General features: G+C 64.4%; 45 protein-coding genes and 1 tRNA gene. 22 read left to right on the forward strand and 24 right to left on the reverse strand.

Translation table 11 applies throughout. The annotated features are described in order from the left end of the window. Nucleotides 1-285: 285 nt before the first annotated feature. The gene (locus tag G8O24_RS35210) at nt 286-1,308 is read right to left on the reverse strand and encodes an ABC transporter substrate-binding protein (protein ID WP_188107120.1); all 1,023 of its coding nucleotides are present in this window, start codon (nt 1,306-1,308) and stop codon (nt 286-288) included. A gap of 136 nt (nt 1,309-1,444) precedes the next feature. Between G8O24_RS35210 and G8O24_RS35215 the strand changes: the two genes are divergently transcribed. The 3 genes from G8O24_RS35215 to G8O24_RS35225 all read left to right on the forward strand — a co-directional run bounded on the left by G8O24_RS35215 (nt 1,445) and on the right by G8O24_RS35225 (nt 5,043). Beyond that, the gene (locus G8O24_RS35215; protein WP_188107121.1) at nt 1,445-2,251 is read left to right on the forward strand and encodes a creatininase family protein; all 807 of its coding nucleotides are present in this window, start codon (nt 1,445-1,447) and stop codon (nt 2,249-2,251) included. Between the two features lie 139 nt (nt 2,252-2,390). Continuing rightward, on the forward strand, nt 2,391-2,654 hold the full coding sequence (locus G8O24_RS35220) for a hypothetical protein (RefSeq protein ID WP_188107122.1): 264 nt from the start codon (nt 2,391-2,393) through the stop codon (nt 2,652-2,654). Between the two features lie 448 nt (nt 2,655-3,102). Beyond that, the gene (locus G8O24_RS35225) at nt 3,103-5,043 is read left to right on the forward strand and encodes a carbohydrate porin (protein ID WP_244646197.1); all 1,941 of its coding nucleotides are present in this window, start codon (nt 3,103-3,105) and stop codon (nt 5,041-5,043) included. Between the two features lie 13 nt (nt 5,044-5,056). Here G8O24_RS35225 and G8O24_RS35230 read toward each other — a convergent pair whose 3' ends face one another. Further along, nucleotides 5,057-7,132 carry a methyl-accepting chemotaxis protein gene (locus G8O24_RS35230; RefSeq protein ID WP_188107124.1) on the reverse strand — a complete coding sequence of 692 codons (2,076 nt, stop codon included), beginning with the start codon at nt 7,130-7,132 and terminating at the stop codon, nt 5,057-5,059. Between the two features lie 223 nt (nt 7,133-7,355). Between G8O24_RS35230 and G8O24_RS35235 the strand changes: the two genes are divergently transcribed. Further along, nucleotides 7,356-8,654, forward strand: coding sequence for a hemolysin family protein (locus G8O24_RS35235; protein WP_188107125.1), 1,299 nt, complete (start codon nt 7,356-7,358; stop codon nt 8,652-8,654). Between the two features lie 179 nt (nt 8,655-8,833). On the opposite strand, the gene G8O24_RS35240 is transcribed toward G8O24_RS35235, so the two are convergent. The 3 genes from G8O24_RS35240 to G8O24_RS35250 form a co-directional block, all read right to left on the reverse strand. Continuing rightward, the gene (locus G8O24_RS35240; RefSeq protein ID WP_188107126.1) at nt 8,834-9,076 is read right to left on the reverse strand and encodes a PilZ domain-containing protein; all 243 of its coding nucleotides are present in this window, start codon (nt 9,074-9,076) and stop codon (nt 8,834-8,836) included. 89 nt (nt 9,077-9,165) lie between these two features. Beyond that, a complete protein-coding gene (locus G8O24_RS35245; protein ID WP_188107127.1) occupies nt 9,166-10,878 on the reverse strand; it encodes an FMN-binding glutamate synthase family protein in 1,713 nt (570 codons plus the stop codon). 377 nt (nt 10,879-11,255) lie between these two features. Continuing rightward, nucleotides 11,256-12,029 (reverse strand): ferredoxin--NADP reductase, encoded by a 774-nt coding sequence (locus G8O24_RS35250; RefSeq protein ID WP_188107128.1) that lies wholly within the window; start codon nt 12,027-12,029, stop codon nt 11,256-11,258. A 375-nt stretch (nt 12,030-12,404) separates the two neighbouring features. Between G8O24_RS35250 and G8O24_RS35255 the strand changes: the two genes are divergently transcribed. After that, the gene (locus G8O24_RS35255; RefSeq protein WP_188107129.1) at nt 12,405-13,211 is read left to right on the forward strand and encodes an ATP-grasp domain-containing protein; all 807 of its coding nucleotides are present in this window, start codon (nt 12,405-12,407) and stop codon (nt 13,209-13,211) included. A 153-nt stretch (nt 13,212-13,364) separates the two neighbouring features. On the opposite strand, the gene G8O24_RS35260 is transcribed toward G8O24_RS35255, so the two are convergent. Next, complete coding sequence (locus G8O24_RS35260) at nt 13,365-14,285, reverse strand: amino acid ABC transporter substrate-binding protein (protein ID WP_188107130.1); 921 nt, start codon at nt 14,283-14,285, stop codon at nt 13,365-13,367. A 12-nt stretch (nt 14,286-14,297) separates the two neighbouring features. Next, the gene (locus tag G8O24_RS35265; protein WP_188107131.1) at nt 14,298-15,593 is read right to left on the reverse strand and encodes a dicarboxylate/amino acid:cation symporter; all 1,296 of its coding nucleotides are present in this window, start codon (nt 15,591-15,593) and stop codon (nt 14,298-14,300) included. A gap of 210 nt (nt 15,594-15,803) precedes the next feature. Between G8O24_RS35265 and G8O24_RS35270 the strand changes: the two genes are divergently transcribed. From G8O24_RS35270 to G8O24_RS35290, 5 genes are all read left to right on the forward strand, one after another. After that, nucleotides 15,804-16,805 (forward strand): NADP-dependent oxidoreductase, encoded by a 1,002-nt coding sequence (locus G8O24_RS35270; protein WP_188107132.1) that lies wholly within the window; start codon nt 15,804-15,806, stop codon nt 16,803-16,805. A 147-nt stretch (nt 16,806-16,952) separates the two neighbouring features. Then, nucleotides 16,953-17,789, forward strand: coding sequence for a cysteine rich repeat-containing protein (locus G8O24_RS35275; RefSeq protein WP_188107133.1), 837 nt, complete (start codon nt 16,953-16,955; stop codon nt 17,787-17,789). 109 nt (nt 17,790-17,898) lie between these two features. Continuing rightward, nucleotides 17,899-18,114 carry a hypothetical protein gene (locus tag G8O24_RS35280; RefSeq protein ID WP_188107134.1) on the forward strand — a complete coding sequence of 72 codons (216 nt, stop codon included), beginning with the start codon at nt 17,899-17,901 and terminating at the stop codon, nt 18,112-18,114. Nucleotides 18,115-18,316: 202 nt separating this feature from the next. Then, nucleotides 18,317-19,456 carry an FAD-dependent monooxygenase gene (locus G8O24_RS35285; protein ID WP_188107135.1) on the forward strand — a complete coding sequence of 380 codons (1,140 nt, stop codon included), beginning with the start codon at nt 18,317-18,319 and terminating at the stop codon, nt 19,454-19,456. Beyond that, nucleotides 19,453-21,066: a benzoate-CoA ligase family protein gene (locus G8O24_RS35290; protein ID WP_188107136.1), complete on the forward strand. Its 1,614-nt coding sequence runs from the start codon at nt 19,453-19,455 to the stop codon at nt 21,064-21,066. Before G8O24_RS35285 ends, G8O24_RS35290 begins: the two co-directional genes overlap by 4 nt. Nucleotides 21,067-21,150: 84 nt before the next feature. Here G8O24_RS35290 and G8O24_RS35295 read toward each other — a convergent pair whose 3' ends face one another. Both G8O24_RS35295 and maiA read right to left on the reverse strand, forming a co-directional pair. After that, on the reverse strand, nt 21,151-21,663 hold the full coding sequence (locus tag G8O24_RS35295) for a MarR family winged helix-turn-helix transcriptional regulator (RefSeq protein WP_188107137.1): 513 nt from the start codon (nt 21,661-21,663) through the stop codon (nt 21,151-21,153). Beyond that, nucleotides 21,653-22,285 carry a maleylacetoacetate isomerase gene (gene maiA, locus G8O24_RS35300; RefSeq protein WP_188107138.1) on the reverse strand — a complete coding sequence of 211 codons (633 nt, stop codon included), beginning with the start codon at nt 22,283-22,285 and terminating at the stop codon, nt 21,653-21,655. The genes G8O24_RS35295 and maiA overlap by 11 nt, the downstream gene beginning before the upstream one ends. 180 nt (nt 22,286-22,465) lie before the next feature. Between maiA and gtdA the strand changes: the two genes are divergently transcribed. Next, nucleotides 22,466-23,506, forward strand: coding sequence for a gentisate 1,2-dioxygenase (gene gtdA, locus G8O24_RS35305; protein ID WP_188107139.1), 1,041 nt, complete (start codon nt 22,466-22,468; stop codon nt 23,504-23,506). Nucleotides 23,507-23,641: 135 nt separating this feature from the next. Here the strand turns inward: gtdA and G8O24_RS35310 are convergent, their stop codons facing one another. From G8O24_RS35310 to G8O24_RS35325, 4 genes are all read right to left on the reverse strand, one after another. Beyond that, a complete protein-coding gene (locus G8O24_RS35310; protein ID WP_188107140.1) occupies nt 23,642-24,460 on the reverse strand; it encodes an ABC transporter permease in 819 nt (272 codons plus the stop codon). Further along, nucleotides 24,453-25,226, reverse strand: a complete 774-nt coding sequence (locus G8O24_RS35315) for an ABC transporter ATP-binding protein (protein WP_188107141.1) — start codon at nt 25,224-25,226, stop codon at nt 24,453-24,455. The genes G8O24_RS35310 and G8O24_RS35315 overlap by 8 nt, the downstream gene beginning before the upstream one ends. A gap of 190 nt (nt 25,227-25,416) precedes the next feature. Continuing rightward, nucleotides 25,417-26,421 carry an ABC transporter substrate-binding protein gene (locus G8O24_RS35320; protein WP_188107142.1) on the reverse strand — a complete coding sequence of 335 codons (1,005 nt, stop codon included), beginning with the start codon at nt 26,419-26,421 and terminating at the stop codon, nt 25,417-25,419. Between the two features lie 34 nt (nt 26,422-26,455). Continuing rightward, nucleotides 26,456-27,820: an FAD-dependent oxidoreductase gene (locus G8O24_RS35325; RefSeq protein ID WP_188107143.1), complete on the reverse strand. Its 1,365-nt coding sequence runs from the start codon at nt 27,818-27,820 to the stop codon at nt 26,456-26,458. Between the two features lie 111 nt (nt 27,821-27,931). Between G8O24_RS35325 and G8O24_RS35330 the strand changes: the two genes are divergently transcribed. Further along, complete coding sequence (locus G8O24_RS35330; RefSeq protein WP_188107144.1) at nt 27,932-28,816, forward strand: LysR family transcriptional regulator; 885 nt, start codon at nt 27,932-27,934, stop codon at nt 28,814-28,816. A 13-nt stretch (nt 28,817-28,829) separates the two neighbouring features. Here G8O24_RS35330 and G8O24_RS35335 read toward each other — a convergent pair whose 3' ends face one another. Further along, nucleotides 28,830-29,633 carry an enoyl-CoA hydratase-related protein gene (locus G8O24_RS35335; protein ID WP_188107145.1) on the reverse strand — a complete coding sequence of 268 codons (804 nt, stop codon included), beginning with the start codon at nt 29,631-29,633 and terminating at the stop codon, nt 28,830-28,832. Between the two features lie 156 nt (nt 29,634-29,789). Between G8O24_RS35335 and G8O24_RS35340 the strand changes: the two genes are divergently transcribed. Beyond that, complete coding sequence (locus tag G8O24_RS35340; RefSeq protein ID WP_188107146.1) at nt 29,790-30,764, forward strand: ketopantoate reductase family protein; 975 nt, start codon at nt 29,790-29,792, stop codon at nt 30,762-30,764. 3 nt (nt 30,765-30,767) lie between these two features. Here G8O24_RS35340 and G8O24_RS35345 read toward each other — a convergent pair whose 3' ends face one another. Continuing rightward, nucleotides 30,768-31,445, reverse strand: coding sequence for an alpha/beta hydrolase family protein (locus tag G8O24_RS35345; protein WP_188107147.1), 678 nt, complete (start codon nt 31,443-31,445; stop codon nt 30,768-30,770). Between the two features lie 25 nt (nt 31,446-31,470). Next, nucleotides 31,471-32,112 (reverse strand): TetR/AcrR family transcriptional regulator, encoded by a 642-nt coding sequence (locus tag G8O24_RS35350; protein WP_188107148.1) that lies wholly within the window; start codon nt 32,110-32,112, stop codon nt 31,471-31,473. A 75-nt stretch (nt 32,113-32,187) separates the two neighbouring features. On the opposite strand from G8O24_RS35350, the gene G8O24_RS35355 reads away from it, so the two are divergent. Continuing rightward, nucleotides 32,188-33,132: an SDR family NAD(P)-dependent oxidoreductase gene (locus tag G8O24_RS35355; RefSeq protein ID WP_188107149.1), complete on the forward strand. Its 945-nt coding sequence runs from the start codon at nt 32,188-32,190 to the stop codon at nt 33,130-33,132. 135 nt (nt 33,133-33,267) lie between these two features. Continuing rightward, a complete protein-coding gene (locus tag G8O24_RS35360; RefSeq protein ID WP_188107150.1) occupies nt 33,268-34,413 on the forward strand; it encodes an acyl-CoA dehydrogenase family protein in 1,146 nt (381 codons plus the stop codon). A gap of 5 nt (nt 34,414-34,418) precedes the next feature. Here G8O24_RS35360 and G8O24_RS35365 read toward each other — a convergent pair whose 3' ends face one another. Further along, nucleotides 34,419-35,303, reverse strand: a complete 885-nt coding sequence (locus tag G8O24_RS35365) for a LysR family transcriptional regulator (RefSeq protein WP_188107151.1) — start codon at nt 35,301-35,303, stop codon at nt 34,419-34,421. 103 nt (nt 35,304-35,406) lie between these two features. Here G8O24_RS35365 and G8O24_RS35370 point away from each other — a divergent pair, with 103 nt between their 5' ends. From G8O24_RS35370 to G8O24_RS35380, 3 genes are read left to right on the forward strand one after another with little or no spacing between them, the layout of a single operon-like run. Next, nucleotides 35,407-35,835: a DoxX family protein gene (locus G8O24_RS35370; protein ID WP_188107152.1), complete on the forward strand. Its 429-nt coding sequence runs from the start codon at nt 35,407-35,409 to the stop codon at nt 35,833-35,835. A gap of 21 nt (nt 35,836-35,856) precedes the next feature. Continuing rightward, nucleotides 35,857-36,318: a DsrE family protein gene (locus G8O24_RS35375; protein ID WP_188107164.1), complete on the forward strand. Its 462-nt coding sequence runs from the start codon at nt 35,857-35,859 to the stop codon at nt 36,316-36,318. Next, nucleotides 36,311-36,904 carry a TlpA family protein disulfide reductase gene (locus G8O24_RS35380; RefSeq protein ID WP_188107153.1) on the forward strand — a complete coding sequence of 198 codons (594 nt, stop codon included), beginning with the start codon at nt 36,311-36,313 and terminating at the stop codon, nt 36,902-36,904. Before G8O24_RS35375 ends, G8O24_RS35380 begins: the two co-directional genes overlap by 8 nt. Before the next feature lie 6 nt (nt 36,905-36,910). Here the strand turns inward: G8O24_RS35380 and G8O24_RS35385 are convergent, their stop codons facing one another. Continuing rightward, nucleotides 36,911-38,050 carry an amidohydrolase/deacetylase family metallohydrolase gene (locus G8O24_RS35385; protein ID WP_188107154.1) on the reverse strand — a complete coding sequence of 380 codons (1,140 nt, stop codon included), beginning with the start codon at nt 38,048-38,050 and terminating at the stop codon, nt 36,911-36,913. A gap of 191 nt (nt 38,051-38,241) precedes the next feature. Here G8O24_RS35385 and G8O24_RS35390 point away from each other — a divergent pair, with 191 nt between their 5' ends. Next, nucleotides 38,242-39,042, forward strand: a complete 801-nt coding sequence (locus G8O24_RS35390; protein WP_188107155.1) for a dienelactone hydrolase family protein — start codon at nt 38,242-38,244, stop codon at nt 39,040-39,042. Here G8O24_RS35390 and G8O24_RS35395 read toward each other — a convergent pair. The 4 genes from G8O24_RS35395 to G8O24_RS35410 form a co-directional block, all read right to left on the reverse strand. After that, nucleotides 39,043-39,119, reverse strand: a tRNA-Arg gene (locus G8O24_RS35395). Nucleotides 39,120-39,211: 92 nt separating this feature from the next. Then, nucleotides 39,212-39,850, reverse strand: a complete 639-nt coding sequence (locus tag G8O24_RS35400; protein ID WP_188107156.1) for an RraA family protein — start codon at nt 39,848-39,850, stop codon at nt 39,212-39,214. Nucleotides 39,851-39,874: 24 nt separating this feature from the next. Further along, nucleotides 39,875-41,392 carry an AMP-binding protein gene (locus tag G8O24_RS35405; RefSeq protein ID WP_188107157.1) on the reverse strand — a complete coding sequence of 506 codons (1,518 nt, stop codon included), beginning with the start codon at nt 41,390-41,392 and terminating at the stop codon, nt 39,875-39,877. A gap of 94 nt (nt 41,393-41,486) precedes the next feature. Further along, nucleotides 41,487-42,506, reverse strand: coding sequence for an alpha/beta hydrolase (locus G8O24_RS35410; RefSeq protein WP_188107158.1), 1,020 nt, complete (start codon nt 42,504-42,506; stop codon nt 41,487-41,489). Between the two features lie 208 nt (nt 42,507-42,714). Here G8O24_RS35410 and G8O24_RS35415 point away from each other — a divergent pair, with 208 nt between their 5' ends. Next, a complete protein-coding gene (locus tag G8O24_RS35415; protein ID WP_188107159.1) occupies nt 42,715-43,338 on the forward strand; it encodes a hypothetical protein in 624 nt (207 codons plus the stop codon). Nucleotides 43,339-43,542: 204 nt separating this feature from the next. On the opposite strand, the gene G8O24_RS35420 is transcribed toward G8O24_RS35415, so the two are convergent. Then, complete coding sequence (locus G8O24_RS35420) at nt 43,543-43,758, reverse strand: hypothetical protein (RefSeq protein ID WP_188107160.1); 216 nt, start codon at nt 43,756-43,758, stop codon at nt 43,543-43,545. 26 nt (nt 43,759-43,784) lie between these two features. Further along, a complete protein-coding gene (locus G8O24_RS35425; protein ID WP_188107161.1) occupies nt 43,785-44,792 on the reverse strand; it encodes a 2-dehydropantoate 2-reductase in 1,008 nt (335 codons plus the stop codon). A gap of 179 nt (nt 44,793-44,971) precedes the next feature. On the opposite strand from G8O24_RS35425, the gene G8O24_RS35430 reads away from it, so the two are divergent. After that, complete coding sequence (locus tag G8O24_RS35430; protein ID WP_188107162.1) at nt 44,972-45,538, forward strand: YidB family protein; 567 nt, start codon at nt 44,972-44,974, stop codon at nt 45,536-45,538. Nucleotides 45,539-45,580: 42 nt separating this feature from the next. Next, complete coding sequence (locus G8O24_RS35435; protein WP_188107163.1) at nt 45,581-45,853, forward strand: GlsB/YeaQ/YmgE family stress response membrane protein; 273 nt, start codon at nt 45,581-45,583, stop codon at nt 45,851-45,853. Nucleotides 45,854-46,098 lie beyond the last annotated feature (245 nt).

The raw sequence follows: 46,098 nt of genomic DNA on the forward strand, positions 1-46,098 counted from the left end.
CATTGTCATAAGCCTTCGTCACGCCGCGCAGGCTGACCGCAAGCGCCGTCAGGCTGGCTTCGACGGCCGGCGAGGTTTTGCTCTCTACCATCGATCGCCAACTGCTGCGACGTCCTTCACCTCTCCCCATCGGGGAGAGGTCGCGCCGAAGGCGCGGGTGAGGGGGCACAGGTCCCACGAGGGAGCGTAACCCCTCACCCGCATCGCATCTTGCGATGCGATGCGACCTATCCCTTCGGGAGAGGTGAAGGGCGCGGCCACAGCTCGGCTTGATCCCAACATGCGTTACGGCTTGGCGGGGCGCAGCTCGACGCCGACGCCCTTGTTGACGAAACGCAGCGTATAGGACTTGCGGAAATCGAGATCGCCCTTGACGACGCCGGCCTTCACCATCTTGTTGAAGAAGGAGGTGTAGCGGTCGTCGCTCATCGCGCCGATGCCGTTCTTCAAGGAATCGCCGGAATCGACGATGCCGTATTCCTTCATCTTGGCGACGGAATAGGCGAGCAGCTCGTCGGTCATCTCCGGATTGAGCTGCTTGATCATGGCATTGCCGGCGGAATTGTCGCCGTAGATGTAGGTGTACCAGCCGATCATGGAGGCATCGACGAAGCGCTGCACCAGGTCCGCCTTCTTCTCGACCAGGTCGCGGCGAGTCTCGATCAAGGTCGAATAGGTGTTGAAGCCGGCATCGGCCAGCAGGATGACGTTGGGCTTGAAGCCTGCGGCTTTCTCGACGGCGAAGGGCTCGGAGGTGACGTAACCCTGCATCGCGCTCTTGGGGTTGGCGATGAAGGGCTGCGGGTTGAAATTATAGGGCCGGACGTTTTTCTCGCTGAAACCGTATTCCGACTTCAGCCACTGGAAATAGCTGGTCATGCCCTCCTTGGAGACGAACAGCGTCAGCGGCTTCAGGTCCTCGATCTTGGTGACCTTCGCATCCGGCTGCGTCAGCATCACCTGGGGGTCCTTCTGGAAGACCGCCGCGATCGTCACCACCGGAACGTTGTTGGCGACCGCGTCGAACGACATCAGCGTGTTCGCGGCCATGAAGAAATCGATCTTGCCGGCGATCAACAGCATTCGGTTGTTCTCGTTCGGACCGCCGGGAACGATGGTGACGTCGAGGCCGTATTTCTTGTAGGTGCCGTCGGCGACCGCCTGGAAGAAGCCGCCATGCTCGGCCTCGGCAACCCAGTTGGTTCCGAAGGTGACCTTGTCCAGGGTTTCCGCGCGGGCCGGCAGAATCGATACGACAGTGGCCAGGAAGCCCGCCGTAAACGCGCGCCGCAGATGGGATGGGCTCATGAATGCACTCCGTCGATCGAGTCTGGCCGATGTGAAGACAACGCGATAGAACCGCAAGATATCAGGGGACGCCGGCCGGGTGGGCGGCGTCCCTGATACCCCAAATTACGTGACAAATTCGGGCAAAGAAACCGTGATGACGCCTTCCCGCGACTGGTCCGAAATCCGCTGGGCCGATGCCGCACCAGCGGACGTGTCACGCTGGATCGCGGTGCTGCCGCTGGCCGCGACCGAGCAGCATGGCCCGCATCTGCCTGTCGAGACCGATGTGCTGATTGCCGAGGCCTATCTTGCGCGCGCGAAAGAGGTCCTGCCCGCGCCCCTTCCGGTAACGTTCCTGCCGGTCGAACCCGTGGGCATCTCCACCGAGCATATCGACTATCCGGGCACGCAGACGTTGCCGACGGAAACGGCACTGAAGCGCTGGACGGGAATCGGCGAGGACATCGCGCGACGGGGCGTGAGAAAACTCGTCATCATCACCAGTCATGGCGGCAATAGCGCGGCCATGATGCTGGTGGCGCAGGATCTTCGCGCGCATCAGAAACTGTTCGTGGTGACGACGTCGTGGTCGCGTCTATCAGGCGCGGACAAACTGTTCCCACCAGATGAAGTGCGGCACGGCATTCATGGCGGCGCGGTCGAGACCTCGATCATGCTGGCACGCTATCCCGAGCAGGTGCGCAAGGATGCGATCGCGGATTTTCCCGCGAGCAGCATCGCGATGGAAAAGCAATATCGCTGGCTCTCGACACAGCGGCCGGCGCCCTTTGCCTGGCAGGCACAGGATCTCAACGCCAGCGGCGCAGTCGGCAATGCGACGCTTGCAGTCGCCGCGAAGGGCGAGCAGCTCATCGATCAGGGCGCGCGCGCCTTCTGCGAGTTGCTGATCGAGGTCGATAACTTCGACGTGAGCAGGCTCGCCAAGGGCCCGCTCGGTTAGCTCTCATCCGCCTGAAATCGTTTGGGAAAAGGTCAAACGCCCGGGTTGCTCCGAGCGCGTTCGAACCTGATATGGCAAGCCTCCGTCCAATGGGGCACGCGGACCACAACGGACCGCCTCAACCCGGATGGAGTTTCACATGTCGATCAAGACCAAGTTTGCCGCCGTCGCCCTCGCCGCCCTCACAATCACCGCTGGCGTCGCTTCCACGACCTCGACCGCTCAGGCCAAGCCGCTCGGCTGGGGCTGGGGCGTCGGCGCCGGCATCGCCACCGCCGCCATCGTCGGCACTGCGATCGCCGCCAGCAACCAGCCCTATTACTACGGCTATCACCGCTGCGGCTGGGTCGCCCAGTACAATGCCTACGGCCAGTTCATCGGCAACGTTCGCACCTGCTACTGATTTGAGGTTCTGAGGCCGATCTTACGTGGATCCAGCGTCCGACACGGGCGCCTCATCCACCCCGTGTCGTGCCCCGACCCCGCCCGGCTGTCCCCCCGGGCGGGGTCATCCATTTTCGGCGCCGGGAATTTTGTTGCAGTCCCGTCACAGAAGGATGCGAACCATCCTCTGCGACATTCTGGACTAGTTGCTATTGCGAATTACTTGCAATAACGTTTGCAGCAAGTGCAGGGGGTTGGCAAGGCCTTGGGGTGAAATGACGCCGTAACGGGCCCATCTCGTCCGGTCGCGTGAACAGCCAGGACCCTGATGACAGGATCGCCGCGAATTGGCAGGGATGTCGCGGCGGCTGGGCTATATTCGCGTCTTGGGGGCGTGCGTTTTGACGTTGAGAAGTCACCGTAACAGGTATTTGCGGACGGCCGCGGCGATCGCCTCGGGCGTGCTGATGCTGCCGGCCGCCGGCCTTGCCGCTGACCTGCCGCTGAAGGCCCATGCCGCAAAAGCTGTCTACGACTGGACCGGCTTCTATGTCGGGGGCCATGTGGCTTACGGCGATGCGAGCTTCGGTCCCGGCACCCATCCTCTGCCCGAGCAGGGCGCGCTGCTGCCTCACAGCGCGACCGGCTTCAGCGGCGGCTATCAGCTCGGCTACAACAGGCAGTTCTCCAACCGCGTCATGCTCGGCGTCGAGGCGGATGCGACGTTCCCGGCTCCGACCGACGGTCCGGCCCTCGCGCGTTCGCCGGGGCCGTTCAACAGCACGATCGACTATGTCGGCACCGTGCGCGGCCGCATCGGCTACGCCTTCGACCGCTTCATGCCCTACGTCACCGGCGGCATCGCCTGGGGCCACACGCACGTCAATATCAACGACGCCGACGGCGTCACACCACGATTTCCGGTCAGCCATTACCAGATTGGATGGACCGCTGGCCTGGGTCTCGAATATGCCGTCAGCGGCAATTGGACCGCCAAGGCCGAATACGAATATGTCGACCTCTCGCGCAAGACTTACGACCTCAGCGGCTTTGGCCTCGGCAGCGTCAATGTCGATCCGCGCATTCATCTGTTCAAGCTCGGCCTGAACTACCAGTTCGGCGATACGCCATGGATGCCGGCGGTCGGCGGCAAAACCAAACTGCCCGAGTCCGACGACTGGAACGTCCACGCCCAGACCACGGTGCTGCCACAGGGCTATGGGCCGATTCATTCGCCCTATGCGAGCCCGCAGAGCCTGCCCGGCGGCGGCCAGTTCCAGGCGACTTGGACGACCACGGCCTTCCTGGGCGCGCGGCTCTGGGACGGCGGCGAATTCTATTTCAATCCCGAGCTCGCACAGGGCTTTGGCCTCAATGGTACGCTCGGACTTGCCGGCTTCTCCAACGGTGAGGCACAGAAGGCCGGCGCGCCGTTCCCCAAGATCCGTGCGCAGCGTTACTATTTCAAGCAGACCTTCGGCCTCGGCGGCGAGCAGGAAGCCGTCGAGGACGCACCGAACCAGCTCGCGGGCAAGCGCGACATCGATCGCGTCACGCTGATCGTCGGCCGCTTCGCCGTCGGCGACTTCTTCGACGGCAACGCCTATGCAAAGGATCCGCGTGCCGATTTCATGAACTGGGCGATGTGGGCATCGGCTGCGTACGACTTCCCCGCCGATCTACCGGGCTACACGCGCGGCGCCGTGGCCGAGCTCAACCGCAAGGATTGGGCGGTGCGCGCCGGATTGTTCCAGGTGCCGGACGCACCGAATAGCGACGTACTGACCTTCAAGACCGGCGGCACCGTCGTCGAATTCGAGGAACGGCACTCGATCTTCGAGCAGCCCGGCAAACTGCGCATCGGCGTTTTCGCCAACAGCGGCAACACCGCCAATTATCGTGCGGTGGTGGATCTGGCGGCAGCCAACCCGGCCCTCGACATCAATAACATCGTCACCGCGACGCAGCGTGATCGGCTGAAATACGGCTTCTACGTCAACCTCGAACAGCAGATCGTCAACGACGTCGGCCTGTTCGCACGCGCCAGCTGGAACGACGGCCAGAACCAGATCCTGTCCTTCACCGACATCGATCGCAGCCTGTCGGGCGGCCTGTCGATCAAGGGCAGCCGCTGGGGACGTCCTGACGACACAATCGGCATCGGCGGCGCCATCAACGGCTTGTCGGCCGCGCATCGCGATTTCCTCGCCGCCGGCGGCACGGGCCTCCTGATCGGCGATGGCCAGCTCAACTATCGCACCGAACGCATCCTCGAGACCTACTACGCCTATTCGGTGATCAAGGGCGTCACGCTGACCGCCGACTATCAGATGATCGCAAACCCGGCCTATAACGCCGACCGTGGACCGGTCTCGATCTTCTCAGGCCGCCTGCACGGCGAGTTCTGATCGTTCACCCGCCCTATGCCGCCCGGATCGCGTCCAGGAATTTTCCGACCTCGCTCTTGAGACGCGTGCTTTCGCCGGATAGTGACTTGGCCGCTGCGAGCACATGGGACGACGCCGATCCGGTCTGGCTCGCGCCGTGCTGCACATCGACGATGCTGGCGGAAACCTGCTGGGTGCCACGCGCCGCCTGCTGCACGTTGCGGGAAATTTCCCGCGTTGCCGCGCCCTGCTCCTCGACCGCCGAGGCGATCGCGGAGGCGATCTCGGACATGCGGGTGATGGTATCGCCGATCGCCTTGATGGCGCCGACGGAATCATCCGTCGCCGCCTGGATTCCCGCGATCTGCTGGCTGATCTCGCCGGTCGCCTTGGCAGTCTGCTCGGCGAGCGCCTTGACCTCGGATGCGACCACCGCAAAGCCGCGTCCGGCCTCGCCGGCACGCGCCGCCTCGATGGTGGCGTTGAGGGCCAGCAGATTGGTCTGGCCAGCGATCTGGCTGATGAGCTCGACGACGTCGCCGATGCGGCCCGCCGCCTTGGCGAGCTCACCGACATGGTCGTTGGTTCGCCCCGCCTGCTGCACGGCTTCCCCGGCGATGCGCGCGGAATCCTGAACCTGCCGGCCGATCTCGTCGACAGAGGATGCCATTTCCTCGGCCGCCGCGGCGACGGTTTGCACGTTGGTGGAGGCTTGTTCGGAGGCAGCCGCGACGGTCGCCGTGACCTTTTCCGATTGATCGGCGGCGCTCGTCAACGTACCCGCCGAGGCCTCCAGCTCCGAGGAGGCCGACGAGATGGTGTTGATGACGTCGCCGATCATGGCCTCGAAATCGCGCGCGATCTGATCCATGCGCTGGCTGCGCTTGAGCTTCGCCTCGGCTTCGATCGCAGCGGCCGCATCGGCGGATTTTTGCGCGAGGAGCGAATCCTTGAAATGTTGCAGCGAGCCGGCCACCTGGCCAATCTCATCGTCGCGTCCCGTCGCCGGAATCGCGACCTCGTGCTGTCCGGCAGCAAGGCTGCCGATCACGTCCGCGAGCCTTGCCAACGGCGTCACCACGCGGCGGCGCAGCATCATGGTCACACCGCCGAGCGTGCCGAGCAGCGCCAGCACGGCAACGCCTGCGAGCGCGAGCATCGCCAGCGCGCTACTGCGGGCGGCCGAGGCGCGCTCGGCCGCTTCAGCCAGTGCCGCGTCGCGTACGCCATAGAACATCTGGATGGCGGGCACGATCACGGTCGCCAACTCATCAGCGGTGACGCCGTACTTGCCGTCGGCGCGCGCAGCCGGCATCTCCTTGTCGACGACCAGCGCGGCTTTTCCAAAGTAGGACTCGGTCGCCGCCTTGAACGCCGCGGCGATGCGCGGTGGATTGCCGAGCTGGTCGATGCCGGCCTCGATGCGTTCGCGATCGGCTTCGACACGCCCTTGCATGCGATCCATCAACGAGAATTCAGCCGCTACCAGCGGACGATGCGCGCTCAGCGCCGGCGACAACGTCGCGGCGCGGCTGCCGGCCGAAACGCGAAGATCCTGTGCCGTTCGCGCCAGGCTCAGCAGCGCCGCCAGCGAGGAATCGGCGTCCACGACCCTCCCCTCCAGCCGGTTCATGATCGGCTCGATGTTGGCGATGACCTCGGCAACAGCGGGCAGAAAGCCCTTGACCGCAGCGCTGTCGCGCGCAGCAAGGGGAACGCTCATGGCGCGATCGGCAGCCGCGGTGATCTCCTTCAGGCGACGCGCTGCGCGGTCGAGGTTCTCAGCCATCGCGCCGCCGTCATCCAGCACCATGAGGGCGCGCCCTGCGCTCTCGAACGAGGCTTCGGCCGCTTTCGCAGCCTTCGTCGCCGCATCGGTCTGAGCCTGCGTCGCAACGCCCTCCTGAAAGATCGGAGTAATGTAGGGTGCGCGAAGGCCAGCGACCTGCTGGCTGACCATCAGAATCGCGCCGAACGCATCGACCCTTTTGATGGCGTCGGATCGATCGGTGAAGATGCGCGTTTGAGGTACCAGCACTTCAGCGCCAAGCACGACTGCAAAGACCGTCACCGTCAGCATCGACAGCGCAAAAAGCTTCCCGATCCGCATCCTCAGGTCCTCTGAATACACTTGTGCAAATTGTCGAAAACCTAACCGGCGGCCACTAAGAGCCCGTTAAGCAACACTCCGTAGTTCCGCGGATCGTCAGGTCGGGACGCTGCCAGGTTCCGGCAGGGCGAATGCGACAGAATTACCCGCATTTGCCGGTAAAATACCTATATCAATGCGTGCGTTGCGATCGGCAGCCACACTCCCTTACCTCGGAAGGTCAATGCTCTCCGTCGAACTCGTCATCGTCGTCGTCCTGATCGTCATCAACGGCCTGTTGTCCATGTCGGAACTCGCCGTGGTCTCCTCGCGCCCGGCGCGGCTGTCGGTGCTGGCCGCCAAGGGTGTGCGTGGCGCCGAGCGCGCGCTGACATTGGCCGCCGATCCTGGAAAATTCCTCTCGACGGTGCAGATCGGCATCACGCTGGTCGGCGTGCTCTCGGGCGCCTTCTCGGGCGCCACGCTCGGGCAGCGGCTGACGCAATGGCTGGTCGAGCTTGGCGTATCCTCGGGCATCGCCGACATTGTCGGTGTCGGCATCGTCGTCACCATCATCACCTATGCGACGCTGATCGTCGGCGAACTGGTGCCGAAGCAGGTTGCGCTGCGCGATCCCGAAAGCATCGCGGTGAAGGTCGCGCCCGCGATGCACGTGCTGGCACGGGTCTCGCTGCCGCTCGTGTTTCTGCTCGACATCTCCGGCAAGCTGATCCTCACGCTGCTCGGTCGCGGTGGCAAGGCCGAGGAAAAGGTGTCGGAGGACGAGATCCATCATCTCGTCAACGAGGCGGAAAGCGCCGGCGTGCTGGAGCCCGGCGAGAAGGAAATGATCGCCGGCGTGATGCGGCTTGGCGACCGCCCGGTCGGCGCGGTGATGACGCCGCGTACCGAGGTTGACGAGATCGATCTCAACGACGATCAGGACGTGATCCAGGCGCTGATCGCGAAAAGCCCGCATTCGCGCTTTCCCGTGTGCGACGGCGATCGCGACAAGCCGATCGGCGTGCTCCAGGCCAAGGACCTGCTGGTCGCCTATATGCGCGAGCGCACGCCGGATCTGCGCGCGCTGGTGCGCGAGACGCCGATCATTCCGGCGTCCGCCGATGCCCGCGACGTGCTCGCGATCCTGAAGGCGGCGCCGGTGCATATCGGTCTCGTCCATGACGAATACGGCGCCTTCGAAGGCGTGGTGACGGCGGCCGACATTCTGGAATCGATCGTCGGCGCCTTCCACTCCGAGGAAGGTCCGCCCGAGCCGGCCTATGTCAGGCGCGCGGACGACTCATTGCTCGTCTCCGGCTGGATGCCGGTCGACGAGTTCGGCGATCTGCTCGGCATCGAGCTGCCGCCGCATCACCGCTACAACACGGTGGCAGGGCTCGTGCTGCAGCAATTCAACGTGCTGCCCAATGTCGGCGACGCCTTCGACTTCGCCGGCTGGCATATCGAGGTGCTCGATCTCGACGGTCGCAGGATCGACAAGATCCTGGCGAGCCGGCTGAATGAGGTGGAGACGGGGTAGTTTCCGCCGTCGTCCCGGCGAAGGCCGGGATCCATAACCACTGAATCGCCTTTGGCGAACGCTGTTGATTGCGCGCTACCGCGACCTGCGCACTCTCGATAAATCATGCGGTATGGGTCCCGCCCTTCGGCGGGACGACAGTTGAGTTTGTCGCGCGAACTCTCATCGCACGCAATTCCTCACCCGAACCGCACCCCGATCCGCTTCTCCTTGCGCCACACCACCGTGCAGGGCAGATGGACACCCTCGGCCTTGATGTTCAGGGTGAAGCGCTCGGGAATTCCGACCGGGCTGGTGACGTCGAGAGCGGCGCCGGTGTCGGAGAAATTGCGGACGGTGCAGTCGATCGCACCGCCGCCGAACTCGATGGTTCCGGCCTTCAATACGCGATGCCTGGTCTTGCTGCGGCGCTCCTCGTTCATCAGGGCATTTTACACCCCAAGCTGACGCGAAGGTTAAGATGCAACCCTGTTTCCAACGAATTTACGCTGCCAGGGACGCTGCTCGAACCTCACGGCACCGGCTGGAACGACGCCGCCTGGGCCATCCGCCAGGCGTCGCGGAACCGCGGGTCCTCGGTCCCCTCGAGCAGTTCGCCCGGGCGCAGCGCCGGATAGAGCTGCGCGAAGGATTGCACCTTGGTCGTCGACGTCCGTTGGCTGAAGTGGATCGGGCGCAGCTCCTGCGGGTGTTCCAGGCCCGCCGCGGCGATCAGCTCGGTCAGCGAATGCAGCGTCGCATGGTGATAGTTGTGCACTCGGTCGATCTTGAGCGGCACGTAGAGCGCCCGCGCCCGCGTCGGGTCCTGGGTCGCGACCCCGGTCGGGCAGCGGTCGGTGTGGCAGCTCAGCGACTGGATGCAGCCGAGCGAGAACATGAAGCCGCGCGCCGAATTGCAGTAGTCTGCGCCGATCGCCATGGCCCGCGCCATGTCGAAGGCGGTGGCGATCTTGCCGGATGCCCCGATCCTGATACGGTCGCGCGCATTGATGCCGACCAGCGCATTGTGGACGAAATTGACGCCCTCGCGCATCGGCATGCCCAGATGGTCCATGAACTCCAGCGGCGCGGCACCGGTGCCGCCCTCGTTGCCGTCGACCACGATGAAATCGGGGTAGATGCCGGTCTGGAGCATCGCCTTGCAGATCGCCAGAAACTCCCAGGGGTGGCCGATGCAGAGCTTGAAGCCGGCAGGCTTGCCGCCGGACAGCTTTCGCATCTCGGCGATGAACTGCATCATGCCAACAGGCGTCGAGAAGGCGCGGTGCGAGGCCGGCGAGATGCAATCCTCGCCCATGGCGACGCCGCGGATCTTTGAAATCTCCTCGGAGACCTTCGCCGCCGGCAGCACGCCGCCATGGCCGGGCTTGGCACCCTGGCTGATCTTGAGCTCGACCATCTTGATCTGGTCCTGGCCGGCGACGCGCGCGAACGCCTCCGGATCGAAGCTGCCGTCGAGATGACGGCAGCCGAAATAGCCGGAGCCGATCTCCCAGATGATGTCGCCGCCCATCTCCTTGTGATAGGGGCTGAAGCCGCCCTCACCGGTGTCATGGGCAAAGCCGCCCTTCCTGGCGCCGGCATTGAGCGCACGCACCGCGTTCGGACTGAGCGCGCCGAAGCTCATCGCCGAGATGTTGAAGACCGAGGCCGAATAGGGTTTTGCACAATCCGGCCCGCCGATGGTGACGCGAAACTTCTCCTCGGCATGCGCCTTCGGCGACACCGAGTGATGCATCCACTCGTAGCCCTCGCGATAGACGTCCTCCTGGGTGCCGAACGGACGCTTGTCGAGCTGCATCTTGGCGCGCTGATAGACCACCGCGCGGGTGTCGCGCGAGAACGGCATGCCGTCCTTCTCGCTCTCGAAGAAATACTGCCGCATCTCCGGGCGGATCTCTTCGAGCAGGAAGCGGATATGCGCCGAGATCGGATAGTTGCGCAGCACCGCGTGACTCTTCTGCATGAGGTCGCGGACGCCCAGCAGCGTCAGGGCGCCGAAGATGCAGATCGGGATCAGCAGGATGTCGAAGATCTTGCGGTCGGCGATGCCGATGCCGACCAGCAGCGCCGTGACGACCGCGCAGATCGTCAGGATGATGAAGCGCGGCGAGAACGGCAGCAGCAGGATTTCCATCATCCCCTCTTCCGCCAGCGGCAGGCGCTTGGGGGACGGAGCTTTGGGGGATTCCTGCGTCTTGGTGTCGTCGGCCACGTTTCCCATCCTCTCGCCAGCATGAGGGCGGTACGATACGCCCGTGCCTGTCATACGGATATGACGCAGCGCTTGTTTCAGGCTAGCGAATTCGACGGACGCAGATCAATCCACCGAGAGGATAGGGCTGCTGCAGTGCAGCAGCAGGCGCGGGAGCCGGCCCCGTTATCTCAGCCGGGGTGCCATCCCGGGCAAGCGTAAGCGCAGACCCGGGATCCATAACCACAGGACTTTGTAGTTGGGAAGTAGTTGGGGACTGTCACTCCAAGTCGTCGCATAGCCACCGCCTGTGGCTATGGGTTCCGGATCGGCGCGCGCTTGTGGCGCGCTTGTCCGGAACGACGAGTTGGGTATGGCGCGCGATCGCGCCGCTACTCAAGCCGTGCTCAGCGCTCGACGAAAGCCTTTTCGATCACGAAATGGCCGGGCTTGTTGCCGCTTCCCTCGATGAAATTGCGGCTCTCGAACATCGCCTTCAGCTCTTCGAGCATCGCCGGGCTGCCGCACATCATGATGCGGTCGGTCTCAATGTCGAGCGGGCCCTGCCCGATATCGTTGAAGATCTGCTCGGAGTGGATCAGGTCGGTGATGCGGCCGCGATTGCGGAACGGCTCGCGGGTCACGGTCGGATAGTAGATCAGCTTGTCGGCGAGCAGCTCACCGAACAGCTCATCCTCGCGCAAGTTCGCGACAAGCTTCTCGCCATAAGCGAGCTCGGAGACCTGGCGGCAGCCATGCACCAATACGATGCTCTCGAACTGGTCATAGACCTCGGGGTCCTTGATCAGGCTCGCGAACGGCGCAAGACCGGTGCCGGTCGAGAGCAGCATCAGCCGCTTGCCGGGGATGAGGTTGTCGGTGATCAGCGTGCCGGTCGCCTTGCGGCCGACCAGGATGGTGTCGCCTTCCTTGATCTTTTGCAGGCGCGAGGTCAGCGGACCGTCCTGCACCTTGATCGAGAAGAACTCGAGCTCTTCCTCATGATTCGCGCTCGCCATGCTGTAGGCGCGCAGTAGCGGGCGACCGTCGACCTCGAGGCCGATCATGGCGAACTGGCCGTTCTGGAAGCGGAAGCCGGTATCGCGCGTGGCGCGGAAGCTGAACAGCGTATCGGTCCAGTGGTGGACGGAAAGAACCTTCTCTCGGTAAAACGCGCTCATGATTTTCGATATTCCGAATGTCTTGCGGTTTTCGGGCAAAAGCGCTGCCCGGCCCTGAAAACGGGGCGGACACCATTGCCATGGCGGAGGATTTCGCGTGTGTGATCTACGCCATTGAGACCAATAATCAACCTCGTTCCGGATGCAATTGATGCCGGTCAATCAGGCATTTGCGGCGGAAATGGCCAGATCATTAATGGATCTGCCGTCCGGCAGGACTGAAGGGCAATTTCTTTTCCCTTTCAGGCGCGAAAGCAGCACTTAATTTCCATTTCGCTCGCGAGAATTTCATTAAGAATAGCTCTCGTTTTCACCCTTGCTTGGCGCTTTTTCCCGCATTTTTGCGGCTTTTGGCGCCCGGAGCGACCGAAGCACATGGCAAGCAATGAACGGACATTCGTCCAGGCGATCAGGCGCTATGGCGCGCGCCATGGCGTCGAGGTCGACGTCCGCTCGGGCGGCTGGCTGATCGCGATGCGCCGCGGGCAGGTGCGCCGCTTCGCCTTCGGCTATGACATCGGCCTCAACAGCGCGATTGCCCATCGCCTCGCCAACGACAAATCGGCCACCGCAGAAGCGCTGTCGCTGGCACGCGTGCCCTGTCTTCCGCATCACCTCTTCCTCAATCCGAAGCTGGGCCGGAATGTCGTCGACACCGCCTGGCGAGAGGCGATGCTCGGCCTGCTGCACGACCATCCGCAAGGCGTGGTGATCAAGCCCAATGAGGGAACGTCAGGTCGCTCCGTCTTCAAGGTGACGACGGAGGCCGAGCTCGACCACGCGGTCGGCGAGGTCTTCTCGATGAGCACCGGCCTCGTGATCTCGCCCTATGTCGCGATCGAGGACGAGGTCCGCGTGATCCTGCTCGATGACGTGCCCCGCATCGTCTACAGCAAGCGGCGTGGCGACGATTGGCGGCACAATCTCGACGCCGGCGCAAAACCGGTGCTGCTGGAGGACGGCGCAGTCCGCACGGCTTGCGTGACGCTCGCGATCGACGCCGCGCGCGCCATCGGCATTGCCTTTGCGGCAGTCGACGTGGTGCGCGTGGACGGTGCCTGGCGCGTGCTGGAAATCAATTCCGGCGTGATGATGGAGGCGCTGGCAAAGCTGCATCCGGAACTGGTGCAAGCGACGTATGATGCGGCGCTGGATCGGGTGTTTGATCAGGCTCATTCCTAGCGCTGATCGATCCCCGTCACCCTGAGGCGGCCGCTCCTTCAGCGGCCCTCGAAGGGCGGCGGCCCGGCTGGAGCAGCGCGGCCGTTCATCCTTCGAGGCTCGGCCAGCGATGCAATCGCATCGCGAGCCTCGCACCTCAGGATGACGGATGACCTAATTATTCGCGCTCGCCGAATCGTCCATCGCCTTGAAGGCTTCTTCCAGCTGCAGCGAGATCGGCACGTTCATCCGCTCGCCGGTCGGCATGCGCGCGATGAACCATTTGTTGTAGAGCGGGACGAGGTCGTGATTGGAGCCGAGCCTGCGGAAGGTGCGCTCGACGACGGCCGAGAGCTGCGGCTCGCCCTTGCGGAACATGATGCCGTAGGGATCGTAGGACAGATAGTCACCGGTGACACGGAACTTGTCCTGCGCCTTGTGGCGCACGATCAGACCCGACAGCAGAATGTCGTCGGTCGCAAAGGCGTCGGCCTTGCCGTCGACCAGCATCTGGTACGACTGCTCGTGGTCGGCGCCGAGGGCGATGGTCAGGCCCAGCGATAGCTTCTTGTCGGCCGCCTGGATCGCCTGCTCGTTGGTGGTGCCCTTCGTCACCACGATGGTCTTGCCCTTCAGATCGGCCAGCTGTTGGACGCTGGAGCCCTTCGGTACCATCAGCTTGGTGCCGGCGACGAACATCAGCGGCGAGAAGGCGACGCGCTTGCCGCGGTCGGAATTGGCCGTGGTCGAGCCGCATTCGAGATCGATCTTGTTCTGGAGCACCGCCTCGATGCGGTCGTCCGAGGTGACCTTGACGTAGTCGATCTTGAGATTCGGATCGTCGACCTCGACGCCGATCTCCTCGACGATCGCCTCGCAGAGTTCGAGACTGTACCCGATCGGGCGGCCCGACTGGTCGAGGAAGGAGAACGGCGGCGAGCTCTCACGGTAGCCGAGGCGCACCGTGTGCGCATTCTTGATGGCTGACAGCGTCGGGCTAAGCCCTTCGCTGCCGCCGGTCTGCGCGGAGGCGTCCGTTGCCAGCAGACACGCTGCCAGCAGCAGGCCTGCCGAAATCGCCGTCAAAGGGCGCATGACGCACTCCCGTCAGTGGCCGGCCATCGCGGGCACCTCACCCGGCACCATGTCGCCAGGCACGACGTCCCCTGGCCCCATCGCATGCTCCGGCCCAAGCTCGCCTTCCCACTTCGCCACGACCGAGGTCGCCAGCGTGTTGCCGATCACGTTGGTGGCGCTGCGGCCCATGTCGAGGAAGGTATCGATGCCCATGATCATGAGCAGGCCCGCCTCGGGGATGTTGAACTGCGACAGCGTCGAGGCGATCACGACGAGGGAGGCGCGCGGCACGCCGGCGACCCCCTTCGAGGTGATCATCAAGGTCGCGAGCATCGCCAGCTGGGTGCCGAGCGGCATGTCGATGTGATAGCTCTGCGCGATGAAGATGCTGGCGAAGGTGCAGTACATCATCGTGCCGTCGAGGTTGAAGGAATAGCCGAGCGGCAGCACGAAGCTCGAGATTCGCGACGAGGCGCCAAAGCGGTTGAGGCCCTCCAGCGTCTTCGGGTACGCCGCTTCCGAGCTTGCGGTCGAAAACGCGATCATCAGCGGCTCACGGATCAACCGCAACAGATGGCTGTAACGCGGCCCGATCGCGATGAAGCCGACGATCACAAGGATGGCCCAGAGGATGAACAGCGAGAGATAGAAGCCACCCATGAACACGATGAGCTTCCAGAGCACCAGGAGGCCGTTCTTGGCAACCGTCGCGGTGATGGCAGCCCACACCGCGAGCGGCGCGAACAGCATCACATAGCTCGTCACCTTCAGCATGATGTGGCTGATGTCGTCGATCAGCGCCAGGATCGGCTTGGAGCGCTCGGGCATCGCGCCCATCGCCACCGAGAAGAACACGGCGAAGATCACGATCTGCAGGATCTCGTTCTGCGCCATCGCGTCCGCGATCGAGGTCGGGATCAGATGGGTCAGGAATTTCTCGATCGAGAAGGCCGAGACTGGCAGGCCGGTCGATTGCCCCGCCGAAGGCAGCGTGCCCGGGAAATTCGCGCCGGGCTGCAGCAGATTGACCATGATCAGGCCGAGCAGCAGCGAGACGAAGGAGGCGCTGACGAACCAGCCCATGGTCTTGGCGAAGATGCGCCCGAGCTTGGCGCCCGAGCCCATATGGGCGATGCCGCCGACCAGGGTCGCGAACACCAGCGGCGCGATGATCATCTTGATCAGGCGCAGGAACATCATGGCGATCAGGTTGATGGCGGAGGCCCACTCGGCTCGCGTATCGGGCAGGAAATTGTAGATCGCCGAGCCCATGATGATGCCCAGCACCATCGCCGCCAGAATGTATTGCGTAAACCTGTTCGACATCGAGTACCCCCAACTGCACCGGCCGCTTCATGATGTCGCAGATATGACAGCGACGCAACACGCTTCGCGTGCAGCCGCTCGGGCCGGATGTTCCCGTTGCGAAACGGAACGCGGCGATCTAGCCTTCGCGCAGCGCACAACGAATGCGGCTTGCACGTTTTGTTTGCGATGGCTGCATCAATAATCGTCAAACAGGCGAGGGGGAACACCATGAGCGGACAGATCAATCGCCAGATTCTTCTGGTGGAAAAGCCCAGCGGCAAGCTCGGCCCCGAACACTTCAAGATGGTTGAAGGTGCGATGCCCGAGCCGAAGGACGGCGAGGCTTTGCTGCGCGTGCGTTACATCTCGCTCGATGCGGCCAACCGCGCCTGGATGCACGGCGCGACTTACCGCTCGGCCGTCGAAGCCAACAGTGTGATGGCCGGCGGCGGCATTGCCGAGGTGGTCAGCTCCAAGACGCCTGAGCTTGCGCCCGGCGACATCGTGTTCGGCGACACCGGCTGGCAGGAATATGCGGCAGTCCCGGCAAAGCAGCTGACCAAGATGCCGAAGCTGGAGCCGATGACGCATCTGCTCAGCGTGTTCGGCATCGCCGGCCTCACAGCCTATTTCGGCCTGCTCGAGGTCGGCAAGCCCAGGGAAGGTGAAACTGTCGTGGTCTCGGCGGCCGCGGGCTCGGTCGGCTCGATCGTCGGACAGATCGCCAAGATCAGGGGGTGCCGTGTCATCGGCATCGCCGGCGGCGCGGACAAGTGCAACTGGCTGACCTCCGAGCTCGGCTTCGATGCCGCCGTCGACTACAAGGACGGTGCGGTGTTCAAGGCGCTGCGCGCAGCGGCACCAAAGGGCATCGACGTCTATTTCGACAATGTCGGCGGCGACATTCTCGAAGCCTGCCTGCCGCAGATGAACAATTACGGCCGTATCGCCTGTTGCGGCGCGATCTCACAGTACGACGGCGCGCCGTCGGCGCACGGCCCGCGCGGCGTGCCCGGCTTGATCGTGGTGAAGCGGCTCGTGATGCAAGGCTTCATCGTGATGGACTACATGAAGGAGAGCCAGCGCGCGCTCGCCGATCTTCAGGCCTGGGTCAAATCAGGCAAGCTGAAGGTGCAGGAGGACATCATCGACGGATTGCAGAACACGCCAAAGGCGCTGATCGGATTGCTCGCCGGCGAGAACCGCGGCAAGCGGATGGTCAGACTCTGACGACGTAGTTACGCCGTACCGATATTATCTACTTGCGGTAGAGGTCGCGGCGGCCAATGATGCCGCATGCGGCACGATCCGCGACGATTTGTTTGCATCACTTTTTAGAATACGTCGGCGTTGCCGACAGGGCAGGAATTCACTCAAATGATCAACACGTTGAAACATACGTCAACGCGCCAGGCCTTGTTCGCCGCAGCGCTTTTCGCAACCGCAACAAGCGCATTCGCGCAAGCACCGACCGAGGCCCAGAAGAGCGCCATCCGCTCCGCGTGTCGCTCGGACTTCATGGCGCATTGCGCGAGCGTGACGCCGGGCGGCGTCGAAGCGTATCAGTGCTTGCAGAGCCACATGTCGAGCCTGTCGGCGGGATGCCAGACCGCGGTGCGTGCGGTGGAGCCGGCGGCAGCGCCGAAGACCGAGGCAGCTCCCGCCAAATCCGAGCCGGCCAAATCCGAACCCGCAAAGACCGAAGCCGCGCCGGCGGCCGAACCCACAGCGAAGCCGGCCGGAGAGCCCGCTCCGAAGGGGGCCGCGGCAAAGAAGCCGGGCAGCGCGCAGATTGCGGCGGTCAAGAGCGCGTGCCGCGCCGATTATCCCAAGGTCTGCGCCAGCGTGCCGCCGGGCGGCGCGCCCGCGCTCGAGTGCCTGGAGAAGAACAAGGCCAAGGTGTCGGCGGCTTGCGAGAAGGCCGTGACTGCGGCGGCAGGCGGCGGCAGCGCAGCGGCAACGGCCGCACCGACTTCTGCTGCCGCACCCGCTGCCGGAGCAGCGCCGGCGGCCGCGCCCACCGTGATCGTTCTGCGCCCGCTGCGGCCGCGCGAAGAGCTGTTCATCGTGCGCTCCGCTTGCGGCGCCGATATCCGCTCGCTCTGTGGCGGCGTCGCGCCCGGTGGCGGCCGCATCGTGCAGTGCATCGCCAGCAACGCGGCTTCGCTGTCGCCCGCCTGCAAGGACGTCCTTGCGCCATTCGCGGCGCGATAGACGGCGCGCATCGATCTGTTGGCGCGCGTGAATGAATTTTCGCGCGCCCGTTGCGACCAATCTTTTGCCGATAGCCGATTTCAATCACGACAAGACCGGGAGACACGACATGCGTGCATTTCTGCTCATCGCATCCGCGCTGCTCGCCTTCGCGGCGACCATGACCTTCGAATCCTCCGATGCCAATGCGGTGGTGTGCGCCCGCGGCGTCTATCGCGCCGGTTGCGCCGGGCCGAACGGTGCGGTCGTGGTCCGCCACCCCGTGCCGGTGGTTCGCTGCACCCGGGTGCTGGTGAACGGCGTCTATGTCAAGCGCTGCGTCTGACCGGCGTGTGGCCAAGCCATTTGAATAGCCTTGATGGTTTGGCTATGATTCGCAATTGACGGTTTCGGGCACGCGCATAGCGCGGTGTCCGCTGCTGTGCTGCGGCGCACTTCGCTTGTCGATAATTCTGCTGGCGCGGGAAGCTGGAGCCCATTAGTCTACCCTGAGATAGTAAGTATACTGTCAATTAGGGAGGCAGGATTTGCGGATCGCCGTGATTGGCGGGGGGCCCGGCGGGCTCTACTTTGCCTATCTCTGGAAGAAGCGTCACCCCGAGGATCAAGTCGACCTGTTCGAACAGAACCCGGCCGACGCGACCTGGGGCTTTGGCGTCGTGTTCTCCGACCAGGCGCTGGAATTCCTGCGCGCCGACGACCCCGAGACGGTCGACGCGATCGCGCCGCATATGGAAAGCTGGGAAAACATCACGCTGAACCTCGGCGGCGACAGCGTCGCCATCGACGGCGTCGGCTTCTCCTCGATCGGCCGGCTCGAGCTCCTGAGGTTCCTGCAGCAGCGCGCGCTCGATGTCGGCGTCACCCCGCGCTTCGACACCCAGATCCAGGCGATCGACCAGCTCAATGGCCACGATCTGATCGTCGCCGCCGACGGCTTGAACTCGCTGGTCCGTCGCACCTTCGAGGGCGATTTCGGCACCTCGCTGTCCTACTCTTCGAACAAATTCGTCTGGTACGGCACCTCGAAACGCTTCGACACGCTGTCGCAGACATTCGTGAAGACCGATCGCGGCGCCTTCAACGCCCATCACTACCGATACTCGCCGACCATGAGCACCTTCCTGGTCGAATGTGATCACGCGACCTGGCAGGCCTATGGCTTCGCCTACAAGGACGTCGAGCAGTCCAAGGGCGTCTGCGAGGAGGTGTTTGCCGACACGCTCGGCGGCCACTGCCTGGTTTCGAACAAATCGGTCTGGCGCAACTTTCCCTGGGTCTGGAACGAGCACTGGTCGTTCAAGAACATGGTGCTGATCGGCGACGCCCTGCACTCGGCGCATTTCTCGATCGGCTCGGGCACGCGGCTCGCGATCGAGGATGCGATCGCCCTGGTCAAGGCGCTGGAATCGGATGCGCATCTGTCGACCGCGCTGCACCGCTACCAGGCCGCGCGCAAGCCGGTGGTGCAGAAGCTCGTCAACGCCGCGCGCACCAGCGCGTTCTGGTACGAGCATTTTGCCCAGCACATGCAGCTCGGCCTGATGGACTTTGCCTACAGCTACATCACCCGATCCGGCCGTATCGACGATGCCCGCCTCCGCCACATGTCGCCGGCCTTCATGGCCCGCTACGAGACCGAGAAGAACGGCGGAGACGCGGCATGAGCAACCAGATCCACGACCAGGTGCCCACCGACAATCCGGGGGCACGCGAGATCGGCTTTGCCATTCCGGACATCTACAATGCCAGCCGCGTGCTGTTCGACAATCTCGCCAAGGGCCGCGGCAGCAAGCTCGCGCTGATTGGTCCTGCCGGCACGCGGACCTATGCCGAGCTGTGCGCGGAAGCCTGTCGCTGGGGCAACGGATTAGCTTCGCTCGGGCTGAAGCGCGGCGACCGCGTGCTGCTGTTCCTCGACGACACGCCGGCCTATCCCGCCGCGTTCTTTGGCGCGGTACGCGCCGGCTTCGTGCCGCTGTTGATCAACACGCTGACGCCGCCAGACCTCCTGCAATTCTATCTCGCCGATTCCGGCGCCGCTGTAGCGGTGGCAGATGCCGAGTTTTGCGCACGCTTCAATGCCGAAGCCTGCAAAGACACCGAGCTGCGCACGCTGATCGTGGTCAATGGCGCGGTCGGTGATCACGCCGCGCCGCGGGCGATGGCGGCCGCAGACTGGCTGTCGGCATTTCCGGCCGAACTGGCCGAGGTGCCGACGCATCGCAACGAGATGGCGTTCTGGATGTATTCCTCCGGATCAACCGGCCGTCCCAAGGGCATTGTGCATCTCCAGCACGACATGCCCTATAGCGAGGTCGCCTTTGCGCAAAACGTGCTGAAGCTGACACCTGATGATGTCTGCTTCTCCGTGCCAAAGATCTTCTTCGCCTACGGCTTTGGCAATTCCGTCACTTTCCCGTTCTCATCGGGTGCGGCGACGCTGCTGCTGCCGGGCCAGCCGAAGCCGGCTGCGATCTTCGCGGCCATCGAACAGTACAAGCCGACGGTGTTCTTCGGCCTGCCGACGCTCTACACGTCCCTGACCAAGGCTGGGGGCGCGCCAGGAACGAACTTCTCCTCGCTGCGCATGTCGCTCTCGGCCGCCGAGGTGCTTTCAGCTGACGTCTTCAACGGCTGGAAGACACTCACAGGCCTCGAGATCGTCGAAGGCCTCGGCTCGACCGAGGTGCTGCACATCTATCTGTCCAACCGTCCCGAGCGGAAGAAGCTCGGTGCCGCGGGCTTGCGCGTCCCCGGCTACGAGGTGAGCTTGCGCAACAAGGACGGCCGCGAGGTCGGCGACAACGAGGAAGGCATCCTGTGGGTCCGCGGCGATTCCAACACGCCGCTGTACTGGAACAGGCCGGACAAATCCGCCGAGACCATTCGCGAGGGTGGCTGGATCTACACAGGTGACCGCTTCGTCAGGGACAGTGACGGCTTTCACTTCTTCCGCGGCCGCGCCGACGATCTCATCAAGATCTCGGGCCAATGGGTCTACCCGCTCGAGGTCGAATTGTGCCTTGCCGATCATCCCGATATCCGCGAATGCGCCGTGTTTGCCGCCGAGCTGCCGGACCGGCGCATGACGCTGAAGGCTGTGGTGGTGATGAACAACCGCACGACGGACCAGAACGAGGCGACGCAACGGCTGCAGGACTATGTGAAGGGCAAGCTGCTGCCTTACAAATATCCGCGTGAGGTGATCTTCATCGACGAGCTGCCGAAGACGGGTACGGGCAAGATCGACCGACAGGCATTGTTAAGGATGTAGGGCGTGGGCGTGGCCACACACTCTGTGTCGTCCCGGCGAAGGGAGGACACTGAATATGAGGCGCGAACATCGCCCCACTTCCCCTCACCCCGCCTTGCCCAGATGCTCCAACGCATCCTCGGCCCGTAGCGGCACGCGCGAGGCTTCGTTGTTGAGATCGACCAGCTGCGACATCAGCCCCATCAACGCCTTGCGCTCGGCAGGCTTCAGCGGCTCCAGCATGCGCGCCTGGGCGCGCTCGACCGCGGGGATGATCTCGCGCAGGATCGCGACGCCTTGCTTGGTCAAATGGAGCAGCTTGATCCGCTTGTCCTCCGGCGCGGGCTTGCGCTCGATATAACCTTTGGCCAAAAGCCGCTCGATCACGCTGCCGAGCGTGGAGCGATCGAAGGCGATCACCGCCGACAGCCGGGTCGCGTCGATGCCGGGATGAGTATGGATTGCGATCAGTGCCGCATATTGCACCGGCGTGAGATCGAACGCCTTGCATTCCTCCATGAAAATCGAGACGGCGATCTGCTGCATGCGCCGGAACAGATAGCCCGGCGCGGCATAGACCGCATCCATCGTGATCGGAGAAAGCGGCTTACTCGGCATCGGGCTGCTTCTCCGGCGCGGCATTGGCGAAGGCGGGTAGCGCCTTCGCGGCGGCCTCGGCCTTGAGGAGGCGCGGATAGGCCGAGACATCAACGCCGAAGCGGCGCGCATTGGCCAGCTGCGGCACCAGGCAGAGATCGGCCAGCGTCGGCGCATCGCCAAAGCAAAACGGCCCCTTCTCGTTCTTGATCAGCGTCTCGCAGGCCGACAGCCCTTCGCGATTGACCCAGGCCGCCCATTCCTGGACTTTCTCCTCGGCCAGACCAAGCTCGCGCAGCCGGGCCAGCACCTTCAGATTCTGCACCGGATGGGTGTCGCAGGCGATCGCCAGCGCGAACGCTCTCACCTTGGCGCGCTGCAGCGGATCCTTCGGCAGCAGCGGCGGATTGGCGTGAGTCTCATCCAGCCATTCGATGATGGCGACCGACTGGGTCAGCACCGTACCCGCATCGTTTTCCAGCGCGGGCACGAGGCCTTGCGGGTTGATGGCGAGATAGCTGGGGGCGCATTGCTCGCCCTTGCGAAGATGATGCGGCAGATGCTCGGCGCCCAGGCCCTTGAGGTTCAGCGCAATCCGGACGCGATAGGCGGCGCTGGAGCGAAAATAGCCGTGCAGCTTCATCGAAACTTCCCTGACTTTCTTGTCGTTCCGGGGCTCGCTCAGCGAGAACCCGGGACCTCGCGATTCCGGACGCGATGCTATCGCATCGCTCCGGAATGACGACAACCTATGACTGGCAGCGTTGACGCTAGCTGGATCGTAAGTATACTGTCAATTAACAAGACGAACGGGAGCCGCGCCATGGAAGCCGTGACCAAGACGCCGGAACGCGAGGCGTTCTACAAGAAGATCGACGGCGAGAATCTCACCGCGCTGTGGACGGTGATGAGCGACCTGATCACGCCGGAGCCGAAGAGCGGTTGCCGGCCGCATCTGTGGAAATTCGACGTCATCCGCGACTACATGACCGAAGCCGGCAGGCTCATCACGGCCAAGGAAGCCGAACGGCGCGTCCTGGTGCTGGAGAACCCGGGCCTGCGCGGCCAGTCCAAGATCACCACCTCGCTCTATGCCGGCGTGCAGATGGTGGTGCCCGGCGATGTCGCGCCCGCGCACCGGCACAGCCAGTCGGCCCTGCGCTTCGTGCTCGAGGGCAAGGGCGCGCACACCGCCGTCGACGGCGAGCGCACCGCGATGGAGCCTGGGGACTTCATCATCACGCCGTCGATGACCTGGCACGACCATTCCAACGAGACCGACCAGCCGATGTTCTGGCTCGACGGTCTCGACATTCCGCTGGTGCAGTTCTTCGACTGCTCCTTCGCGGAGGGCTCCAAGGAAGACCAGCAGAAGATCACGAAGCCCGCAGGCGACAGCTTTGCCCGTTATGGCCACAATCTCCTGCCGGTCGATGTGAAGCGGTCATCGAAGACCTCGCCGATCTTCAGCTATCCCTATGCCCACACGCGCGAAGCGCTGGAGAAAGCGAAGACGCGCCAGGAATGGGACGCCTGCCACGGGCTGAAGCTGAAATTCAGCAACCCCGAGACCGGCGATTTCGCCATGCCGACCATCGGCACCTTCATCCAGCTCTTGCCGAAGGGCTTTGAAACTGCGCGCTATCGCTCGACCGATGCGACGGTGTTCTGTCCGATCGAGGGCAAGGGTCGCAGCCGCATCGGCGATGCCGTGTTCGAATGGGGGCCGCGCGATCTGTTCGTGGTGCCAAGCTGGCAATGGGTGACGCACGAGGCGGACGAGGATGCCGTGCTGTTCAGCTTCTCGGACCGTCCCGTGCAGCAGAAGCTCGATCTGTTCAGGGAAGATCGGGGAAATGCCTGAGGATCGTAGGGTGGGTTAGCCCTGCAGATGTGCGAAGCGCATCTGCTCGGCGTAACCCACCTCTTCTTGCTCCGCGGAGACAAACAGTGGTGGGTTACGCTGCGCTGACCCACCCTACGGCAGCGTAGATTGCGGCTACCGCCAGTGCAGCAACCGCACCTCGAGCCACCCGATCACCTTCCCCACCGCAAGCCCGAACACCGACAGGATCACCACGCCCGCGAGAAGTTGATCGGTCTGCATCAGGTTGCCGGCCTGCAGCACGAAGGCACCGATGCCGTATTGCGCGCCGATCATCTCGGCGCTGACCACGAGCAGCAGCGCTACCGATGCGGTGATACGGAAGCCGGCGAGGATGGCCGGCAGCGCGCCCGGCCAGACCACCTTGCGCACGATGGTGGCGAAGGGAACGTTGAAGCTCTGCGCCATGCGAATGAGATTGCGCGGCACGGCGTCGACGCCGCTATAGACCGAGATCGCCGTCGAGAAGAACACCCCGAGCGCGATGGTCGCGATCTTCGGCTCTTCGCCGATGCCGAGCCAGAGGATCAGAAGCGGCAGCAGCGCGATCTTCGGGATCGGGAACAGCGCCGAGATGAAGGTGATGCCGACGCTGCGCGCGAGGCGCGACAGGCCGATGGCAAAGCCGACCACGACGCCGGCCACTGTTCCCAGCAACCAACCGACGCCGATGCGCAGCAGCGAGGCCGACAGATGCTGCCACAGCGCGCCCGACATCGCGAGCTCGTAGATCGCCCGCACGATGGCCGAGGGCGCCGGCAGGAACAGCGGATTGACGAGCCTGGCGCTGCCGGCCGCCTGCCAGAGCGCGATGACGAGCGCGAGCGCGATCCAGCCGCCGAAGCGGCTCGACGCCGGCACGAAGCCTGCGCCGCGGAAGCGGACGCGCCGCGTCGTTTCGTCCTTCACAGGCGTTCCGGCGCGATCAAGCATGCTGAACCTCGCGCTCGGCATCGATCGCCTCGTCGCGAATCAATGACCAGATCTGGTTCTGCAGCGCCAGCAGCTTCTCGCGCGCCGCGACTTCGCCACGTTCAGCGCGGGTCATCGGCACCGCCACGAGCTCGCGGATGCGGCCGGGCCGCCGCGACAGCACCACGATGCGATCGGCAAGCCGGGCGGCTTCTTCGAGGTTATGGGTGACATAGACCGCACCCATGCCGCCATCGGCGAGCAGGCGGACGAAATCTTCCATCAACAGCTCGCGCGTCTGCGAATCCAACGCCGACAGCGGCTCGTCCATCAGCAGGATCGCAGGCCTCACCGCGAGCGCACGCGAGATGCCGACGCGCTGGCGCATGCCGCCGGAGAGCTGCTTTGGATAGGTCTGGCGGAAATCGGTCAGTCCGGTCCGGCGCAGGGCATCCTCGACCAGCGCACGGCGCTCGGCGGCCGAGAGCTGCGTGTGCAGCAGCGGAAATTCGACGTTCTCCTCGACCGTCGCCCAGGGCAGCAGCGCAAAATCCTGGAACACGAAGGTGAGCGGATTGAGACTGTCCGCCGGTGGCGCCCCGCGCAGCTCGGGCGCGCCTGATGTCGGCTGCAACAGCCCGCCGAGGATCGACAGCAGCGTGCTCTTGCCGCAGCCCGACGGACCGACGATCGCCACCACCTCGCCGGCGCCCACCGTGAAGGAGACATCGTCGAGCACGGCGAGATCGCCGAAGCGATGGGAGATGTGATTGGCGATCAGGTCCATGGGCCGCGCTCTGTCCCTCTCACCCCGTCATCCTGACGCGCTCGACTTGCGGCTCGCCGCAAGTCGAGCCTCGAAGGATGCGCGGCCCGGATGCAGCTCGGCCGTACATCCTTCGAGGCTCGCAGCGCAGTGCCGATGCACTGCGCTACTCGCACCTCAGGATGACGGATCTGGAACGGCACGCGCAGCATCAATCCGCCTTCACATAATCCTTGGCGATGATCGCCTCCGCATCATAGCCCTTGTCGGCAAAGCCCTGCTCCTGCAGCCATTTGATCTGGTTGTCGACGTTCTTCACGTCGAGCTTGCCGTCGGGATCGATATAGGCGCAATTGCCGACCACCTGCTCGAGCGGCAAATTGGTGTACTTGGCGATGATCTCCAGCAGCGGCTTGGTCTGCTCGTTGATCGGAGCTTTGCCGTCTTTCATCGAAGCCAGAATCACGTCGTGATATTCGCGATCGGCTTTCGCGAGCACGGCGAGGAATTTCGTCACCAGCGCCTTGTTGGTCAGCGTCTTCGGTGAAGCAAACACCGCGCCCAGCTGCCAGGGCGTTTCATCTCCGACCCAGCCCAGAAACTTCGCAGCTCCGTCGTCCATCAGCTTGCGCGCGGTCGAGGCCGGCAGCAGTGCCGCATCGACGGTCTCGCCCTTCAGCGCCGCGGCTGCGTTGGACAATGACTGCAGCGGCACGATCTTCACGTCGGACAGCTTGAAGCCGTATTTGTCGGCGAGCAGGCCGAGCGAATAGTGGAAGGACGACCCGACCTGGGTCATCGCGATGCGCTTGCCGGCGAGGTCCTTCGGCGTCTTCAGGCCGGCCGCGTAGGCGTTGTTGCTGGCGAAATAGCCGATCAGGGGATAGCCTGATTTCTCGCGGCTCATGCCGCCGATCACCTTCAGCACACCCTTGCCGGCGAGATTGTAAAGGCCGGCGGTGAAGGCGGTGACGCCGAAATCGACGTCGCCCGAGGTGGTGGCCACCGCGATCGGCTGCGCCGCGTCGAAGAATTTCAGCTCGACGTCGAGCCCGGCTTCGCGGAAATAGCCCTTGTCCTGGGCGATGAAGACCGGCGCGGAGGACGACAGGCGGAGCACGCCGACCCTGGCCTTCAGCGCGTCCTCGGCCCGCGCCGTGCCCATCGCCGTGATCGCCACCAGGCCCGCGAGCGCGAGCCGCACCATCCCGATCATCCCGTTTCCTCCGCCGTCGTTCTGTTGCAGCCCGTTACAGCCCTTCCGGCACCGGCTGACCCCGGCCAATGAAGGCGCCCTGTTGTTTCAACGTTTCCTGCAATTTTTCAACGGGGATGTCACGCGGGATCCGGTTTCCGGAGAGCGCCAGGGCCGCGGCGGAACCAGCCGCCTCCCCCATCACGAAACAGGCACCGGAGACCCGCGCCGCCGACTGGCCCTCATGGGTCATCGAGGCGCAACGGCCGGCGACCAGCAGATTGTCGAGGCCTTCAGGCACCAGCATCCGGTAAGGCAGCTCGTTGTAGCCGCGCGATTCAGGGATCGGTGGGAAGGTAAAGACGACATCGCCAGGCACATGGGCCTCGATCGGCCATCCGTTGACGCCAATGGAATCCTCGAACGAGGCGCAGCCGAGCACGTCTTCGCCGCTGAGCTGATAACCGCCCCTGATGCGGCGGGTCTCGCGGATACCAAGCTGCGGCGGCAGGTCGACGATGTAGGATTTTTCAAAGCCCGGCACGGTGCGGAGAAATTCGAAGGCGGCGAGCGCCTGCTTTCGGCCCTCGATCTCGCCGCGGGTGAGATCATCAGGCTCGACGCCGTTGATGGCATGGCCGTCTTCGCGCGCGACTTGGGTAAAATTCACCCGCCACTCGATGCCGGATTTTTGCGGCCGCACGATGGCGCTCTTGCGCGGGAATGTGTGGGTGCCGGCCGCCAAGGCCTGCTCCATCAATTGCGGAATGGTGCGCCAAGCATCGCCCGCTCTCGCCGGATCGATGCCGTTGAGACGCAGCATCATCGACGGATAGAGCGGATGGCCATGTTCGTCGCCGACGTCGAACGGCGCACCTGCCCACACGGCAAGATCGCCATCGCCGGAGCAATCGATGAAGATTTCAGCGCGCACCGCCTGCCGGCCGGCCTTGGTCTCGACCAGCAGCGCGTCGATGCGGCTGTTATCGCCCATCACCACGCCGGCGCCGAGCGCGTGGAAGAGGATGTGCACCTTGTGGCTCGCGAGCAATTGATCGGCCGCGATCTTGTAGGCCGCGGTGTCGTAGGCCTGGGCAAACACCTTGCCGAGGATCAGATGCGGCGTGTTCAGGCCGTTCAGGCGATCGATCCGCGCCAGCAGTTCGGATGCCAGGCCCTGCACGAGCCGATGGTGCTGGCCATGGACATTGCCATGCAAGCCGCAAAGATTGGTGACGCCGGCCGCAGTGCCCATGCCACCGAGAAAGCCGTAGCGCTCGATCAACAACGTCTTGCGACCCGCACGCGCGGCCGAGGCCGCCGCGACGATGCCAGCCGGGCCGCCGCCGAGCACGACGACTTCATATTCGCCGTAGAGTGGCACTTGTCGTGCTGGTTCATTGATCGTCGTGGCCCGCATGGCGCGTCCCTTCCCGGAATTGCTTTGTTGGTGGCGACTATGAGATAGCGCGAGGCAGGCTACAATCCACCAACATATGCGATCAGCTTTCTCGAATCGCGAAAGGTCGACATGGACATCCTGGTGAACCTTCAGGCGTTTCTCGCCACCGCGGACGCATCAGGCTTTTCCGCCGCCGCGCGAAAACTCGGCGTCTCGACCTCGGTCGTGGCCAAGCGCGTCACGCAACTGGAAACACGGATCGGGACAGCGCTGTTTCATCGTTCGACCCGGCAATTGCGGCTCACCGACGCCGGGCAGCGCTATGTGCATCGCGCCCGCGGGGTCGTCACCGACGCCACCGATCTGCTCTCGCGCATGGGCGAGAAGGGCCACGACCTCGTCGATCACTTGCGCATCAAGGCGCCGACCTCACTGACGGTTGCGCGGCTCGCCGATGCCTTCAGCGCCTTCCAGACCCAGAACCCGCGAGTGAAGCTCGAGATCGTGCTGATCGACCGCCCGGTCGATCCCGTCACCGAAGGCTTCGACATCGCCATCGGCGCCTTCCCGCACTCCTTTGGCGGCGTGGTCGACGAGCCGCTCTGCCTGTTGAAGCGGCTGCTCTGCGCCTCGCCCTCCTATCTGAAGAAGCACGGCACGCCAAAGCACCCGCGCGACCTCGTCGAGCATCGTTGCCTCAGCTTCATGCCGACCGGCCCCGAATGGATCTTTGACGGGCCGCGCGGCCGCATCAGCATCCAGGTCAGCCCGCTGCTCTCCTCCAACGAAGGGCACGTGCTGGCGCGCAGCGCGATCGCCGGCAATGGCATCGCGCTGATCTCGCATTATCTCGTGGCAAACGCCTTGCGCGACGGCACGCTGAAACCCGTGCTCCCAGACTTTCCGATTCCGGAATTGTGGGTGAAGGCCGCGGTCCCGGAGCGGCGGCGCAACGCCGCCGCGGTGCAGGCGCTGCTGAGTTTGCTGAAAACGTCGCTCGCGCCGTCGCTTTAAATGCTGCCGACGCTCAGCCCTTCGCGCCGCCCCACTTCGCCGCCCGCTTCTCCGCGAATGACGCCAGCCCCTCCGCCGCTTCCGCGCTCTGGCGCTTGAGCGAATGCAGCTCAACCAGCCGCGTGTAGGCCGCGTCGTCCACCGCCATTCCGCCGAACGAGCTTTCCAGCGCCAGCCGCTTGGTCTCGGCCATCGCCTCCGGGCCGTTGGCGAGCAGTTGCTCGACCACCTTGGCGCCCGCGGCCTCCAACTCGGCGAGCGGCACCACCTCGTGAACGAGGCCGATGCGGCGGGCGTCCTCGGCGCCAAAACGTTCGCCTGTGAGCGCGTAACGGCGGACTTGCCGGACACCAATGGCGTCGCAAAGCTGCGGGATGATGATCGCGGCCGTCAGGCCCCAGCGCACCTCGGTGATGGAGAACAGGGCGTTGTCGGCGGCGATCACGACATCGCAGGCCGAAATCACGCCGGTGCCGCCACCAAAACAGCCGCCCTGCACTAGAGCGACCGTCGGGATCGGCAAGGTGTTGAGCCGCTGCACGGCCTCGAACGTGGCGCGGGACGCCGCTTCGTTGGCCTCGAGCGATTGCGGCCGCACGCCGTTGATCCATTTGAGGTCGGCGCCGGCCTGGAAATGCCTGCCATTGCCCTTGAGCACGACGACGCGAAGGTTGGGCTTCTCGCCCAACGCGTCCATGGCTGCGAGCACGCCCGATATCAAGGCGCCGTCATAGGCGTTGTTCACCTCCGGCCGGTTCAACGCGACGGTCGCAACCCCACGCTCATCAAGGCTCCACAGGACAGGGCTGGCAGTCATCGGCGATCCTCCGCTCGTTCGTTTACCGCGGACTATGGCCGAGGCAACGCATCCCGATCCATATCTTTCCAGCGTAGGGCGGCCGCGCCCATCGCATGGCGGCTTGTGTCATGCTCCAATTGGGCGGCATCTCAGGGATCAGGGACGAGACATCATATGCGCATCTGCATTTTCGGCGCGGGCGCCGTCGGCAGCCATATCGCGGTACGACTGGCACGCGCCGGTCATGACGTCTCGTGCGTGATGCGGGGCGCGCATCTCGAGGCCGTGCGCGCCAATGGCCTCAAGCTGCGCGTCGGCGATTCCGAGGTCTCGGCCAAGGTGAACGCCTCGGGCGATCCGGCCCAGCTCGGCCCGCAGGACGTGGTGATCTCGACGCTGAAAGCCACGGCGCTCACTGGCCTCGTCTCCAGCATCAAGCCGCTGCTGCAAGACGATACCGCCATCGTCTTTGCCCAGAACGGCATTCCCTGGTGGTACGGTATCGGCCTGCCGCCGCGGCATCCGGCGCCGCCGGACATTTCCTTCCTGGATCCCGGCGGCCGCCTGCGCGCCTGCATCCCGAAGGAGCGGATCATCGGCGGGGTGATCTTCTCCTCCAACGAGGTGACCGCACCCGGCGTGGTGCAGAACCTGACGCCGGACCGCAACCGCCTCTTGATCGGCGAGTGCGACGATCGCAATTGCGAGCGGATCACGAGGCTTCGCAACGTCCTCAACGATGCGCGGCTGGACTCACCGCCGGTGGCCGAGATTCGCGAGGCGATCTGGTCAAAGCTGCTGACCAACATGTCGCTGTCGGTGCTGTGCCTGCTCACGGGCCAGACCGCGCGCGGCGTGCGCGACGATCCCGCCTTTGCCGAGGTCATCCCGCGCATGCTGAACGAGGCCAACGACATCGCCCAGCACTTCATCCCCGAGGTCAAGCGGGTGACGCGGAGTGGACCTGCGCCCAATCACAAGCCCTCGCTGCTGCAGGATTACGAGCTTGGTCGTTCCATGGAGATCGACGTGCTGGTGAGGGCCCCCGCCGCCTTCGCCCGTGCCGCCGACCTGTCGACGCCGACGCTCGACTTGATCGCCGCGCTCGCGATCCAGAAGGCGCGCGACAAGGGGCTGTACTCGGCTTAAGTCTCAGGCGAGCCGGTCGATCCAGGCCGCCAGCGTATCGAGCACCTCGGCAAGCGCCCCCTCGTTGGTGCGGCCGGACTTCTTCAGCACCGCGAAGGAGTGATCGCCGCCTTCGATCTCATGCAGCATCGCCCTGGGGCCGAGCGCAGCAATCACGGGCCTGAGAAGACCGAGATCGGCTAGCCCGTCGCGTGTGCCTTGCAGGAACAGCATGGGGATCTCGACGCCGGCGAGATGCTCTGCGCGTTCCGTCGACGGCTTCTTGTCGGCGTGGAGGGGAAAGCCGAGGAAGGCGAGCCCTTTGACGCCAGGCAATGGTGTCTTCGACTGCGCCTGCGAGGTCATGCGACCGCCGAACGATTTTCCGCCGGCGACGAGCTTCAATCCCGGACATAGCCGCGCAGCCTCCTCCACCGCGGCGCGGATGGTGGCATGCGCGACGGCCGGCTGGTCGGGACGACCTTGCTTGTTCTCCGTGTAGGGAAAATTGAAGCGGAGCGTCGCGATGCCGCGCTCGGCGAGGCCCACCGCAATCTTCTCCATCGACGCATGCCGCATGTCGGTGCCGGCGCCGTGTGCCAGCACGTAGCAGGCGCGCGCATTGTCCGGCTGCATCAGGATCGCCGAGACCGTGCCGATACGTCCGATGTCGAGCTTGAGCTCTGTCGCCTTGGCCGTCATGACGCGTTCTACCCTCGATCTGGACTCAGCGGGGCCAGAGATAATTCAGGACATGGTTGAGTGTCGTCATGATCTCACGGTATCCGGCCTCGCTCTTCACTGAACCGAATTTGTCTTCGAGGGCCAGCTTGGCAAAACCGTGAACGGTGGACCAGGCGGCCGCGGCGGCGGTCTTCGCCTGTCTCGGCGTCCCGCCGACAAGATCGGCGATGATGATCTCGAACTCGTGCCCGGCCGCCCTGCTCGCCTGCTTGAGACGCGGATCGTCGGCGACGAGGCGCTTGTTGGCAAACATCATCTGGAAGCGGCCGGGATGCTTCAGCGCGAATTCGACATAGGCGAGGCCCTGAGCGTGGAGTTTTTCACGCGCATCTCGCTTGCGGGACGCAGCATCGCGTAATGCGCCGGCGAGCGCCTCATAGCCGCGGATCGCCACCTCGGTCAAAAGGCCCTGCGCATTGCCGAAATGATGCGACGGCGCGGCCGGGGACACGCCGGCGCGGCGGGCAGCTTCGCGCAGCGTGAACCCCTCGGCGCCGTGCTCGGCAAGAATGGCCTCGCTGGCGACGATCAGAGCCTCCTGAAGTTCGCCATGATGATAGCCGGCTTCCGGCTTCGGAACCTTTCGGCTTGGCTTGGCGCGCGCGGGCGCGATCGGTTTCGTCATGCGTAACTTGACACTGTTCAGATTGAGGACTATCTATCTTAACACTGTTTAGATCGACCGGCCGGGGAGTTCGAAATGACCGAAACGGAGCATAGCACCGCGACCTCCCCGGTGAAACGGCGCCATCTGGTCGGCAGCGCCGTGCTGGGCATGCTGGCAAGCGCGGTCGGCGGCCTTGCCGGCGGCATCGCGCTCGGCCAGGGCGCGGCGTTGCCGCAGCAGAGGCCGAGCGGCCGCCAGCGTTTCACCGACAAGGTGATCATCGTGACCGGCGGCACCTCGGGCATCGGCCGGGCCGCCGCGCTGATGTTCGCTGCCGAGGGCGGCAAGGTGGTGTTCTGCGGCCGCAATGTCGAGCGCGGCGCGAAAGTGCAAGACGAGATCAGGGCCGGCGGCGGCGACGCGTCGTTCGTCCGGGCCGACGTCCGCAACGAGGCCGAGGTCAAGGCCCTGGTCGACAAGACGATCGATCTTCATGGCCGCCTCGATGTCGCCTTCAACAATGCCGGAATTTCCGTCGAAAAGCCGCTGCATCAGTACAGCGCGGCCGAATTCGACGACGTGATCAACACCGACCTGCGCGGCGTGTTCCTGTCGATGAAGTACCAGATTCCACACATGCTGGAGAAGGGCGGATCGATCGTCGTCACCTCGTCATCCAACGCCATTGCGACCACGCCGAAGCGATCGGCCTATTCCGCGGCCAAACGCGGGCTCGTCGGCATGGTCCAGGCCGCCGCACTCGAATACGCCCCATACGGCATCCGCATCAATACCCTGATCCCCGGCACCACGGACACGCCGTTCATTCGCAGGCTCGCCGGCATGGAGAACCTTCCCGATGCGGCCTGGCACGTGGCGATCGCGCAATGGGCCAAGAGTCACGTGCCGGGGATGCAGCGGGTGGCGACCGCGGAGGAGATCGCGGCCTTCGCGCTCGTGCTCGCCTCGGACGATCATCCCTACACGACGGGCGCCCAGTTCGTCGTCGACGGCGGCAAAACCGCGCAGGCGGGATAGGGCATCGGCCGGGCGCAGCCTCAAGACACAATCATTGGCGGCTTCGACGGGCGTAGCAAGGCGGCGGGCTTGCGCCCGCATCTGGCCTTGTGGCACGGCTGAGCGGGCACATCGCCAGCAACGATCGAGGCCGCCATGTCCTACCGCTCCTCCTGGATGACCGAAGAGCTCGACGTCTTCCGCGACCAGTTCCGGAAATATCTCGCCAAGGACCTGGCGCCGCACGCCGAGAAATGGCGGGAGCAGAAGATGGTCGAGCGCTTCGCCTGGCGCGGGCTCGGCGAGATGGGCGCGCTGCTGGCGAGCGTGCCGGAGGAATATGGCGGGCTGGGCGCGACCTTCGCCTATGATGCCGCGGTGCTGGACGATCTCGAAAGCACCGTGCCGGAGCTGACGACCGGCGTCTCCGTCCACAGCGCCATCGTGGCGCACTACATCCTCAACTATGGCTCGGAGGAGCAGAAGAAGCGCTGGCTGCCGAAGATGGCGTCAGGCGAGATGGTCGGCGCCATCGCCATGACCGAGCCCGGCACCGGCTCGGATCTGCAGGCCGTCAAGACCACGGCGAAGAAGCAGGGCAATTCCTACATCATCAACGGCCAGAAGACTTTTATCACCAACGGCCAAGCCGCCGACCTCGTCATCGTGGTCGCGCGCACCGGCGAAGCCGGCGCCAAAGGCATCTCGCTGATCGTCGTCGAAACCGAAGGCGCAGAAGGCTACAAGCGCGGGCGCAACCTCGACAAGATCGGGCTGCATGCCTCCGACACCTCGGAATTGTTCTTCGACAATGTCACCGTGCCGCCCGAAAATCTGCTCGGCAAGGAGGAAGGCCAGGGCTTTGTCCAGCTGATGCAGCAATTGCCGCAGGAACGCCTTGCGCTCGCGGTCGGCGCCGTCGCCTCGATGGAGCGCGCGGTCAAGCTCACAGTCGACTATACCAAGGAACGGAAGGCGTTCGGAAAGCCGCTGATGGACTTCCAGAACACCGCCTTCACGCTCGCCGAGCGCAAGACCGAGGCGATGATCGCGCGCGTCTTCGTCGACTGGTGCATCGAGCGCCTCGTCGCAGGCGATCTCGACACCGTCACCGCGTCGATGGCGAAATATTGGTGCTCAGACAAGCAGGTGCAGACCGCCGACGAGTGCCTCCAGCTGTTCGGCGGCTACGGCTACATGCAGGAATACCCGATCTCGCGCATCTTCATCGATTCCCGCATCCAGAAGATCTATGGCGGCACCAACGAGATCATGAAGCTGTTGATCGCGAGATCGCTGTAATCCGCCTATTTCATCCGCTTGTCGGCGGCGACGAAGTCGATGAAGGTCCGCACCTTCGCGGAGAGATATTTGCGGCTGGGATAGACCGCGAACAGGCGCCCCGCGAAAACGACGTCATCAGGCAGGATATGCACGAGGCGGCCCGCGGCGATGTCGTTGGCGACCAGCCATTTCGGCAGAAAGGCGAGGCCCATGCCTTCCAGCGCGGCCATGTGCAGCAGCGTTTCGTTGCCGCTGCGCAGGACCGGATGGAGCTTGACGGTCTCGGTGCCGTGCTGGCCCGGATACGAGAAGCTCTCGCCGGGATAGAGCGCGTAATGCAGCAAGTTCTGGCCGGCGAGATCGGCCGGTTTGGTCGGGCGGCCGGCGCGATCGAGAAACGCAGGGGCCGCAACCAGGTAGAACGCGACCCTGGTGATGGGGCGCGCGATCAGCGCCTCGTCCGGCTCGCCGGTTGCGCGCAAAGCGAGATCGAAGCCCTCCTCGACCAGATTGACCAGCCGCCCGCTGAGATCGATGTCCAGGCACACCTCCGGATAGTGCGCCTGATAGTCGGCCAGAACGCCCGCGAACATCGTGTTCGCCATCCACACCGGCGCGGTCAGCCGCAGCGTGCCGCGCGGCACGACGGTCGCCTTGCTGACGGCAGCCTCGACCTCGTCGAGCGAATCCAGCATCTGCCGCGCCTGCTCGAAATAGAGCGTGCCACTCTCGCTCAGGCTGACGCGCCGGCTGGTCCGGTTGAGCAGCCGTGTGCCGAGCCGCTTCTCCAGCTGCATCACATGCTTGCTCGCCATGGCAGGCGAAATGCGCAGGCGCTGCGCCGCGGTTGCAAAGCTCTTTAGCTCGGCGACCAGGCAAAACACCCTCATACTGACCAGGGAATCCATGGGATCATCAACATACAAGAAATGAACTTCTTCTAGAACGCATAATGATCAAATACAGCGAAACTATCAAATGGTGGCAACCCTCATACTCTGGAGAACCGCCATGTCGACCGCCACCTTCGAAACCGCCACGCCCGGCCGCGCCCTTCGCATCGGCCTCTGGGCCGCGCAAATCCTCCTCGCCTTTGCGTTCATCGGGGCGGGGCTGGTCAAGCTGACCACGCCCATCCCCCAGCTGGCCGCGATGATGCCCTGGGCCGGCCAATACTCCGAAACCTTCGTTCGCTCCATCGCGCTGGTCGATCTCGCCGGCGGGTTGGGCATCCTGCTGCCGGCGCTGACGCGGATCCTGCCGCGGCTGACGGTGCTCGCCGCGCTCGGCTGTTCGGTGTTGCAGGTAATCGCACTCCTCTTCCACCTCTCGCGCGGCGAGGCCGAGGTGACGCCGCTCAACGTGGTCCTGCTCGTGCTCAGCCTATTCGTGCTGTGGGGACGCAACAGCAAGGCCCCGATCGCGCCGCGGCAGTTCTGAGCAGGCATGAGCGCCGTCGCCATGACCCTTGCCAACGGATGGTCCCGCAGGGGCCTGCTCGCCGGCACCGCGATCTTCACGGCCGGCGGCACCGCCGCGGCCAAGGAGGATCGTCTCGTCGACGGCGTCGTGATCCTGATCGACAGCAATGAGCCTTATGTCATGGGTCACGCGATCAGCTACTCAGCCAACCTGTCCAAGCATTTTGACGATAAGGGCATGCGGTTGCTGATCGAGGTGGTCGCCAACGGCAAGGGCATCGATGTCTTCCGCGCCGACAAGACCCCGCTGGTCGAGCCGCTTGCGACGCTGCGGCAGTCGGTCCCCAACCTCACCTACAGCATGTGCGCGTCGTCCAAGGCGATCGCGGAAGCCAGGGAGCAGATTTTTATCCCGCTGATCGCAGGCGCGAGCCTCGTGCCGTTCGGAATCGGCCGCGTCGTCGATCTGCAACTGAAGGGCTGGGCCTATATCCATGCGTGACGAAGCGTGTGAAGGCCCGGTGCTGTCGCGGCGATCGATCCTGATGGCCGCGGCCGCCTCTCTCGCTGTCCCGCGCGCGGGCCGCGCGCAGGACAGATGGCCGCCGGTTTTCGAGGCCGGCCGCAGCCAGTTCACGGTGGTACGGCCGCGCGCATCGATGCCACAGCTCCGGCTTCAGGATGTGCGCGGTCGGGATGCGATCGTGACGGCAAAGCCGAGCCGCATCACATTGGTGAATTTCTGGGCGACCTGGTGCGCGGCCTGCAAGCTCGATCTGCCGATGCTCGCAAGCCTTGCGGGATCGCGGCCCGACCGGCTCGACATCGTTGCGATCTGCACGGATACCAAAGACCTGCGCAAGATTCGCGCGTTTCTCAGCGGCCTCGCCGTGCAGAACCTCGCCTGCTATGTCGATACCTACGGCGCAGCGGCCGAAGCATCGACCACCATGTTTTCACTCGTCGGCATGCCCATCACCTATCTGGTCGGAACCAGCAGTCGCATCGAAGGCTATATCGCTGGGGCGCCCGACTGGCTTTCACCAGCGGGCGCGCGATTGCTGCAGTTCTATCGCGAGCAGGATTAGCGTCGCTCAATTCGGATGCCACCAGCGGCCGCCGATGACGACGCCTTCGGAGACGATCTTGCGGTCACCAATCAGGTGCTCGCCGACGACATCCTCATAATCGAACTGACCCTCTCTCACCGAGATCAGAGTGGCGTCGCCGACACTGCCCGGCTTGAGGCTGCCGAGCTCGGGCCGTCGCAACGCCATTGCGGCATTCTCCGTCGAGGCTTTGATCACGTCCGACAGCGACATGCCCATGCACAGGAATTTCGACATGGTCGTCACCTGGTCGAAGGCCGGGCCGTCGATGCAGAGCTGATGGATGTCGGAGGAGATGGTGTCCGGATAGAAGCCGTTGGCGAGCATCGCGCGCGCCGTCTTGAACGCGAACGAGCCCTTGCCGTGGCCGATGTCGAACAGCACCCCGCGCTCGCGCGCGTCCAGCACCGCCTTCTTCACCGTGCCCTGCGCGGTCGCCGGCGAGTTCGGGAAGGGACGGAAGGCGTGGGTCAGCACATCGCCAGGGCGCAGGCGGGCCAGCACCTCCTCATAGGTCGGCGGCGGATGATCGATATGAGCCATCAGGGGCATGCCGACCTCGTCGGCAACTTGGAGCGCGATGTCGAGCGGCACCGCCCCTGATGTGCCCGAGGAGTGCAGCCCGACGCGCACCTTGATGCCGACGATGACATCGCGATTGGCATCGGCGACCTTGGCGGCCTCGATCGGGTTCATCAGCCGCAATTCCTCGCTCTCGCCGACCATGATCCGGTGCGAGAAGCCGAAAATGCCGGCATGGGAGACGTGCAGATAAGCGAGGATGCGGACCTGGCTCGGCTCGATCACGTGCTTGCGGAAACCAGCGAAATTGCCAGGACCGGCGCTGCCGGTATCAACCGAAGTCGTGACGCCGGAGGCGCGGCAGAATTCCTCGGCATCGATGCCGAGCGAGGTGCCGCCCCAGTAGACGTGCGTATGGAGATCGATCAGCCCGGGGGTGACGATGAACTGCGAGACGTCGCGCACCTCGGTACTCGGATCTGCCTTCAGTCCGGCGCCCACAGCAGCCACTTTGCCGCCGGAAAACGCGACATCCGTCACGGCATCGAGCTTCTGCGAGGGGTCAACGACCCGTCCGCCGCGCAGGATCAAATCGAAAGGCATCATTGTCTCCGGATAGGGGGATGGGAGTCGGCAAGGACTCCGCATCGCGTGTAGCAATTTTTGCGCCGAGCAGGCAAATTGCGCCAGCAGCCTCGAGAGCGGCGATGCTGCTGCAGATTTTGAGGAATTTCATGTTGAGCCGAATTCGGAAACGACCCGCGCAGCTGGCATGGCTCGCGGGCTTTGCCTGCATGCTTGCAGCAATGGCAACGCCGGTCCTGGCGCAGGACAAGCCCGGCGACATCAGGGGCACGACACTTGAGCCTACCGCGGAGAACCTTGCCGCGACCTGGCGCAAGGCCAATCTCGTGCTGCCCGCCGCGCTCACCGGCGGCGATCGCTGGCAGGGCGCTGCGGCTGCGGCGCCCGAGGTGACCGGCAAGGCGCCGCTTGTCGTGCTGCTGCACGGATCGAGCGGCGTCGCGCCGGCCGTGAAGGAATTTCAGGTCTGGCTCGCCGACACTATGGGGCTCGCTTCGGTTGCGCCCGACAGCCTCGCGATCGAGGGACGAATGACCTATGTCTCGCCCGTGTCGATCGAGATCTACGAACGCGTCCACACGCTGCGCCTCGCCGAACTCACGCATGCGCTGGAAGCGTCGAAGGCATGGGCCTGGGTCGACCGCAGCCGTATCGTGATTGCCGGCACCAGCGAAGGATCGGTTGCGGCAAGCCGTTATGCGGGTCCCGAGAGCGCAGCGCGCCTGATCTATTCGTGGTCTTGCGAGGCCAATTATTTCGTCGAACATCCGCGCCTGGGCTTTGGTCCCGAGGAGCCGGTTTTCAACGCGATCTCGGCACGCGACCCGTATTTCTCGCCGAGCAATCCCTGGAACAAGGACTACGCCGTCACCGGCAATTGCGCTGGCGCGCTGAAGGGAAACCCGCACGCGGTGGTCCTGGTCGTGGATGCGGAGGTGCACACCATCCTCAACCGGCCGGACGTGCGCGAGGCGACCTCGCGCTTCCTCTCAAGCGTTCTGAGGCCGTAATGGCGATCCCGGCATGACTCGAACATGCGACCTACGGTTTAGGAAACCGCCGCTCTATCCGGCTGAGCTACGGGACCGCGGAACCCGCCGATAGGGCAGGTTGCCTGGAGCTGTACATATCAAAGCGAAGACCGAATCGGAAGCCCTTCGCTGAACGACACGAGGTCGATCAGGACTTCCCGTAAGCCCCCTGGTAACGCCCTTCCCGGATCGCCTTCAGCGTCTCGTCCTCGCGCTTGATCTGGACACGCACGGCCTCCAACAGGGCTGCGGCGCCGGCGGCGGGAAACGACACCACGCCATCCTCATCGCCGACCACGATGTCGCCGGGCGAGATCACGCTGCCGCCGACGGTCACGGGCACGTTGATCTCGCCGGGACCGTTCTTGTAGGGGCCGCGATGGATCACGGCGCGGGCGAAGCAGGGAAAGTCGTCGCCGGCGAAGGCCGCGACGTCGCGGATCGCGCCGTCGATCACATAACCTTCTGCTTTGCGCCACTGCGCGATGTTCTTCATGATCTCCCCGACCAGCGCCCGGGTCTCGTCGCCGCCGCCATCGACCACGATGACATCGCTAGGACCGACCAGTTCGAGCGCGCGATGGATGGCGAGATTGTCGCCGGGCCGCGTGCGCACCGTGAAGGCTGCGCCCACCAGCTTGCCGCTGCGGTGATAGGGTTTGAGGCCAACCGCGCCCGGCAGCCGGCTGAGATTGTCGGAAATGATCGAGGTCGGCGCGTTCCTGAAGCCCTCGATGAGTTCGGCCGGCGGCTTCGGCACACTGTTCGCTGCGATGATGATCGTCATGGAGTTCAGTCCTTCTGTGACGTCTTATTCGGCGTGCGCCCGCGCCGTCGCCGGCACGATGCGGAAGGCACGTCCCTCCTTCATCCACGCCGCGCGCTCGTCGCGCAACAGCGTACGGCGAACCTTTCCGGAATCATCGCGCGGCGGCGCGTCGACGAACTCGAAACTCTCGGGGTGCTTGTAGCGGCTTAGCCTGTCTTTCAGGAAGTCCGCCATGCCATCCGCAATCGCCTGCCGGTCTACGCTCGCCTCCGGCTCGATGATGGCATGCACGCGCTGGCCGAGTTCCGGATCGGGCAGCCCCACCACCACGCAGGAGCGCACGCCGGGACACTCGGAGACGCTAGCCTCGACCTCGGCAGGATAGATGTTGGCGCCGCCGCGCAGCACCATGTCGGCGAGGCGGTCGCCGAGATAGAGATAGCCTTCGGCGTCTAGCCTGCCGATATCGCCGAGCGATTCCCAGCCCTCCGCGCGACGCTTCGGCTCGGCGCCGAGATAGTGATAGGTGGCGTCCTTGCCGTCATTGTTGAGGAAATAGATCTCCCCGGTCTCGCCCGGCGCGACGTCGTTGCCGTCCTCCCCGATGATGCGCAAGCGCGCCATCTCGCCGATCTTACCGACCGAGCCCTTGTGCGTCAGCCATTCGGTGCCGGATATGATGCAGGCGCCCTGCCGCTCGGTGCCGCCATAGAGCTCCCAGACCCTGTCGGGCCCGAGCCAGGCGATCCAGTTCTCCTTCAGCCAGGGCGGCATGGGAGCTGCCATGTGAAACACGGTCTGCAGGCTCGACACGTCGTAGGCCTTGCGCAAATCGTCAGGCAGCGCCCAGATCCGATGCATCATGGTCGGCACGAAATTGACCCATTGCACGCGCTCGCGCTCGATCTGGCGCAGCGTCTCCTCGGCATCGAACTTGACGAGGCCGGTGAGCCTGCCGCCGCCGAACAGCGCATAATGCGAGACGATGAAAGGCGCGTTATGATAGAGCGGGCCCGGATTGAGCAGCGATGCGTTGAACGGGATATTGAGCGGCAGCGGCGTGACGGTGTCGATGACCGCAGGATGGTGGTCGAGAATCACCTTTGGGCGACCGGTCGAGCCGCCAGAGGTCATGGCCTTCCAATAGCGCGCGACCGGCGGATCGAGCGGCTCATCGGAGAGACCTTCCGGAACAAAATCCGCAGGCAGACGGTTCGGCGCATTCCAGTCGGCCTCGCCGCCGACCACCAGCGCGGGCCTCAGAATATCGAGCACGGCAGCGGCTTCGCCGCGGGGCAGCCGCCACGACAGCGAGGTCGGCGTCGCGCCACATTTCCACACCGCAAATGTCGTCTCGAAAAATGCATTGCCGTTGGGCAATCCGATCGCGACGAAATCTCCGGACTTGACGCCCTTGGCCGCAAAGGCCCGCGCGCGGCTGTTGGCGCCGCGCTCGAGCTGGTCCCAGGTCAATTTGTCCTGCCCGTGCTGGACGGCGATCGTGCCTTCGGGTTTGCGTTGCGCGTACCAGCGCGGCACATCGGACAGGGGCAGCAGCATCACGTTTCCACTTCGTCTTCTTGGTGTCGCCTCAGGGTAAGGCGCTCACGGTGCGAAGTGTAACAGCGAAAGCCGGGCCTTCAAGTCGCCCGGTTCAGCGCTCTGTGCCGCAGCCCGGACTGTCGAACAGCGCCGCGAGGCCGCATGTCGAGGTCAGCATCTTGTCGCCGTCATGGCCGACGCCCGCGACGTCCCATACTTTGTGATTGAGCGCGCCGCGATTGCGCCTCGCCATCACGTCGGCATAGGCGTGACCGCGCGCGTAGCGATTTGGGCCTTGCGCTTCGGCCATGCAGCTCTTGTCCGCCGCGGGCTTGGTGTCGAGCGTGCCGAGCAGATAGATCACCTCGCGCTCGACATAGCGCTGCTCGAGCGCGACCGTTGTCGCGTCCGCAAGATAAGGCGGCCGTCCATCCATGCCGTACTTCCAGACGTTGTAGCCCTGGCAGGAGGCGGCGATTGCGGGTACGGGGCGCTCGGCACCGAAATAAGCATAGGACGAGGGATTGGCGACGACGTAACGGATCTCGATGTGCTGACGCGACAAGGCCGCCTCGCCCTTGCCGGCGATGGCGTAACGCTGCACGACCTGGGCGCCGCCGGAATGGCCGGCGACCACGACCTGCTTCAGGTTCGGAAAGATGCGCCGGTCGGAGAGCCTTGCGAGGATCGCATCGAGCGCCTCGAAGGATGAGACCGGATTCGGCGCCAGCGCGGCATCGCCCCCCTCCCAACCCACCAGCGACCAGCGCAGCATGTCGGCGGGGAGCTTGTGCGCTTCGATATCCACCTCGGCCAGGAATTGCGGCACGATCATGAGCGCGCTCTTGCCATCGTTGCCGGCCGCGACCTGCGCGGTGTGGGCCGAGATGTAATATTCGTCGGCATTGCGCAGCCGGCCATGCAGCAGGATCACGGCACGCGAGACCGCAGGCAACGGCATCGACCAGTCGCTGGAGAGATAGAGCGGCAATACGCCCCGCCCGCCGACCGACAGGCGCGCATCGGCAACGACCTTCACCGGCTTGTTGTTGGGCGTCTCGTCCTCTGTGCAGAGCGCGCGGCTGCAAATCAGCGCCAACCCGATTGCGGCCAGGCAGCTCAGCACTCGCATGACGAATATTTCCCCTCGTACTAGATCGATAAAATTCTAAGCGCATCGCATGTGGCGCGGCTGTGACTCCCGCGCCACGTCAAGCAAAAAATGTCAGCAGCCCAGCCATGAAATTCCCGGGTTCCATGGGTGACAAGGCGGCGAGAAAGGGGCAAAAATCCTACCCGACTCAGTTAGGGTTGAGTTTTCTAGGGAATGCTCTCGTAGAATGTCGATCGTGGTTGCATTGCGTCGTGCGGCGCCGCTTGTTATTGCCGCAGCAGGATCTTTTCTGCTGACCTCGTCGCACGCCCACGCGCAATGGTGGAAGCGCGCGCCTGTTGATTTCGAGGAATGCGCCGACGCCGCTGAAAAATCCGCGACCAAGGCCGAAAAGACCGCAGCCCTTGCGGACTGCAACGCCAAATTTGCCGGCCGTCGCAAGCCGGGCGGCGGCTACACCTATTACGACTTCCTCCAGGATCGCACCTTCGACATCGCAGGCCCCAACCCGACGCCGGAGGAGCAGAAGAAGATCGACGAGTCCTACACCGCCTACCTCGCCGATCAGCGTCGCCGCGACGAAGCGGCCCACGCCATGGCGCGCCAGCAGCGCGAGCAGCAGGAACAACAGGCGCAGCAGCTGCAGCAGGTCGCGCTGCGAACCGAGGTCGAGCGCGTCCCCGTTCCCCTCGAGCGGCCGAAGGTCCTGCAGACCACAGGCGCGCGACCGAAGGGCGCCCCTTGCACCAAGGGCTCGTTCTCCTGCGAATGGCCGCGGCTGTCGGAAGGCTTGAACGAGATCAAGAGACTGTTCAACCCGACGCCGAGCAAGCCGGCGAAGAAGAGCTGAGCTCTCTCTCCACTCGTCATTGCGAGGAGCGCTTGCGACGAAGCAATCCTGAGCCCCTCCGTAGAAAGATTCTGGATTGCTTCGCGGAGCCTGTCATCGGGCCGCGCTTTGCGCGGACCCGGTGGCTCGAAATGACGAGTGGATGGAGATTTGCGTCAGTCACTCAGTCGTCGCCCTGGCGAAGGCGACTGGAGATGCCGTGCTTCAATACTTCTGCTTCTTCTTGCTGTGCTTCGGTGCGCGGGCTGGAACATCCGTTGGCGTCGTTGCCGCCGGCGGATTGCCCATCGCCTTGCGGCTCTCCTGCAGCCGCGCGTCATAGCCCGGGGAGTTCATGACGGTCGGCGGCCGAGCCTCCGCGACGCCGGAGGCTGCGCAGAGTGCCGCGAGCGTCAGTCCGATCATGCGACCATTCCTCATCGCGCCGCTCCATCAATCATCGATAATCAAACCACACCGCGGATCTGTTGTGGCGAAAGCCCTGGCGGGCCCTTGCCTGATATCTCCGCCTCCTTGACCAGCGCAACAATGCGGCGCATCAGCGGCACATTGACATGGTTCTGTTCGGCGAGCGCAATGACCGCGCCCTGGAGATAGTCGATCTCGGTCTTGCGGCCCTGCTTCAGGTCCTGCCACATCGAGGAGCGCGCCTCCGGATCGATCTTCATCGTGCGCCCCAGGATCGCGTTGAAGATCATGTCCGGTAGTCTCAGCAAGGTCGGCGTCCAGTTCGGCGGGATCGGCGTTGCCGAGACCGGTGCAATGCCGGCAGCATTCAACGTCGCCAGGCCCTCCGCCATCTGGTCCGCAAACAGTCTTCGCCAGTCGCGGTTCGCCAGCTGGGCAGCGAGCGGCATGTCGGACAGCGCGCTGAGCGCATTGTTCAGATTGATGATCAGCTTGCCCCATTGCACGCCGGCGATGTCGCGGCTGGCACGCAGCGTGAGGCCGGGCACCGAGAGCGCCGCCGCCGTGTTGTCGGCATCTTCGCCGACAATGATGTCGCCCGACGTCGAACGGTGGAAGCGCCCCTCGCCCATTGCCACCACGTTGAACGGCACCATGCCGGCAAGCACGCGCCGGCCGCCAAGCCGCTCCTGCAGCATTGCGACATTGCCGACGCCGTTCTGCAGCGACACGATCACGGCATCCTGCGGCGCGTGCTGTGCGATCTGGTCCGCGACATCGGCCGTGTCGGCGCTCTTCACCGTCACCAGGATGAAGCCGGCGCTATGAAAGATCGCGGGATCCTCCGACAGTGCGAGCCGGCCGGCATCCAGCCTGTTCTCGGAGCCGCCGAAATCCGTAAGCCGCAGGCCGAACCGCTCGATCTCGGTCTTCACCCGCGGCCGCACCAGAAGGGCGACACGACGATCGGCGGCTGCCAGCCGGCCTCCGACAAAACAGCCGATGGCGCCGGCGCCCGCCACCACGATCGATCGATCCCTCACCAACTGACTTGCTCCCTCAACGACCCGCCTTCGATAGCAGAGGCAAAGAACTGAGGCGAGACCGGCGGCCCAGTGCAGCCGAGGCGCATCCGCCTTGTAACCGTCATGAGACCCCCATATGTTTTTGCGCGGGGGCTTGTCACCGGCGAGAGCTCGCCGACGAGACGCCAAAGGAGAGCATCATGGGTCTACTCGACGTCCTCAACGGCATGCAGAACGGTCCCCGCGGCTCGAGCACCCCGAGCTCGCAACAATCCTCCGGCGGCATGTCGCCGATGACCATGGCAATCCTCGGCCTGCTCGCCTGGAAAGCATTCAAGCACTTCACCGCGCCGCAGTCCGGCTCCGCGCCGCAGCCATCACCGACGCCCGCGCCGCCACCGGTGAATGCAGGCCCAGGCGGTGGTCTCAGTGACGTGCTCAAGGGCGGCCTCGGCGGCCTGCTCGCGGGCGGGGCCGCCGGCAGCGTACTGAGCGGCGGGCTCGGCGATCTGCTCAACCAGCTGCAGCAGAGCGGCCACGGCGACACCGCGAACTCCTGGGTCGGCAAGGGCGAGAACAAGCCGATCGCCCCCGGCGATCTCGCCAATGCGCTCGGCGCCGACCAGATCGACAGCCTCTCCGCCCAGAGCGGCCTGTCGCGCGACGAGCTGCTCTCTGGCCTCAGCCAGTATTTGCCGAAGGTGATCGATCATCTGACGCCGGACGGACGGCTGCCGAGCGAGAACGAGCTCTCGGGCAGAATCTAATCCAGAGCGGATCTACGCATTCCAGCCAAGGGGAGCACTGACATGAGCATGGGCGGCCTGTTGTGGATCATCATCGTCGGCTTCGTCGCCGGCCTGATCGCGCGCGTTCTGGCACCGGGGCCGAACAATCCAAGCGGCTTCATCCTCACCACCATCCTCGGCATTGCCGGCGCGTTCCTGGCGACCTTCGTCGGCCAGGCGATCGGCCATTATGGCCCGGATCAGGGCGCCGGATTCATCATGGCCACGATCGGCGCGGTCGTGGTGCTGTTCATCTGGCACCGGCTGGTGGCGAGCGGCGTGATCAAGGGGTGAAACACATTCGGTCGTCGTCCCGGACAAGCGCGCCCTAAGCGCGCGCCGATCCGGGACCCATACGCCGCAGCAGCAGTTTGGCGAAGACAGGCAATGATCATCTTGCGCAATAACGATAGCTGCGGCGTATGGGTCCCGGCTTTCGCCGGGACGACAGCTTTGTTGACGTGCTAGCTGAACGCAATCACGTAATCAAATGCATCCCCGCATCCATGCGCACGACCTCGCCGGTCATGTTGCTGGAG

Source organism: Bradyrhizobium campsiandrae, from assembly GCF_014529705.1.
GTDB lineage: Bacteria > Pseudomonadota > Alphaproteobacteria > Rhizobiales > Xanthobacteraceae > Bradyrhizobium > Bradyrhizobium campsiandrae.

Coding starts and splice junctions, on each gene's coding strand:
- G8O24_RS35210 (WP_188107120.1), bottom strand. CDS start 1,308: ATGAGCCCATCCCATCTGCGGCGCGCGTTTACGGCGGGCTTCCTGGCC.
- G8O24_RS35215 (WP_188107121.1), top strand. CDS start 1,445: ATGACGCCTTCCCGCGACTGGTCCGAAATCCGCTGGGCCGATGCCGCA.
- G8O24_RS35220 (WP_188107122.1), top strand. CDS start 2,391: ATGTCGATCAAGACCAAGTTTGCCGCCGTCGCCCTCGCCGCCCTCACA.
- G8O24_RS35225 (WP_244646197.1), top strand. CDS start 3,103: ATGCTGCCGGCCGCCGGCCTTGCCGCTGACCTGCCGCTGAAGGCCCAT.
- G8O24_RS35230 (WP_188107124.1), bottom strand. CDS start 7,132: ATGCGGATCGGGAAGCTTTTTGCGCTGTCGATGCTGACGGTGACGGTC.
- G8O24_RS35235 (WP_188107125.1), top strand. CDS start 7,356: ATGCTCTCCGTCGAACTCGTCATCGTCGTCGTCCTGATCGTCATCAAC.
- G8O24_RS35240 (WP_188107126.1), bottom strand. CDS start 9,076: ATGAACGAGGAGCGCCGCAGCAAGACCAGGCATCGCGTATTGAAGGCC.
- G8O24_RS35245 (WP_188107127.1), bottom strand. CDS start 10,878: ATGGGAAACGTGGCCGACGACACCAAGACGCAGGAATCCCCCAAAGCT.
- G8O24_RS35250 (WP_188107128.1), bottom strand. CDS start 12,029: ATGAGCGCGTTTTACCGAGAGAAGGTTCTTTCCGTCCACCACTGGACC.
- G8O24_RS35255 (WP_188107129.1), top strand. CDS start 12,405: ATGGCAAGCAATGAACGGACATTCGTCCAGGCGATCAGGCGCTATGGC.
- G8O24_RS35260 (WP_188107130.1), bottom strand. CDS start 14,285: ATGCGCCCTTTGACGGCGATTTCGGCAGGCCTGCTGCTGGCAGCGTGT.
- G8O24_RS35265 (WP_188107131.1), bottom strand. CDS start 15,593: ATGTCGAACAGGTTTACGCAATACATTCTGGCGGCGATGGTGCTGGGC.
- G8O24_RS35270 (WP_188107132.1), top strand. CDS start 15,804: ATGAGCGGACAGATCAATCGCCAGATTCTTCTGGTGGAAAAGCCCAGC.
- G8O24_RS35275 (WP_188107133.1), top strand. CDS start 16,953: ATGATCAACACGTTGAAACATACGTCAACGCGCCAGGCCTTGTTCGCC.
- G8O24_RS35280 (WP_188107134.1), top strand. CDS start 17,899: ATGCGTGCATTTCTGCTCATCGCATCCGCGCTGCTCGCCTTCGCGGCG.
- G8O24_RS35290 (WP_188107136.1), top strand. CDS start 19,453: ATGAGCAACCAGATCCACGACCAGGTGCCCACCGACAATCCGGGGGCA.
- G8O24_RS35295 (WP_188107137.1), bottom strand. CDS start 21,663: ATGCCGAGTAAGCCGCTTTCTCCGATCACGATGGATGCGGTCTATGCC.
- maiA (WP_188107138.1), bottom strand. CDS start 22,285: ATGAAGCTGCACGGCTATTTTCGCTCCAGCGCCGCCTATCGCGTCCGG.
- gtdA (WP_188107139.1), top strand. CDS start 22,466: ATGGAAGCCGTGACCAAGACGCCGGAACGCGAGGCGTTCTACAAGAAG.
- G8O24_RS35310 (WP_188107140.1), bottom strand. CDS start 24,460: ATGCTTGATCGCGCCGGAACGCCTGTGAAGGACGAAACGACGCGGCGC.
- G8O24_RS35315 (WP_188107141.1), bottom strand. CDS start 25,226: ATGGACCTGATCGCCAATCACATCTCCCATCGCTTCGGCGATCTCGCC.
- G8O24_RS35320 (WP_188107142.1), bottom strand. CDS start 26,421: ATGATCGGGATGGTGCGGCTCGCGCTCGCGGGCCTGGTGGCGATCACG.
- G8O24_RS35325 (WP_188107143.1), bottom strand. CDS start 27,820: ATGCGGGCCACGACGATCAATGAACCAGCACGACAAGTGCCACTCTAC.
- G8O24_RS35330 (WP_188107144.1), top strand. CDS start 27,932: ATGGACATCCTGGTGAACCTTCAGGCGTTTCTCGCCACCGCGGACGCA.
- G8O24_RS35335 (WP_188107145.1), bottom strand. CDS start 29,633: ATGACTGCCAGCCCTGTCCTGTGGAGCCTTGATGAGCGTGGGGTTGCG.
- G8O24_RS35340 (WP_188107146.1), top strand. CDS start 29,790: ATGCGCATCTGCATTTTCGGCGCGGGCGCCGTCGGCAGCCATATCGCG.
- G8O24_RS35345 (WP_188107147.1), bottom strand. CDS start 31,445: ATGACGGCCAAGGCGACAGAGCTCAAGCTCGACATCGGACGTATCGGC.
- G8O24_RS35350 (WP_188107148.1), bottom strand. CDS start 32,112: ATGACGAAACCGATCGCGCCCGCGCGCGCCAAGCCAAGCCGAAAGGTT.
- G8O24_RS35355 (WP_188107149.1), top strand. CDS start 32,188: ATGACCGAAACGGAGCATAGCACCGCGACCTCCCCGGTGAAACGGCGC.
- G8O24_RS35360 (WP_188107150.1), top strand. CDS start 33,268: ATGTCCTACCGCTCCTCCTGGATGACCGAAGAGCTCGACGTCTTCCGC.
- G8O24_RS35365 (WP_188107151.1), bottom strand. CDS start 35,303: ATGGATTCCCTGGTCAGTATGAGGGTGTTTTGCCTGGTCGCCGAGCTA.
- G8O24_RS35370 (WP_188107152.1), top strand. CDS start 35,407: ATGTCGACCGCCACCTTCGAAACCGCCACGCCCGGCCGCGCCCTTCGC.
- G8O24_RS35375 (WP_188107164.1), top strand. CDS start 35,857: ATGACCCTTGCCAACGGATGGTCCCGCAGGGGCCTGCTCGCCGGCACC.
- G8O24_RS35380 (WP_188107153.1), top strand. CDS start 36,311: ATGCGTGACGAAGCGTGTGAAGGCCCGGTGCTGTCGCGGCGATCGATC.
- G8O24_RS35385 (WP_188107154.1), bottom strand. CDS start 38,050: ATGCCTTTCGATTTGATCCTGCGCGGCGGACGGGTCGTTGACCCCTCG.
- G8O24_RS35390 (WP_188107155.1), top strand. CDS start 38,242: ATGCTTGCAGCAATGGCAACGCCGGTCCTGGCGCAGGACAAGCCCGGC.
- G8O24_RS35400 (WP_188107156.1), bottom strand. CDS start 39,850: ATGACGATCATCATCGCAGCGAACAGTGTGCCGAAGCCGCCGGCCGAA.
- G8O24_RS35405 (WP_188107157.1), bottom strand. CDS start 41,392: ATGCTGCTGCCCCTGTCCGATGTGCCGCGCTGGTACGCGCAACGCAAA.
- G8O24_RS35410 (WP_188107158.1), bottom strand. CDS start 42,506: ATGCGAGTGCTGAGCTGCCTGGCCGCAATCGGGTTGGCGCTGATTTGC.
- G8O24_RS35415 (WP_188107159.1), top strand. CDS start 42,715: ATGTCGATCGTGGTTGCATTGCGTCGTGCGGCGCCGCTTGTTATTGCC.
- G8O24_RS35420 (WP_188107160.1), bottom strand. CDS start 43,758: ATGAGGAATGGTCGCATGATCGGACTGACGCTCGCGGCACTCTGCGCA.
- G8O24_RS35430 (WP_188107162.1), top strand. CDS start 44,972: ATGGGTCTACTCGACGTCCTCAACGGCATGCAGAACGGTCCCCGCGGC.
- G8O24_RS35435 (WP_188107163.1), top strand. CDS start 45,581: ATGAGCATGGGCGGCCTGTTGTGGATCATCATCGTCGGCTTCGTCGCC.